The sequence below is a fragment of the Herbaspirillum sp. BH-1 genome (assembly GCF_002870055.1).
Lineage (GTDB): Bacteria > Pseudomonadota > Gammaproteobacteria > Burkholderiales > Burkholderiaceae_D > Herbaspirillum > Herbaspirillum frisingense.
Window position 1 is genome coordinate 115,343 of record NZ_PKOI01000001.1, and the last position, 57,099, is coordinate 172,441.

The 57,099-nt window shown below is 65.7% G+C and carries 51 protein-coding genes (2 of these 51 only partly in view); 38 read left to right on the forward strand and 13 right to left on the reverse strand.

Translation table 11 applies throughout. The features are described 5' to 3' along the window. The 3 genes in view from HBH1_RS00575 to HBH1_RS00585 are tightly spaced (at most 11 nt apart) and all read left to right on the forward strand, a layout consistent with a single transcriptional unit that may run on beyond the window. Positions 1–399: the 3' portion of a hypothetical protein gene (locus HBH1_RS00575; RefSeq protein ID WP_102661181.1), read on the forward strand. Its footprint begins 312 nt before the window's first position; the window shows 399 of its 711 coding nt (coding positions 313–711); the start codon falls outside the window, past its left edge; it ends in the stop codon at positions 397–399. Further along, positions 399–3,212: an ATP-binding protein gene (locus HBH1_RS00580; RefSeq protein WP_102661182.1), complete on the forward strand. Its 2,814-nt coding sequence runs from the start codon at positions 399–401 to the stop codon at positions 3,210–3,212. Before HBH1_RS00575 ends, HBH1_RS00580 begins: the two co-directional genes overlap by 1 nt. 11 nt (positions 3,213–3,223) lie before the next feature. Then, positions 3,224–4,450 (forward strand): DUF2399 domain-containing protein, encoded by a 1,227-nt coding sequence (locus HBH1_RS00585; protein WP_102661183.1) that lies wholly within the window; start codon positions 3,224–3,226, stop codon positions 4,448–4,450. Positions 4,451–4,482: 32 nt separating this feature from the next. Here the strand turns inward: HBH1_RS00585 and HBH1_RS00590 are convergent, their stop codons facing one another. Next, entirely contained in the window at positions 4,483–4,770 is a 288-nt protein-coding gene (locus tag HBH1_RS00590; protein WP_039876822.1) for a hypothetical protein, read from the reverse strand. Between the two features lie 323 nt (positions 4,771–5,093). Between HBH1_RS00590 and HBH1_RS00595 the strand changes: the two genes are divergently transcribed. Genes HBH1_RS00595 through HBH1_RS00620 form a run of 6 tightly spaced genes read left to right on the forward strand, consistent with a single transcriptional unit; the run spans position 5,094 to position 11,212 of the window. Next, complete coding sequence (locus HBH1_RS00595) at positions 5,094–5,960, forward strand: STAS domain-containing protein (RefSeq protein ID WP_102661184.1); 867 nt, start codon at positions 5,094–5,096, stop codon at positions 5,958–5,960. Positions 5,961–5,963: 3 nt separating this feature from the next. After that, positions 5,964–6,320, forward strand: a complete 357-nt coding sequence (locus HBH1_RS00600) for an STAS domain-containing protein (RefSeq protein WP_006465085.1) — start codon at positions 5,964–5,966, stop codon at positions 6,318–6,320. 33 nt (positions 6,321–6,353) lie between these two features. Further along, positions 6,354–6,764, forward strand: a complete 411-nt coding sequence (locus HBH1_RS00605; RefSeq protein WP_077237708.1) for an ATP-binding protein — start codon at positions 6,354–6,356, stop codon at positions 6,762–6,764. Next, complete coding sequence (locus tag HBH1_RS00610) at positions 6,749–7,798, forward strand: ATP-binding protein (RefSeq protein WP_102661185.1); 1,050 nt, start codon at positions 6,749–6,751, stop codon at positions 7,796–7,798. Before HBH1_RS00605 ends, HBH1_RS00610 begins: the two co-directional genes overlap by 16 nt. Beyond that, a complete protein-coding gene (locus tag HBH1_RS00615; RefSeq protein WP_102661186.1) occupies positions 7,795–9,594 on the forward strand; it encodes an ATP-binding protein in 1,800 nt (599 codons plus the stop codon). The genes HBH1_RS00610 and HBH1_RS00615 overlap by 4 nt, the downstream gene beginning before the upstream one ends. Positions 9,595–9,616: 22 nt before the next feature. Beyond that, on the forward strand, positions 9,617–11,212 hold the full coding sequence (locus HBH1_RS00620; RefSeq protein WP_233207480.1) for a hybrid sensor histidine kinase/response regulator: 1,596 nt from the start codon (positions 9,617–9,619) through the stop codon (positions 11,210–11,212). Positions 11,213–11,249: 37 nt separating this feature from the next. Here HBH1_RS00620 and pcaD read toward each other — a convergent pair whose 3' ends face one another. The 3 genes from pcaD to HBH1_RS00635 form a co-directional block, all read right to left on the reverse strand. Next, the gene (gene pcaD / locus HBH1_RS00625; protein WP_102661188.1) at positions 11,250–12,029 is read right to left on the reverse strand and encodes a 3-oxoadipate enol-lactonase; all 780 of its coding nucleotides are present in this window, start codon (positions 12,027–12,029) and stop codon (positions 11,250–11,252) included. 73 nt (positions 12,030–12,102) lie between these two features. Continuing rightward, the gene (gene catC, locus HBH1_RS00630) at positions 12,103–12,390 is read right to left on the reverse strand and encodes a muconolactone Delta-isomerase (RefSeq protein WP_006465079.1); all 288 of its coding nucleotides are present in this window, start codon (positions 12,388–12,390) and stop codon (positions 12,103–12,105) included. Positions 12,391–12,601: 211 nt separating this feature from the next. Next, on the reverse strand, positions 12,602–13,555 hold the full coding sequence (locus HBH1_RS00635; RefSeq protein ID WP_006465078.1) for a LysR family transcriptional regulator: 954 nt from the start codon (positions 13,553–13,555) through the stop codon (positions 12,602–12,604). 144 nt (positions 13,556–13,699) lie between these two features. On the opposite strand from HBH1_RS00635, the gene HBH1_RS00640 reads away from it, so the two are divergent. The 13 genes from HBH1_RS00640 (at position 13,700) to HBH1_RS00700 (ending at position 27,447) form a co-directional block, all read left to right on the forward strand. Further along, complete coding sequence (locus tag HBH1_RS00640) at positions 13,700–14,905, forward strand: muconate/chloromuconate family cycloisomerase (protein ID WP_077237962.1); 1,206 nt, start codon at positions 13,700–13,702, stop codon at positions 14,903–14,905. Between the two features lie 50 nt (positions 14,906–14,955). Next, complete coding sequence (catA, locus tag HBH1_RS00645; RefSeq protein ID WP_102661189.1) at positions 14,956–15,891, forward strand: catechol 1,2-dioxygenase; 936 nt, start codon at positions 14,956–14,958, stop codon at positions 15,889–15,891. A 99-nt stretch (positions 15,892–15,990) separates the two neighbouring features. Continuing rightward, positions 15,991–17,379, forward strand: a complete 1,389-nt coding sequence (locus HBH1_RS00650) for a Rieske 2Fe-2S domain-containing protein (protein ID WP_102661190.1) — start codon at positions 15,991–15,993, stop codon at positions 17,377–17,379. Next, on the forward strand, positions 17,376–17,879 hold the full coding sequence (gene benB, locus HBH1_RS00655; RefSeq protein WP_102661191.1) for a benzoate 1,2-dioxygenase small subunit: 504 nt from the start codon (positions 17,376–17,378) through the stop codon (positions 17,877–17,879). Before HBH1_RS00650 ends, benB begins: the two co-directional genes overlap by 4 nt. A 22-nt stretch (positions 17,880–17,901) precedes the next feature. Beyond that, on the forward strand, positions 17,902–18,933 hold the full coding sequence (gene benC / locus HBH1_RS00660) for a benzoate 1,2-dioxygenase electron transfer component BenC (RefSeq protein ID WP_102661192.1): 1,032 nt from the start codon (positions 17,902–17,904) through the stop codon (positions 18,931–18,933). Continuing rightward, on the forward strand, positions 18,930–19,718 hold the full coding sequence (gene benD / locus HBH1_RS00665) for a benzoate diol dehydrogenase BenD (protein WP_102661193.1): 789 nt from the start codon (positions 18,930–18,932) through the stop codon (positions 19,716–19,718). The genes benC and benD overlap by 4 nt, the downstream gene beginning before the upstream one ends. A gap of 50 nt (positions 19,719–19,768) precedes the next feature. Then, positions 19,769–20,182: a RidA family protein gene (locus HBH1_RS00670; RefSeq protein WP_102661194.1), complete on the forward strand. Its 414-nt coding sequence runs from the start codon at positions 19,769–19,771 to the stop codon at positions 20,180–20,182. 77 nt (positions 20,183–20,259) lie between these two features. Further along, positions 20,260–21,633, forward strand: a complete 1,374-nt coding sequence (locus tag HBH1_RS00675) for an MFS transporter (protein WP_102661195.1) — start codon at positions 20,260–20,262, stop codon at positions 21,631–21,633. A 155-nt stretch (positions 21,634–21,788) separates the two neighbouring features. Continuing rightward, positions 21,789–22,958, forward strand: a complete 1,170-nt coding sequence (locus HBH1_RS00680) for a benzoate/H(+) symporter BenE family transporter (RefSeq protein WP_102661196.1) — start codon at positions 21,789–21,791, stop codon at positions 22,956–22,958. A 17-nt stretch (positions 22,959–22,975) separates the two neighbouring features. Next, the gene (locus tag HBH1_RS00685; RefSeq protein ID WP_102661197.1) at positions 22,976–24,256 is read left to right on the forward strand and encodes a GTPase; all 1,281 of its coding nucleotides are present in this window, start codon (positions 22,976–22,978) and stop codon (positions 24,254–24,256) included. Continuing rightward, positions 24,253–25,851, forward strand: coding sequence for a dynamin family protein (locus HBH1_RS00690; RefSeq protein ID WP_102661198.1), 1,599 nt, complete (start codon positions 24,253–24,255; stop codon positions 25,849–25,851). Before HBH1_RS00685 ends, HBH1_RS00690 begins: the two co-directional genes overlap by 4 nt. A gap of 82 nt (positions 25,852–25,933) precedes the next feature. Next, positions 25,934–26,881 carry a methyl-accepting chemotaxis protein gene (locus tag HBH1_RS25590; protein ID WP_102661199.1) on the forward strand — a complete coding sequence of 316 codons (948 nt, stop codon included), beginning with the start codon at positions 25,934–25,936 and terminating at the stop codon, positions 26,879–26,881. A gap of 146 nt (positions 26,882–27,027) precedes the next feature. Next, positions 27,028–27,447, forward strand: a complete 420-nt coding sequence (locus HBH1_RS00700) for a hypothetical protein (RefSeq protein ID WP_006465065.1) — start codon at positions 27,028–27,030, stop codon at positions 27,445–27,447. A gap of 98 nt (positions 27,448–27,545) precedes the next feature. On the opposite strand, the gene HBH1_RS00705 is transcribed toward HBH1_RS00700, so the two are convergent. From HBH1_RS00705 to HBH1_RS00725, 5 genes are all read right to left on the reverse strand, one after another. Further along, positions 27,546–28,295, reverse strand: a complete 750-nt coding sequence (locus HBH1_RS00705) for an ABC transporter permease (protein WP_039876815.1) — start codon at positions 28,293–28,295, stop codon at positions 27,546–27,548. 11 nt (positions 28,296–28,306) lie between these two features. Continuing rightward, positions 28,307–29,113 carry an ABC transporter permease gene (locus HBH1_RS00710; protein ID WP_102661200.1) on the reverse strand — a complete coding sequence of 269 codons (807 nt, stop codon included), beginning with the start codon at positions 29,111–29,113 and terminating at the stop codon, positions 28,307–28,309. After that, entirely contained in the window at positions 29,106–29,960 is an 855-nt protein-coding gene (locus HBH1_RS00715) for an ABC transporter ATP-binding protein (protein ID WP_006465062.1), read from the reverse strand. Before HBH1_RS00715 ends, HBH1_RS00710 begins: the two co-directional genes overlap by 8 nt. Before the next feature lie 11 nt (positions 29,961–29,971). Continuing rightward, positions 29,972–30,976, reverse strand: coding sequence for an ABC transporter substrate-binding protein (locus HBH1_RS00720; RefSeq protein ID WP_102661201.1), 1,005 nt, complete (start codon positions 30,974–30,976; stop codon positions 29,972–29,974). A gap of 285 nt (positions 30,977–31,261) precedes the next feature. Beyond that, positions 31,262–31,843, reverse strand: coding sequence for a MarR family winged helix-turn-helix transcriptional regulator (locus tag HBH1_RS00725; protein WP_102661202.1), 582 nt, complete (start codon positions 31,841–31,843; stop codon positions 31,262–31,264). Positions 31,844–31,978: 135 nt separating this feature from the next. Between HBH1_RS00725 and HBH1_RS00730 the strand changes: the two genes are divergently transcribed. The 3 genes from HBH1_RS00730 to phnN all read left to right on the forward strand — a co-directional run bounded on the left by HBH1_RS00730 (position 31,979) and on the right by phnN (position 35,844). Continuing rightward, positions 31,979–32,800 carry an FRG domain-containing protein gene (locus HBH1_RS00730; RefSeq protein WP_233207481.1) on the forward strand — a complete coding sequence of 274 codons (822 nt, stop codon included), beginning with the start codon at positions 31,979–31,981 and terminating at the stop codon, positions 32,798–32,800. 177 nt (positions 32,801–32,977) lie between these two features. Beyond that, a complete protein-coding gene (nadC, locus tag HBH1_RS00735) occupies positions 32,978–33,811 on the forward strand; it encodes a carboxylating nicotinate-nucleotide diphosphorylase (protein WP_006465058.1) in 834 nt (277 codons plus the stop codon). Continuing rightward, positions 33,808–35,844 carry a phosphonate metabolism protein/1,5-bisphosphokinase (PRPP-forming) PhnN gene (phnN, locus tag HBH1_RS00740; protein ID WP_102661203.1) on the forward strand — a complete coding sequence of 679 codons (2,037 nt, stop codon included), beginning with the start codon at positions 33,808–33,810 and terminating at the stop codon, positions 35,842–35,844. Before nadC ends, phnN begins: the two co-directional genes overlap by 4 nt. A gap of 58 nt (positions 35,845–35,902) precedes the next feature. On the opposite strand, the gene HBH1_RS00745 is transcribed toward phnN, so the two are convergent. Continuing rightward, the gene (locus HBH1_RS00745) at positions 35,903–38,848 is read right to left on the reverse strand and encodes a c-type cytochrome (RefSeq protein WP_102661204.1); all 2,946 of its coding nucleotides are present in this window, start codon (positions 38,846–38,848) and stop codon (positions 35,903–35,905) included. Next, on the reverse strand, positions 38,845–39,333 hold the full coding sequence (locus HBH1_RS00750; protein ID WP_102661205.1) for a (2Fe-2S)-binding protein: 489 nt from the start codon (positions 39,331–39,333) through the stop codon (positions 38,845–38,847). The genes HBH1_RS00745 and HBH1_RS00750 overlap by 4 nt, the downstream gene beginning before the upstream one ends. A gap of 670 nt (positions 39,334–40,003) precedes the next feature. Here HBH1_RS00750 and HBH1_RS00755 point away from each other — a divergent pair. Genes HBH1_RS00755 through HBH1_RS00775 form a run of 5 tightly spaced genes read left to right on the forward strand, consistent with a single transcriptional unit; the run spans position 40,004 to position 45,711 of the window. Next, positions 40,004–40,759 (forward strand): maleate cis-trans isomerase family protein, encoded by a 756-nt coding sequence (locus HBH1_RS00755; RefSeq protein ID WP_102661206.1) that lies wholly within the window; start codon positions 40,004–40,006, stop codon positions 40,757–40,759. Positions 40,760–40,770: 11 nt separating this feature from the next. Further along, entirely contained in the window at positions 40,771–41,595 is an 825-nt protein-coding gene (locus tag HBH1_RS00760; protein ID WP_102661207.1) for an alpha/beta fold hydrolase, read from the forward strand. 41 nt (positions 41,596–41,636) lie between these two features. Further along, positions 41,637–42,692 carry a 2,5-dihydroxypyridine 5,6-dioxygenase NicX family protein gene (locus HBH1_RS00765; protein ID WP_102661208.1) on the forward strand — a complete coding sequence of 352 codons (1,056 nt, stop codon included), beginning with the start codon at positions 41,637–41,639 and terminating at the stop codon, positions 42,690–42,692. A gap of 44 nt (positions 42,693–42,736) precedes the next feature. Then, positions 42,737–43,360 (forward strand): isochorismatase family protein, encoded by a 624-nt coding sequence (locus HBH1_RS00770; RefSeq protein WP_077237732.1) that lies wholly within the window; start codon positions 42,737–42,739, stop codon positions 43,358–43,360. A gap of 59 nt (positions 43,361–43,419) precedes the next feature. Next, positions 43,420–45,711, forward strand: coding sequence for a xanthine dehydrogenase family protein molybdopterin-binding subunit (locus HBH1_RS00775; protein WP_102661209.1), 2,292 nt, complete (start codon positions 43,420–43,422; stop codon positions 45,709–45,711). A gap of 22 nt (positions 45,712–45,733) precedes the next feature. Here the strand turns inward: HBH1_RS00775 and HBH1_RS00780 are convergent, their stop codons facing one another. Beyond that, positions 45,734–46,174 (reverse strand): MarR family winged helix-turn-helix transcriptional regulator, encoded by a 441-nt coding sequence (locus HBH1_RS00780; protein ID WP_006465432.1) that lies wholly within the window; start codon positions 46,172–46,174, stop codon positions 45,734–45,736. 193 nt (positions 46,175–46,367) lie between these two features. Here HBH1_RS00780 and HBH1_RS00785 point away from each other — a divergent pair, with 193 nt between their 5' ends. The 8 genes from HBH1_RS00785 to HBH1_RS00820 all read left to right on the forward strand — a co-directional run bounded on the left by HBH1_RS00785 (position 46,368) and on the right by HBH1_RS00820 (position 56,586). Next, complete coding sequence (locus HBH1_RS00785; protein ID WP_102661210.1) at positions 46,368–46,982, forward strand: flavin reductase family protein; 615 nt, start codon at positions 46,368–46,370, stop codon at positions 46,980–46,982. A 573-nt stretch (positions 46,983–47,555) separates the two neighbouring features. Next, on the forward strand, positions 47,556–48,596 hold the full coding sequence (locus HBH1_RS00790) for a porin (protein WP_102661211.1): 1,041 nt from the start codon (positions 47,556–47,558) through the stop codon (positions 48,594–48,596). Between the two features lie 139 nt (positions 48,597–48,735). Next, on the forward strand, positions 48,736–49,899 hold the full coding sequence (locus HBH1_RS00795) for an ABC transporter substrate-binding protein (protein ID WP_102661549.1): 1,164 nt from the start codon (positions 48,736–48,738) through the stop codon (positions 49,897–49,899). A gap of 71 nt (positions 49,900–49,970) precedes the next feature. After that, entirely contained in the window at positions 49,971–51,926 is a 1,956-nt protein-coding gene (locus HBH1_RS00800; protein ID WP_102661212.1) for an ABC transporter permease, read from the forward strand. Then, a complete protein-coding gene (locus HBH1_RS00805) occupies positions 51,923–52,693 on the forward strand; it encodes an ABC transporter ATP-binding protein (protein ID WP_006465427.1) in 771 nt (256 codons plus the stop codon). Before HBH1_RS00800 ends, HBH1_RS00805 begins: the two co-directional genes overlap by 4 nt. Next, complete coding sequence (locus HBH1_RS00810; protein ID WP_077237739.1) at positions 52,690–53,424, forward strand: ABC transporter ATP-binding protein; 735 nt, start codon at positions 52,690–52,692, stop codon at positions 53,422–53,424. The genes HBH1_RS00805 and HBH1_RS00810 overlap by 4 nt, the downstream gene beginning before the upstream one ends. A gap of 537 nt (positions 53,425–53,961) precedes the next feature. Beyond that, positions 53,962–55,116 carry an FAD-dependent monooxygenase gene (locus HBH1_RS00815; RefSeq protein ID WP_006465425.1) on the forward strand — a complete coding sequence of 385 codons (1,155 nt, stop codon included), beginning with the start codon at positions 53,962–53,964 and terminating at the stop codon, positions 55,114–55,116. A gap of 153 nt (positions 55,117–55,269) precedes the next feature. Further along, positions 55,270–56,586: an MFS transporter gene (locus tag HBH1_RS00820; protein ID WP_102661213.1), complete on the forward strand. Its 1,317-nt coding sequence runs from the start codon at positions 55,270–55,272 to the stop codon at positions 56,584–56,586. A 135-nt stretch (positions 56,587–56,721) separates the two neighbouring features. On the opposite strand, the gene HBH1_RS00825 is transcribed toward HBH1_RS00820, so the two are convergent. Next, a protein-coding gene (locus HBH1_RS00825; protein ID WP_102661214.1) for a nucleotidyltransferase family protein crosses the window boundary here: on the reverse strand, positions 56,722–57,099 show its 3' portion. Its footprint extends 228 nt past the window's final position; the window shows 378 of its 606 coding nt (coding positions 229–606); its start codon lies beyond the right edge, outside the window — the gene reads right to left on this strand; it ends in the stop codon at positions 56,722–56,724.

The window sequence follows — 57,099 nt, forward strand, 5'->3', positions numbered from 1 at the left end:
CCCAAGCGCGAGCGCCAGTCGGCGCGCGCCGCTGGTGACGCCGGCGAGCAGCAGGAAGAGATGTTCCACACCGACAAGCCCATGCCCAGCGCCGCCGAGGTCAGCCCGGTGGTGTCCTATCGATCGCTGCTGGCCGACTTCGGTACGCAGCTGGGCAAGAAGATGCGCATGGACGGCAACCTGCGTCGCCTGGAAGCCCACGGCTTTATCGTGCGACGCGGTGACGACATCGCCGAAGGCCCCTTGCTGGACCTGCTGCTGGACTACGACGCCCTGGCGCCGCGCATCCTCGATGGGGCCCTGGGCGAAGTGCTGGCCCGCGCCACTGCCCGTGAAGAAGCGGCAGCGGCTGACCAGGCCACGCCCGCGCAGTCGGCAGACGAAGAAGGAGAATTCTGATGTTCCACCTGCAATCGCTGGAACTGCTGCAGTGGGACTATTGCCAGCGCCTGACGCTGCCCCTGGACGGTTCCATCATCACCATCGCCGGCCCCAATGGGTCCGGCAAGACCACGCTGCTGGACGCCATGCGGACCCTGCTCGGGCTGGAGTGCTCGGGCGGGCGCAGCTACAAGACCTATGCCCGGCACGCCAATGCCGACACCACCTGGCTGCGCGCCACGGTGGACAACCGTCCGCATGGCCGCCAGACCTCCACCCGTCCGTTCGCCCGCAACCTGCTCTATGCCGATCAGGTCACGCTGGCCTGCCGCATCGAGCGCAACGGTGGCGACTGGCAACGACGCTATTGCATGAGTGATGGCGATGTCGCCATCGAAACCCTGGCACAGTTGCCGGAGAAGGACTGGCTGGGCCTGGACCACTGGCGCAAGCGTCTGGAAGGCGCCGGCCTGTCGCGCGCGATCGCCCGCGTGCTGGCGCTGGAGCAGGGCCAGACCGACCGCCTGTGTGAATTCTCACCCAAGGAATTGCTGCGGCTGGTGTTCGAGGTCTTCGGTGACCAGGAAGTGCTGGACCGCTACGAAGAAGCCCGTCGCCACCAGCGCGACCTCGCCGCGGAAGTGACCCTGGCTGAGCAGGAACTGGCCTATAGCGAGGCGCAACTGGCGCAGCTCGACAGCCGCGTGACCCTGTATCGGCAATACCAGGGCAAGCTGCGCGAGCGTGAAATCCTGGCCGCCGAAGTGATCCCCGTGCTGCGCTGGCATGAAGAGCGCCAGACCACGGCCGGCCGCCTGCGCGAATTGCATCGCCAGCGCCTGCATCACAACGAGCAGCGTCGCCAGCGCAGCAGCGATGCGCTGCAGCTGTCGGCACTGCTGACGCAACAGCAGGCCGCCCGCGAAAAGGTGAGCACGCTGGAACGCGACAAGGCCGAGGCCCAGCAGGCCCAGCAAAAGGCCCGCGATGCCGAAAAGCCGGTCGAGGAACTGGTCAAGCAGGCCGATGAACTGCTGGCCCTGTCGGCAGTGGAAGGCGATGCCGCGCAACTGCTGTCACGGGTAGAAGAACTGGAGCAGCAGAAGGGCGCATTGAACGACCGCTGGCGCGACCTGGAGCAGCAGCGCAAGGAAGCCCAGGGCGCCCTGGAACGCCTGAGCGGACAGCGCCAGGCGCCCAAGCCGGGCGATGTGCAGCAGTTCAGCCGCAGCCTGCGCCAGGCCGGCATTACGCACCATATCCTGGCCGATGTCATCGAGATCGGTGACGACCACTGGCGCGCCGCCGCCGAAGGGGTGCTGCGCGCCTCCTGCTGGGTGGTGGTGCTGGACGACCCCAAGGATGAAGCTGCCGCCATGGCCCTGGCCGAGCGCGAGCGCTATCGTCACTACGTGGTGTCGGACGCCGCCACCGCACCGGCCCAGCCGGCGGCAGACAGCCTGCTGGCGGTGCTGCGGTTCTCCGCCAAGGCGCCGTCCTGGCTGCTGCGCCAGCTGGCGCAGATCCGCCGCGTGGACGATACCGTCGAGGGTGCGCGTCTGGGCGGCGAATGGATCACGCCGCAAGCCTATTGGCGCGATGGCCGGGGCGGACGCAGCGTCTGGCGCGATCCGGGTGACTATCAGTTCGGCGCCGCCGCCATGGCCTCGCGCCAGGCCTCGATCCAGAAACGCCTGGCCACGCTGGACGATCAGCTCACCGATGTCGTGCTCAAGCAGAGCGAGGTCAAGCGCCAGCTGGAGGCCGCCAAGAAAGCCACCGAAGGCCACCTGGCCGCCGAGGAACTGGCGCGCCGCAGTGAAGAATTCGAGCAGGCCAGACGCCAGTTGCCCTCGCTGCGCGCAGCCCGCGTGGCCGCCAGCGAACGCTGGGCGCAACTGGATGCGCAGCATGCCAACGCCATCGAACAGCGCACCATCATCGACGGCAAATACCAGGGCCTGCAGCGCCGCCTGCGCGACACCGAAGGCGACCTGGCCGGCCAGGAGCGCGACTGGCGCACCCGCCACGACGAGCAGCGCGCCCGTGCACTGGCCTCGCGGGCGCAGAAGGGGCGCTTCCCGCAACGCTGGATCGGCGCCGACGCCGTGCAGGCGCTGTACGAGAAATACAGCAACGCCAAGCAGGCCGAACTGCGCATGGCGGCGGTGGAAACCGAGCTCGACAGCGGTCAGTGGGAAAAGGACGGCACCGTCGAAGACAAGCACCTCATCATGCAAGGCACGGTGGGCAACCAGCGCAACGAACTGGACTCGCGCAAGATCAGCAATGCCCAGGCCGAGGAAGCGGTGGGCAATGCCCGCGAGCGCTACATCGACGTGCTGCGCGCCACCGTGCGCCGCTATCGCAAGAACATCGTCGATCTCGGTGCGCTGGCCGGCGTGATCGTCAGCGCCGACCTGCCGCACCTGGACAACGACGACACCGTGCTGCGCCAGGCCGAACTGAAGGTCAGCTTCAACTTCGACGGCAAGGGGGAGATCGGCCTGAACGACGGCGAAGCCTCGGGCGGGCAGCAGGTCATCAAGTCGCTGATCCTGCTGGTGGGCTTGTTGAAGGATGACGACATGCCGGGCGGCTTCGTCTTCATCGACGAACCCTTTGCCCACCTGGATGTGCGCAACATTCAGCTGGTCGGCAACTTCCTCAAGTCGACCCGCGCCCAGTACGTGCTGACCACACCGATCACCCACAACGTGGAAGTGTTCGAGCCGGCCGATATCACGCTGGTGACCTCGAAGAAGCCGCGTGAGGCCCGCTGGGCGCCGCCCATCGGGGTGTTGCAGCGGCGACTGCGGCTGGACGCCTGAAGCACCGGACCATGAGTGCGTTGCTAGAGACCCCGCATGGCCGCGATCAGCATGATCTGGTCGCCGCCCATGCGGTGCCAGACAGCTTGCTGCTGCTGGACAAGGAAGAGCGTGCCGCCCTGGAACGCTGGGCGCGAGGCGAGGCCGGCTCCCGCAGCCGTGACGCCATGCTCAAGGAGGCACAGTCGGTAGGGCTGGGCATCGAACGTGCCGAACGCCTGTGTCAACGTCTGCTGCAAGAGGGCTGGATCAGCCGGCGCGAGGAGCTCAAGGGCGGTAACTGGCTGTGGAAGACTATTGCCTGGCGCGACTTGCGTCGCCTGCAGGGTTTGTTGGGCATCACCCATGCCGAGCAACGAAAGCAGGCGAGACAAGCCATGCTGGAGCAAGCCTGGCAATGGCTGCACGAACGCGGCAATGTCCAGCAAACCTTGCTGGACCCCGACCTGCTGGATGAACTGACGCTCGCCCTCAAGGCACTGGAAGAGGACAAGTCCCTGCGCGCCGATGTGCTGGAAGCTCGCCTGGGCCTGCTGCGGGCGCTGGCGGCTTGGCACGACAGTGGCCAGCAGGGATTGCGGCGCAATTTTGCGCTCTATGCGCGTGACCTGACCAAGTCGCTCAGTGCAAGTGAATGGCGCTGGCTGGACGCGTTATTCGATCTTGAACGATTGAACATCGCCAGTTTTGCCCAGGTGGGGTGGCTCTCCGGCGATCTGGTCTTCTCCTGGCAAGGACGCCGGCTGGAACTGGCGCCGCTGCATTGCATCGGCCTGCCGCTGGACGATCTGCTGGTTGCCGATGCCCTCACTGCGCCACGGCAATGGTGGCTGATCGAAAACCGTACCAGCTTCGAACTGCAGGCACGGCAACGCCAAGCCGGTGTGGCACTGCTGTGGATGCCCGGGCGTCCCTCGTCGGCCTGGCTGGCGACGGTGTCGCACTTGCTGCAACTGGCACCTGCGCCGGCGTGGATCAGTGCCGATGCCGACCCGGCCGGTGTCGACATTGCCTGCACGGTCGGTAGTCGATGGGAGCAGGCCGGTCTGGCCTGGGAACCCTACCAGATGGGGCTCGCCCAATGGCAGAGCACCACCCAGCGCTGGCCCCTGAATGCACATGATCGCCGCTTGCTGGGCGTGTTGCTGGCACGCCCTTCGCTGCCGGCTTCGCTACGCCCCCTGTGCGAGGCGATGCAGACCGAGGGACGCAAGGCCGAGCAGGAAGCCTGGTTGTAAGGTGAAAGCAGGCGCGGCAGTGGCGCTCTGCATCAGCGCAACTCGCGCACTATCCGTCCGGGAGGCAACAGGCCCGACGGCACTTCCGGTACCTCGGCCTCGAGCAATTGATGGGCCACGCATTCGCACCAGTGGATGCCGCGGGCCAGCGCCAGGGGCTTGGAGTCGTACAGGCCCGGCAGGGAGCGCTTGGGGAAGAGCTGCCCAATGGAGCGGTGGCGGATTTCCACGCCGCTGACGAACCAGCTGTCGGCGCGGTTGGCGCACCAGACCCTGAACATGAACGGCGAAGAATGTCCGGTCACTTCGTAACAGGACATTGTGTTTGCACGTTGACCCAACTGCTTTCCTCCTATGGTTTGGGCGGCATTATAAACAGCGTCGGGCAAGCTTGCCAAAGGCCCGGGCGCGAGCGCAAGCGCCAGCATTTCCAGCCCTCAAGAAAATCAGCAGAAAAAGAGCTGGGAGGTAATGGATTCCTACAAGGCTTGTAGGTGTTGTCTTGCATAGCTTCAAAGCCGCGTCACCTAGAATGGTCAGACCGTGCGTCCAGGGGGACTGCAGGCGCGCGGTACCTTTTCCAATGCGCCTTCCGCCCGCCACGCGAAGCGGAAGGTATGACCGTCCAGGACACAAAAAGAACATGACTTCCGCCCACACCCAGCAACTGACCGTGATCCTCAAACAGCACCAGCAAAGCCTGCTGGAAAACTGGCTCACGACCTTGACGTCCAAACTGGGCCGCAAGGAAAAAAGCGGTGAATTCGAAATTCGCCGCCAGGCAGAGCAGTTCCTGAGCCTGCTGGCACGCACCCTGGAAAGCGGGGCCGGCAGCGATACCGACGGCAATGACTGGGCCGATGTGCGCCACCTGCTGGGCGAAGTGTCGCGTACGCGTGCGCTGCAGGGCTTTTCCTCGCTGGATACCGCCAGCTTCGTGTTTGCCCTGAAGGAACCGCTGTTCGACCATCTGCGCAGCATCCTGGGCGAGCAGCCGACCCAGCTGGCGCAGGAGATCGCGGCCACCAGTTCGCTGTTCGACAAGCTGGGCCTGTACACCATCGAAGTGCACCAGAAGGCGCGCGAGCAGGTCATCCTGCGTCAGCAGCAGGAACTGCTGGAGCTGTCCACGCCGGTGGTGCAGCTGTGGCAGAACGTGCTGGCGCTGCCGCTGATCGGCACGCTCGACAGTGCGCGCACCCAGGTGGTGATGGAAAGCCTGCTGCAGAAGATCGTCGAGACCGGCGCCATGATCGCCATCATCGACATCACCGGCGTGCCCACCGTCGATACCCTGGTGGCCCAGCATCTGCTCAAGACCATCGCCGCCGCCCGCCTGATGGGCGCGGACTGCATCATCAGCGGCATCCGTCCGCAGATCGCCCAGACCATCGTGCATCTGGGCGTGAACCTGGAAGACGTGACCACCAAGGCCACCCTGGCCGATGCCTTCATGATCGCGCTCAAGAAGACCGGCTCGCGGGTTACTGTCCAGAATACGGAGCAGTAATCCATGGAACGCATTCCTATCCTGCGCATGGGGCGCTTGTTGCTGGTGACCATCCAGGTCGACATGCACGATCGCCTGGCCATGGCGCTGCAGGACGACCTGACCGAGCGCATCGTCAAGGACCGCGCGCGCGGCGTGCTCATCGACATCTCCGCGCTGGACGTGGTGGATTCCTTCATCGGTCGCATGATCAGCAATACCGCCTCCATGGCGCGGGTGCTGGACGCCCGCACCGTGGTGGTAGGCATGCAGCCGGCGGTAGCCATCACCCTGGTCGAGCTGGGACTGACACTGGATGGCGTGCGTACCGCGCTCAATGTGGAACGCGGCGTCAAGCTGCTCGAGTCGGAGAGCGACTGATGGGCGCGCCCCGCATGCCGTGCGAGGTACACGGTGGATGAACAGCAACTCCTGACCCAGACCCTGCAGACCGATGAAGATGTGGTGCGCCTGCGCAAGCTGGTGCGCGACCATCTGGTGCGACTGGGCTTTTCGCTGGTGGAGCAGACCAAGATGGTGACGGCGGCCAGCGAACTGGCGCGCAATACCCTGCGCTACGGCGGTGGCGGAGTAGCCCGCGTGGATGAGCTCAATAACGGCACCCGACGTGGCCTGCGGCTGGTGTTTGCCGACCAGGGACCGGGCATCGCCGATATCGGGCTGGCGCTCACCGATGGCTACACCACCGGCGGCGGCCTCGGGCTGGGACTGTCCGGCGCCAAGCGGCTGGCCGATGAATTCGAGATCGATACCGCGCCGGGCGCGGGAACCCAGGTAAGCATCATCAAATGGAAACTGTTCTGACGGCCTCGCGCAGCGAGGAATGCGTCGCCGTCAATGAAACCGTCGATGTCGCAGCAGCGCGACGGGCGGCGGCCGACCTGGCGCGACGACTGGGGTTTGCCCAGGAACCGGCGGCCCGGCTGGCGCTGGTGCTGACCGAAGCGGCCACCAATATGCTCAAGCATGCCGGGCATGGAGAAATCCTGTTGCGCTGCGTCATGGGCAATACCGCAGCGGGTGCAGCGGTACGTGGCATCGAGATGCTGGCCATCGACAGTGGCCCCGGCATGCGCGATGCCCAGGCCGCCATGGCCGATGGCAATTCGACCACCGGCACCTATGGTGTGGGGCTGGGCGCCATCCGGCGCCAGTCCGACGAGTTTGACGTCTATTCCTGGCCCGAGCGCGGCACGATCCTGCGCGCCGTGCTGTGGGAGGCGCCGGGCGCGCGCCAGCCGTGGCAATGCGGCCTGGTCTGCCTGCCGCTGGCGGGCGAGCAGCGCTGCGGTGACGCGGGCTGGGCGGCGACCGTGGATGACGGGCTCTTGTCGATGGTGGTCGATGGCCTGGGCCATGGCGACGCCGCCGCCGATGCGGCCGAGGGCGCCGTGCAGGTGCTGGCCGACATGGCGGCAGTCAGCCGTGTGCGACCGCCTGCGGAACTGGTGCCGCCCATGCACGCCGCCTTGCAGAAGACGCGGGGCGCGGCGGTGGCCGTCGCCAGCATCGATGTGCAGGCCGGCAAGGTGCGCTTTGCCGGGGTCGGCAATATCGCCTGCTGTACCAGCCTGGACGGTCAACGCCGTCATCTGGTCTCGGTCAATGGCATCGTCGGCCACAACCTGCGCAAGGTGCAGCAGTTCGAGACGCACTGGCAGGATGGCATGCTGCTGATCCTCCATTCGGACGGCCTGACCAGCCGCTGGTCGCTGGATGGCTATCCGGGCGTGGAACAGGCGCACGCGGCCGTGATTGCGGCCCTGCTGTATCGTGATTTCTATCGTGGCCGTGACGACGTCAGCGTCATGGTCCTGCGTCAGGGAGAGGCGGGATGACCTTGCGTTTGCTCACCGTGGCCATCGGCAATGAAATCGATGTGGTCGGCGCTCGCCAGCGCGCGCGCCAGATCGCCGAATTGTGTGGCTTCGCCCAGCAGGACCAGGTGCGCATCGCCACCAGTATCTCGGAACTGGCGCGCAATGCCTTCCGCTATGCCGGGCGCGGTCAGGTGGAGTTCGCCATCGAAGGCAGTACCGCCCCGCAGACCTTGCTCATGTGCGTGCGCGACCAGGGGCCCGGCATTGCCGACCTGGAGCTGGTGCTGTCCGGGCGCTATCAGTCCAATACCGGCATGGGCCTGGGGCTGACGGGTGCGCGCAAGCTGATGGATGCCTTCGATATCGAGACCGCCCCGGGCAAGGGCACCACGGTGCAGATGCGCAAGCTGCTGCCGCCGGCGGCACGCTTGATCACGCCGCGCGTGGCCGGTGAGATCGGCAGCGCGCTGGCGGCCACACCGGCCGGGCTGGCCCTGTTCGAAACCCAGCAGCAGAACCAGGAATTGCTGGCCACCCTGGCCGAGCTCAAGGGGCGTCAGGAAGAGTTGCTGCAACTGACCCGCGAGCTGGAAGACACCAACCGCGGCGTGGTGGCGCTGTATGCCGAGCTGGATGAAAAGGCGGACCACCTGCGCCGCGCCGACGAGGCCAAGTCGCGCTTCCTCTCCAACATGAGCCATGAATTCCGCACCCCGCTGTCCTCCATCCGGGCGCTGGCCAAGCTGTTGCTGGATCGGGTGGATGGCGAACTCGGTACCGAGCAGGAACGCCAGGTGCGCTACATCCTGGACAGCGCCGGGGCCTTGTCGGAACTGGTCAATGACTTGCTGGACCTGGCCAAGATCGAGGCCGGCAAGGTCGAGATCCAGCCCAGCCGCTTCCAGGTGGCCGAACTCTTCAGCGCCCTGCGCGGCATGCTGCGCCCCCTGCTGGTGTCGGACCGGCTGCGCCTGAGTTTCGTCGCCCCGGACGAGTGCGAGATGTTCACCGATGAAGGCAAGCTTTCGCAGATCCTGCGCAACTTCATCTCCAATGCCATCAAGTTCACCGAGCAGGGCAGCATCACGGTGACCGCCGAGCCGCTGCGCGACGGTACGGTGCGCTTCTCGGTCACCGATACCGGCATCGGCATCCCGCCCCAGCATCTGGGCATCATCTTCGAAGAATTCTCGCAGGTGGAAAACCACCTGCAACGCCACGTCAAGGGCACCGGCCTGGGCCTGCCGCTCTGTCGCCAGCTGGCCATGCTGCTGGGCGGTGAAGTGGCGGTGGCCAGCCAGCAGGGCCAGGGTTCGACCTTCAGCGCGGTGATCCCGGTGATCCATGCCGGCACCGGGGCCCTGCCCGATGGGCCAACGCTGGCCTTGCACGAGCGGCCCGAGCCCTCGGCCGCCAGCCTGCCGGTGCTGGTGGTGGAAGACCGGCCTGAATTGCGTCTGCTGTACCAGCGTTACCTGCACCAGTCGGAGTTCCGCGTGGTGCCGGCCTCGTCGGTGGCCGAGGCCGAAGCCCTGTGGCGCAACGGCGAGCCCTGCGCCGTGGTGCTCGATATCCTGCTGGACGGCAAGGATTCCTGGCACTGGCTGGTGCAGCTCAAGAACGACCCCGAGCGTTGCGATGTGCCGGTCATCATCGCCTCCGACGTGGACGACAAGAGCAAGGCCATGGGGCTGGGCGCGGACGCCTATTTCCTCAAGCCGGTAGGACGCGATGAGCTGCTGGCGGCACTGCGTTCGCTGGTGCAATTACCGCCGCATCGAAACGAAATCGCCCTCGGCGAGGTCAATGCCTAAACCCATGTTACCCATGCCTGCCATGAGCCATCCTCAACAACTGATCCTCAACGTCGACGATACCGACGCCGCCCGTTATGCGCGCACCCGTATCCTGACCAAGGCCGGGCTGCGCGTGGTGGAGGCTGCTAGCGGCACCGAGGCACTGGCGCTGGCACGCGAGCTGAAGCCGGCGCTGATCCTGCTGGACGTGAAACTGCCCGACATCCACGGCATGGAAGTCTGCTCCCGCCTCAAGGCCGATCCGGCCACCGCCTCCTGCCTGGTGCTGCAGACCTCGGCCTCCTACATCGGACTGGCCGACAAGATCCGCGCCCTCGAAGGCGGCGCTGACAACTACCTGTTCGAACCGATCGAACCGGCCGAGCTGGTGGCCAACGTGCATGCGCTGCTGCGTCTGGCCAAGGTGGAGAACGAGCTACGCGAGATCGACCGCCGCAAGGACGAGTTCCTGGCCATCCTGGCGCACGAGCTGCGCAATCCGCTGGTGCCCATGCGCAATGCCATCGGCATTCTCAACACCCGGGCGCCGGATGCGCCGGACTGGGAACTGCGCGCCCGCAACACCATTTCCAATCATCTCGACCACATGGTGCGGCTGGTGGACGACCTGCTGGACGTGTCGCGGCTGTCGCACAACAAGCTGGCGCTGCAGTTGCGTCGCACGCTGGTGGCCGAGGTCATCCACAATGCGCTGGAATCGGCCCAGCAGCTGATGGAGCGCAAGCATCAACAGCTGCACCTGGACATGGCTGATGCCAGCCTGGCAGTGGACGGTGACGAGGTCCGGCTGGCCCAGGTGCTGATCAACCTGCTGCACAATGCCGCCAAGTTCAGCCCGGAGGGCGGTCATATCTACCTGGCGGCGCAGGCTGAGGCCGACAAGGTGGTCTTGACGGTCCGGGATGAAGGCATCGGCATCGCCGCCGAGCGGCTGGACGATATCTTCGGCATGTTCGCCCAGGCCAATGCGCTGGGTCATGATCGTCAGGATGGGCTGGGAATCGGCCTGTCGCTGGCGCGCAGCCTGGTCCAGCTGCATGGGGGCGAATTGACGGTGCAAAGTGCCGGTATCGGCCAGGGCAGCGTGTTCCGCATCGAACTGCCGCGGGCCATGCCGGACAAGACCGCCAGCGGTTCCGACCCGGCAAATGCGACGACCGAGACGACTGCCACGAATGCCGCGAATGTCACAAGCACCACAAACGCAGCAGCGTCAACCGACGGCGCGCCGCGTGCCGGCATGCGCGTGCTGGTGGTGGACGACAACATCGACATCGCCGACACCATGAAGGAATTGATGGAGTTGCTGGGCCACGATGTGCAGGCGGTCTATAGCGGCACGCGTGCCATCGCCCGTGCCAAGGAATGGGTTCCCGACGCGGTGTTGCTGGACATCGGGCTCAAGGACATGACCGGTCACGACCTGATCCGCGCCCTGCGGGCCGAACCGGCCACCCGCAACGTCTACCTGCTGGCCTGCTCGGGCTTCAGCAGCGATGAAGACAAGCGCGAAGCCTACGACGCCGGTGTCGACGACTACCTGGTCAAGCCGGTCGACCTCGATACCCTGGCACAACTGGAGTTGCGCCGTCCGCCACCGCGCGCCCGCGCCTGAAGCATGCAGGTCGCGGGGCCGGGGACGGCGCGGCGGCTTATTGCGTCAGGAACTGCAGCACGGCCTGGGTGAAGGCCTTGGGTTGCTGCTGGTTGGAGATGTGGGCGGCATCGAATTCCACATACAGCGCGCCCGGGATGGTGGCGCGCATGAATTGTCCATCGGCCGGTGGGGTGGGTACATCGCCGCTGCCGGCAATCACCAGGGTCGGGGCGGTGATGCCGGCGATGGCCGCGCGCAGGTCGTTGTCTCGCACCGCTGCGCAGGCGCCGGCATAGCCTTCGGCCGGGGTCGCCAACAGCATCGTGGTCAGGGCTTGTACCTGTTGCGGATGCTGGGCCGCATATTCCGGCGTCAGCCAGCGTGACACCACTGCCGCCGCAATGGCGGACAGGCCTTCACGCTGCACGGTCTCGATGCGGCTGTTCCATGCCTCGGGGGTGCCGATCTTGGCTCCGGTGTTGCAGAGGATGAGTTTGCTGACCCGCTCCGGATGATGCACCGCCAGCCACATGAAGGTGCTGCCACCCATGGAAAGGCCGCAGAAATGCGCCTGGGCGATCTGCAGATGGTCCAGCAGGGCGATGACGTCACCCCCCAGCTGGGCGATGGTATAGGGGCCGGGCGTGACCTCCGACTGGCCGTGGCCGCGGGTGTCGTAGCGCAGCACGCGGAAGTGCTGGCTCAGTTCGGCCATCTGCGGCTCCCACATCGCCAGCGAAGTCCCCAGCGAATTGGAAAACACCAGCACCGGCAGCGAGGCATCGCCGTCGAGTTGATAGTGCAGCTTGATTCCGTTCAGTGTTGCGAATGGCATGGATCGATCCTTGTCGCGCCGGCCGGCATCAGACCGGGGGCGCGCGATGGTGGTCAGCAGGGAAGGGGGAGGCTCAGCCGATCTGTGCGATGGCCGAGGGGTGCTGGGTCAGCGGGGTGACCGAGATGCTCATGAAGGGATACAGCGGCAGCGCCGAGAGGATGTTGTGCAGCTCGTCATTGCCCGAGACATTGAAGATGCTCACATTCGCATACTGACCCACCACGCGCCACAGGTCGCGCCACTTGCCTTCGCGCTGCAGCTTCTGCGCCATCTCCTTCTCGTCCTTCTTCAACTGGTCGGCGACCGCCTTGTCCAGGGTGGCGGGGATGTTGACTTGCATTTGGACCATGAACAGCATGATGTTTTCTCCGTTATCGCGTTGTGATTATGGTGGGGGCGAGGGCTGAAGCTCCAGATGATATGTTCGATTAACGAACATTAATCCTTTATTCGCACAGCCGAGTGTAGGCGTGTGCCGGTGAGGATGTCAACCTGGGACGACAGCGCAGTGCATCAATGAAGCCCGCATACAGCTGTACCACAGCACCACAGCAGCACCACCTCGGCCCTCAATCGCGCCGCTCGGGATTCGGGAAGCCGGTGGCCGGGAAGGAGCTGGTCTCGATGTCCAGCCAGGCCGGGCGCTCGGCGTACATGTCCGCCACCAATTGCTTGACGGCCTCGATGTACCAGGCGTTGTCGTTGATGCGGTGGGTCAGGATGATGGGCGAGGTGGCACGCGGGTCGTCGATCAGCCGGTAATGCAGGTCATTGCGCAGGCGCGCCGAGGCCGGGATCAGGCACAGGCCCGACTCCGCCGCCACCAGGCCCAGGGCGGTCTGGATTTCGCGCACCTCGTGCACTTCGGCGGGATGGATGTCCTGGTCGTTGAGCAGGCTCAGGATGTGGTCGGCAAAGCTGGGGCGCGGTTCCTTGGGATAGACGATCAGCTTCTGGCCATGCACTTCCTTCAGGCTCACGCGCTGGTGGCTGGCCGCCAGCGGGAAGGAGGGCGGGATCGCCAGCACCAGCTTTTCCTCGCGCAGGACGATGCGCGCCACCGTAGCGTCGTTGCTGCGGATGCGGCCGAAGCCGATATCGATGCGGCCCGACTTGAGGGCCGCGAACTGCTGCATCGAGGTCAGTTCCAGCAACTGGATATCCACTTCCGGGTAGTGCTGGCGCAGCTTGCGCACCAGCACCGGCAGGCCACCGTAGAGGGTCGAGGCGACGAAGCCGATGGAGAGTGTCTGGCGCTGGTTCAGGCCGATCTGCTGGGTGGCGTTCTTCAGTTGCTCCAGGCGGTTGAGGATCTGCAGCGCCTGCTCGTAGAACACCCGGCCGGCCTCGGTCAGGCGCAGCGGGCGGCTGTTGCGCAGGAGCAGCTGCACGCCCAGCTCTTCTTCCAGCAGCTGGATCTGGCGGCTCAAGGGGGGCTGCGCAATGTGCAGCTGCTCCGAGGCCCGCGTGAAGTTGCGCGTATTGGCGACGGCGACGAAGTATTTCAGTTGTCTGATGTCCATGGCCAAAAATCATATCGCACGGGAACAAAAGATGTCTAATTCTTTGATTTCTTTGGGTGCACTGCAAAACTATATAAAAAAGGTATGAAACTAGATGTATTTGGTGTTGGCAATGGCAGGGCTTTCGGGTGTTCAATGCAAGCCATGGATACCCAACAACACCTTCACACTGCGGCAGCCCCGGCGAGCATCGAGCGGGTCGAGACCTTCCTGGTCGATCTGCCCACCATCCGCCCCCATCAATTGTCGATGGCGACCATGAACGGGCAGACCCTGATGCTGGTACGCCTATATTGTTCCGACGGCAGTGTCGGCGTGGGCGAGGGCACCACCATCGGCGGCCTGGCCTACGGCGCGGAGTCGCCCGAGGGCATGAAGCTGGCCATCGATACCTATTTCGCACCCCTGCTGCTGGGGGCCAACGCCAGCGCCATTCCAGCCCTGATGGCACGCCTGAACAAGGCCATCCAGGACAACCGCTTCGCCAAGTGCGCCATCGAGACCGCGCTGTTCGATGCCCTGGGCCAGCGCACCGGCCTGCCGGTCTCGCAGCTGCTGGGCGGACCGGCCCGCGACAGCCTGCCGGTGGCCTGGACCCTGGCCTCAGGCGACACCGCCAAGGACATCGACGAAGCCGAGCGCATGCTGGCCCAGCGTCGCCACAATATCTTCAAGCTCAAGATCGGCCGGCGCGAGGTCGACGCCGACGTCGCCCACGTGGCCGCCATCAAGAAGGCCCTCGGTGACCGCGGCACGGTGCGGGTGGACGTGAACATGGCCTGGAGCGAACTGGAAGCCCAGCGCGGCCTGGCCGGCCTGGTCGATGCCGGCTGCGAACTGGTGGAGCAGCCGGTGGCCTCGCCCCAGGCGCTGGCACGCCTGAAGGGCAAGCATGCCATCGCCGTGATGGCCGATGAATCGCTGACCGGCCCGGCCTCGGCCTTCGCCCTTGCGCGCATCGGCGGCGCCGACGTCTTTGCCATCAAGATCGAACAATCCGGCGGCCTGCGCGCGGCCCAGCAGGTGGCCGCCATCGGCGACGCCGCCGGCATCGAACTCTACGGCGGCACCATGCTGGAGGGCGCCATCGGCACCATCGCCTCGGCGCACGCCTTCGCCACCTTCCGCGAACTGCAGTGGGGGACCGAACTGTTCGGGCCGCTGCTGCTGACCGAGGAAATCCTGGCCACGCCCCTGCAGTACCAGGACTTCCATCTCACCATTCCGCAAGGCCCCGGCCTTGGCATCGTGCTCGATGAAGAGCGTGTGCAATACTTCCGTCGCGACCGCAGGCAAGGCGCTACCGTGACCACAGTGACAGCAGCGAGGCCGACCGCACTGGTCGGATAAAACAAAAAAATCACTTTCCCCGATCGATAAATCCAATAGGAGACTCAACCATGGCAGCCAAGATTTTCAGCACCCCCGAAGTACAAGATTTCCTGCGTCTGGCCAGCGGCCTGGACACCGAAGGTGGTAGCCCGCGCACCAAGCAGATCGTGCATCGCATCCTCTCGGACCTGTTCAAGACCATCGAAGACCTGGAAATCACTTCCGACGAATACTGGGCCGGCGTGGCCTACATCAACCGCCTGGGCGCCGCCAGCGAGGCCGGCCTGCTGTCGCCGGGCCTGGGCCTGGACCGCTTCCTGGACATGCGCATGGATGCCGAAGATGCCGCCCTGGGCATCACCGGTGGTACTCCGCGCACCATCGAAGGTCCGCTCTACGTGGCCGGTGCACCGGTGACGCAGGGCTTTGCCCGCCTGGATGACGGCAGCGACCAGGCCGGCCAGACCATCATCATGCACGGTACCGTCTACGGTGCCGACGGCAAGCCCATGCCGGGCGTGCAGGTCGAAGTCTGGCATGCCAATACCAAGGGCTTCTATTCGCACTTCGACCCGACCGGCGAGCAAAAGCCGTTCAACATGCGTCGCACCATCATCACCGACGCCCAGGGTCGCTACAAATTCCGCAGCATCATGCCGGCCGCCTACGGCTGCCCGCCTGCCGGTCCCACCCAGGGCCTGCTCAATGAACTGGGTCGTCACGGCAACCGTCCGGCGCACATCCACTTCTTCGTCACCGCCGAAGGTCATCGCAAGCTGACCACGCAGATCAACATCGAAGGCGATCCGCTGATCTATGACGACTTCGCCTACGCCACCCGCGAAGGACTGGTGCCGCCGCTGGTCGAGCGTACCGATGCCGCCAGCATCAAGGCCGAAGGTCTGGAGGGACCGTTCGCCGAGATCGTCTTCGACATCTCGCTGACGGCTCTGGTCAACGGCGCCGACAACCAGATCGTCGATCGCCCGCGTCTGGCTGCCTGACGCGCCACTTCGGCGCCCCTTCGCCCACCCCCCCGCCGCAGTGAAGCCGCGATGGCCACCATCGCGGGGGGGCGGCTTGCACCCTGGAGAAACCGCACCATGAACACCCTCGCCGCCGCTGACAAGTACCAAGCCGTCGACAGCCTGCTCGACAGCGCCCTGCAGGAAGACCCGGCCAATGGCATCTTCCGCTGCCGTCGTGACATCTTCACCAACCCCGAGCTGTTCGAGCTGGAGATGAAGCACCTGTTCGAATCGAACTGGGTCTACCTGGCCCACGAGAGCCAGATTCCCGAAATCAATGATTACTACACCACCTGGATCGGTCGTCAGCCGGTGGTCATCACCCGCGACAAGACCGGCCAGTTGAACGCCGTCATCAATGCCTGCGCCCACAAGGGCGCCATGCTGTGCCGTCGCAAGCACGGCAACAAGAGCAGCTTCACCTGTCCCTTCCACGGCTGGACCTTCGGCAACAACGGCAAGCTGCTCAAGGTGAAGGATGAGAAGACCACCGAATACCCGATCTCCTTCAACAAGGACGGCTCGCATGACCTGACCCGGGTGGCGCGCTTCCAGAGCTATCGGGGCTTCCTCTTCGGCAGCCTGTCGGAGGACGTGCTGCCGCTGGAAGAGTACCTGGGCGAGACCCGCGTGATCATCGACCAGATCGTCGACCAGGCGCCCAACGGACTGGAAGTCCTGCGCGGCAACTCCAGCTACATCTACGACGGCAACTGGAAGATGCAGATGGAAAACGGCTGCGACGGCTATCACGTCAGCACCGTGCACTGGAACTACGCGGCCACCATGGGCCGCCGCAAGGAAGGCGGCACCAAGGCCACCGACGCCAACAACTGGAGCAAGGCGGTGGCCGGCGTCTATGGCTTCGAGAATGGCCACATCCTGTTGTGGACCAATACCCTCAACCCGGAAGTGCGCCCGATCTGGAACCAGCGCGAAGAACTGGCCGCCCGCGTCGGCCAGGCCCGCGCCGACACCATCGTGGCCCAGACCCGCAACCTGTGCCTGTATCCCAACGTGTTCCTGATGGACCAGTTCGGCACGCAGATCCGCGTGGCCCGTCCGATCAGCGTGGACAAGACCGAGATCAGCATCTTCTGCTTCGGCCCCAAAGGCGAGAGTGATGAAGACCGTCGGCTGCGCATTCGCCAGTATGAAGATTTCTTCAATGTCTCGGGCATGGGTACCGCCGATGACCTGGAAGAATTCCGCGCCTGCCAGGCCGGTTATGCCGGTTCGACCGTGCGCTGGAACGATATGAGCCGTGGCGCCCCGCTGTGGAAGCAAGGCCCCGACGAGAACGCCCGCAGGATGGGCATGAACCCCAAGTTGAGCGGCGAGCGCAGCGAGGATGAAGGCCTGTTCGTCTGCCAGCACCACTACTGGACCGAGCAGATGCGCAAGGCGGTCGTCAAGGAGCGCGCCGCCGCAGACCAGGCAGCCCGGGAAGGAGCCCAAGCATGAGCAACACCATCGACCTGGGCGCGGTATGCGCCTTCCTCTATCGCGAGGCACGCCACCTGGATGAGCGTGAATGGGAACCCTGGCTGGAACTTTACGCCCCCGATGTCGAGTACTGGATGCCGGCCTGGGATGACGACGACCAGCTGACCCAGGACCCGCAGCGCGAAATCTCGCTGATGTACTACGCCAATCGGGAAGGCCTGGAAGATCGCGTGTTCCGCATCAAGACCGAGCGTTCCAGCGCCTCCATGCCGGAGCCGCGCACCAGCCACATGATTGCCAATGTGGAAATCCTAGCCGAGCGGGATGACGCCGTGGACGTGCGCTACAACTTCCACACCCTGTCGCACCGCTACAAGATCACCGACCAGTTTTTCGGGACGGTGCTGGCCACGCTCAGGAAGAGCGCGGGCGCCCCAGGTGGTTTCGTCATCGCCCGCAAGAAGATCGCACTGAAGAACGACTATATCCGCCAGGTCATCGACGTCTATCACGTCTGAGACCGGCGGCAGGAGACAGCAAATGAGCAGCTACCGCATCGCCCTCAACTTCGAAGACGGCGTCACCCGCGTCATCGATTGCGGCCCCAAGGAAAAAGTCCTGGACGCCGCCTTCCGCCAGCGCATCAACCTGCCCATGGATTGCTCCGATGGCGTATGCGGCACCTGCAAGTGCCGCGCCGAGAGCGGTCGTTACGACCTGGGCGATGACTACATCGACGATGCCCTGAGCAGCGACGAGGCGCAATCCGGTCTGGTGCTGACCTGCCAGATGGTGCCGCAGTCGGATTGCGTGGTGGCCGTACCGGTCGCCTCCACCGCCTGCAAGACCGGCACCGCCCGCTTCGGCGGCAAGGTGGCCCAGGTTACCGGGTTTGCCGGTGCCGCCTTCGAACTGGTGCTGGAGGTGGCAGCCGATGCGCCCGGTTTCCTGCCGGGGCAGTACGTCAACATCGGCGTGCCGGGCAGCGACCAGCATCGCGCCTACTCCTTCAGTTCGGCCTCGGGCGCTGCGCGCATGAGCTTCCTGATCAAGAACGTGCCGGGCGGCCTGATGAGCAGCTGGCTGGCCACTGCCCGGCCGGGTGATGCACTCGACCTGACCGGGCCGCTGGGCAGCTTCTACCTGCGACCGGTGACCCGGCCGGTGCTGATGCTGGCCGGCGGTACCGGCCTGGCGCCTTTCCTGTCGATGCTGGAAGAGATGCTGCTCCAGGGCATCGACCAGCCGGTGCACATGATCTACGGCGTCACCCGTGACCAGGACCTGGTGCTGGTGGAGCGCCTGGAAGACTATGCCCGCCGCCTGCCCGGCTTCAGCTTCACCACCTGCGTGGCCGATGCCGCCACCGCCCATCCGCGCCAGGGTTACGTGACCCAGCACATGCCGGCCGAGGTGCTGCACGATGGCGCGGTGGATGTCTACCTGTGCGGGCCGCCGCCGATGGTGGAGGCGGTGCAGAAGCACTTCCAGGCCCAGGGCATGTGCCCGGCCAGCTTCTATTACGAGAAGTTCGTCACCAGCCAGCCGGCCCCGGTGGCGGTGGCAGCATGAGCGGGGCCGCCATGAAGGCCCGCTTCCAGGGCAAGGTGGTGGTGGTCACCGGCGCCGCCCAGGGCATCCTGCGCGGGGTGGCGCTGGCCATCGCCGCCGAGGGCGGGCGGGTGATGCTGGTGGACCGCGCCGAGTTCGTCCATGAGGTGGCGGCCGAGGCGCAGGACGGGCGCGGCATCGGCTTCGTCGCCGATCTGGAAACCTATCAAGGCGCCCAGGCCGCCGTGAGTGAGGCCATCACCCGCTTCGGCCGCATCGACGTGCTGATCAACGGCGTGGGCGGTGCCATCCGCATGCGACCCTTCGCCGAATTCGAACCCTCCCAGATCGATGACGAAATCCGCCGTTCCCTCATGCCCACCCTGTATAGCTCGCATGCGGTGCTGCCGCACATGCTGCGGCAGGGCGCGGGGACGATCGTCAATGTCTCCTCCAATGCCACGCGCGGCATACGGCGCGTGCCGTATTCGGCCGCCAAGGGGGGCATCAATGCCGTGACCACCGCGCTGGCCATGGAATACGGCGAGCGCGGCATCCGCGTGGTGGCGACCGCTCCCGGCGGCACCCAGGCCCCGCCGCGTCGCGTGCCGCGCAATGCCGAGGGCGACAACGCCCGCGAGCTGAGCTGGATGCAGGAGGCGATACAGCAGGTCATCGGCTCCACCTTCTTCAAACGCTACGCCACGCTGGAAGAGCAGATCGCTCCGATCCTCTTCCTCGCCTCCGATGACGCCAGCTACATCACCGGTGCCGTCCTGCCGGTGGCCGGCGGCGACAACGGCTGATCCACCTGATCCACACCATTCGCACCATTCACAGATCACGGAGCCAAGCCATGCCAGAGCGCCAGGCCATCATTCCCAAGGGAATGGAAGACGTCTACGAAAAGATCGGTTATGCCCCCGGCGTGCTGGTGGGCAGCACCCTGTATGTGTCCGGCCAGATCGGCCGCAATCACGCCATGCAACTGGTGGAGCCACGCGAAGCCCAGATCGTGCAGGCCTTCGAGAACCTCAAGCAGGTGCTGGAGACCGCCGGCGGCACGCTGGACGATATCGTCGACCTCACCAGCTTCCACACCGACATGCGCGACCTGCCGCTGTTCATCAAGGTGCGCAACCGTTACCTGACGCGCTACCCGCTGCCGGCCTGGACCGCCATCGGCGCCCACATGCTGGGCGGCGCACCCGGCTACATCGTCGAGATCAAGGCGGTGGCGCATCTGCGACACGAGGGGACCAGGCACTAGGCAACGGCAGTACCGGATACACAAGACACAACAACGTACAACAACGGACTACAACCGAAACGACGGAGGAGAACCCTATGAAGACCCTGGAAGTGAGCCAGATCATCGACGGCGCGCGCTTTACCAAATTCCACTGGATGGTGATGTGCCTGTGCGCATTGCTGCTGGTGTTCGACGGCTATGACCTGTTCATCTACGGCGCCGTGCTGCCGGTGCTGATGAAGGAGTGGAGCCTGTCGCCGGTGCAGGCTGGCGCACTGGGCAGCTATGCCCTGTTCGGCATGATGTTCGGCGCCTTCATCTTCGGCCCGCTGGCCGATCGCATCGGTCGCAAGAAGGGCGTGGCGATCAGCTTCGTGCTCTTTAGCGTCTCCACCTTCCTGAGCGGCTTCTCGACCTCGCCCACCGAGTTCGGCGTGTATCGCTTCCTGGCCGGTCTGGGCTGCGGCGGCCTGATGCCCAATGCCGTGGCGCTGATGAACGAGTACGCGCCCAAGCGCTTGCGCAGCACCCTGGTGGCCATCATGTTCAGTGGTTATTCGCTGGGTGGCGTGCTGTGTGCCGGCCTGGGCATCTGGATGCTGCCCAACTTCGGCTGGCAGTCGATGTTCTTCGCCGCCGCCGTGCCGCTGGTGCTGCTGCCGCTGATCCTGTGGAAGCTGCCGGAATCGGTGGGCTTCCTGCTGCGCCAGGGCAAGCATGAGCAGGCGCGCGCCATGCTGGCGCAAGTCGCCCCGCTGGCCGGCATCGCTGCCGATACGCAACTGGTGCAGGCCGAGGCCAAGGGTGCCGGTGCACCCATGCTGGACCTGTTCAAGCAGGACCGCAGCGTCGGTACGCTGATGATCTGGGTGTCCTTCTTCTGCTGCCTGCTGATGGTGTATGCACTCGGTTCCTGGCTGCCCAAGCTGATGGCCAGCGCCGGTTATAGCCTGGGTTCCTCGCTGTCCTTCCTGCTGGCCCTGAACTTCGGTGGCGTGGTCGGTGCCATCGGTGGCGGCTGGCTGGGCGACCGTTTCACCCTGCCCAAGGTGGTGATCAGCTTCTTCGCCGTGGGGACCGTGGCCATTGCGCTGCTGGGCTTCAACAGCCCCACGCCGGTGCTGTACCTGCTCATCATCGTGGCGGGCGCCACCACCATCGGCACGCAGATCCTGCTGTATGCCAACACCGCACAGTTCTACCCGCTGGCGATCCGTTCCACCGGTCTGGGCTGGGCCTCCGGCGTGGGCCGCTCGGGCGCCATCGTCGGCCCCTTGCTGGGCGGTGCGCTGATGGCGGCAGCCCTGCCGCTGAAGATGAACTTCCTGGTCTTCGCCATCCCTGGTCTGGTGGCGGCGCTGGCGATCGGCATCTTCATGCTGCGCTACCGGCATGCCGGCCAGGGCGCCAGTGCCCACAGTGTCGGCGCGAGCGGCGTGTCGCCAGCATCGGTGTCGCGCAGCGTTTAAGATCGCAACTTCAGGACGGCGGCTCGGCGCTGCGATGGTTTGGCCATCGCAGCGCCTGGCCTTTTGAACATTAGGGGGGGGCAGGACACAGCCGGCTCCCTCCCGTGTCGTTGCCTGTCGCTTGAGGGCAGGCAGCATGCAGCAAGGAACGATTCATGGTCCATCGACAAGGCTCGCTCACGGCGTGGGTGGCCGGTTTCCTGGCAGTACTGATTTCCTATGCAGGGCCGCTGGTGATCTTCGTGCAGGCCGCGCACGCCGGTCAGGTCTCGACCGCGCAACTGGTGTCGTGGGTCTGGGGCATCTCCATGGGGGCGGGGGTGAGCGGCCTGCTGTTGAGCTGGTGGTTCCGGCTGCCCATCATCACCGCCTGGTCGGCCCCCGGGACGGCACTGCTGCTGAGCCTGTTCCCCGGCATCAGCATGCCCGAGGTGGTGGGGGCCTATGTGATGGCGGCGCTGCTGCTGATCCTCATCGGCGTGACCGGTTACTTCGAGAAAATCCTGGCCTTCATCCCCAAGGGTATCGCCGCCGGCATGATGGCCGGCATCCTGTTCCAGTTCGGCGTGCAGGCCTTCCGCTCCAGCGTGGAGGCACCTCTGCTGGTGCTGGTCATGCTGGCCGCCTACCTGGCCGGGCGCCGCTGGTGGCCGCGCTACGGCATCGTGGTGGTGGCGCTGGTGGGTTTCGCGGTGGCCTTTGCCAGTGGTCGCACCCATCTCGGCGAGCTGGGGCTGGAACTGGCGCAGCCGGTCTTCATCGCACCGCAGTTCAGCCTGGGCGTGTTCTTCAGCTTTACCATCCCGCTCGTGCTGGTGAGCCTGACCGGACAGTTCCTGCCCGGCATGGCGGTGCTGCAGCTGGCCGGCTACCATCCGCCCACCCGCGCCGTGGTCACCGGCACCGGCCTGGCCTCGCTGGTGACCGCCTGCTTCGGCGGCATCACCATCGTCCTGGCGGCCATCACGGCGGCCCTCTGTACCGGCAAGGATGCGCATCCCGAGCCCGGCAAGCGCTACCTGGCCGGCATCGCCAATGGCGTGTTCTATCTCATCGGCGGTACCTTTGCGGCTTCCATCGTCAAGTTGTTCACCGCCTTCCCCAAGGAATTGATCGCCGCACTGGCCGGTCTGGCCCTGATCGGCGCCATCGTTTCCAACATCCGCCTGATGAGCGAGGAGGGCGGCTATGTCGAACCCTCCGTCATCACCTTCCTGGCCACGGCCTCGGGCATGAGCCTGTTCGGACTGGGCGCGGCCTTCTGGGGCGTGGTGTTCGGCATGGCCGCCTATTGGCTGATCGGACACCCCAGAAAAACAGCTTGAGCTGCATGGAGACTGCAATGCAAAAAAATACCGGATATTCCGACCCCTTCGCCCCCCTGGCCAGCGAGATCCTCGCCGTGGCACCCGGTCGCGCGCATGACCTGGCGCGACTGCGGGTGCTGGCGCAACGGGCCGCGCCCGCCACGGTGACCGTGGTGGGCAAGTACAACCACGGCAAGAGCCGCCTGTTGAACGAACTGATGGGCAGCGACGTCTTTGCCGTCGCCGACCGCCGCGAGACGGTGCGCCTGTCCGAACACCGGCATGCCGATGTGCGCTGGCTGGATGCCCCCGGGCTGGACGCCGACGTGGCCGAGCAGGACGACAGCCATGCCCAGGAGGCGACCTGGCTGCAGGCCGATATCCGCCTGTTCGTGCATGCCGCCAAGGAGGGCGAACTGGATGCGGCCGAGCGCGCGCTGTTGCAGGCCCTGCGCGACGACCAGCAGCGCACGCGTCGCCAGACCCTGTTCGTACTGACCCAGGTCGACCAGATGGCCGACGAAGCGCAACTGGAGCGGGTAAGCAACGCCATCGCCGCGCAGGCGCCGGGCTTGACGCTCCATCCGGTGTCGTCCACGCGCCACCGCAGCGGCATCGAAGGCGGCAAGAAGCTGTTGCTGGAAAAGAGCGGCATCCCCGCCCTGCAGGCCTGGCTGCGCGATGTCACGGCACAGGTCCCGGCGGCGCGGCGCCATGAGCGCGCGCTGCTGCTGGACGAGATCGACCAGCAACTGCAGCACCAGCAACGCAGCGCGCAAACACAGTTGCAGGCACTGCGGCAACAGCAGCACCAGCAGCGCCAGGATTTCGAACAAGGCCTGGAGGCGGTGCTGGACAAGGTGCATCAGGACCTGCTGCCGGTGCTGGAGGTGGAAGGCGACGACCCGGCCCTGGTGCCGGACACGGCCGCCGACGAATTCAAGCTCACCGCCGGCAAGCGCGAGCGGGCGCGCATCCACGTCGCCTATTCGCGGGCCTGCATCGCCATCCGCGCCCATCTCATCAAGCACGGGGTAGAGGGCTTGCCGGCCGATCAGCGGACCTCGGTCACCAGCCTGGATACGGTGATGGTGGCCGTCATGGGCATTTCCATCAAATACCGCGCCGACCTGCGCCGCCGTTTCTGCGAGCCGGTCGGACGCGGGCAGATGACGCAGTCCTTCCTGCACTACTACGAACTGTCGGAAGATCGCCAGGCCTTGGTGCAGGCGGTGGCGCACGCCGACGCCGAGCTGCATGCCGTCACCCGCGCGGCAGACGCGCTGGAGCAGTTGCGCGCGGTGGAGCTGGCATGAAGACGTCGGAACAGCGTTTCATCGACATTATTGGCAGCTCCGGCAGCTCCGGCAGCTCCGGCAGCTCCGGCGGAGCCGAAGCGGATGTGGCAACCCTCCTCGCCGCGTTGCGCGACTGGCTGGCCTCGCTGGATGTGGCGCTCACGGCCGGCCGGATCGAGGCCGGTGGCCTGCAACCCGGCAGCGTGCTGGCGCAGCGCATCGGCGCCCTGCATCAGGCACTGGCGCAGCAGCATCAGCAGCGCGAAGCCCAATGGCTGGCACTGGCACCGGCACGCGCCCTGGCGCAGCGCTTCGAGGGCAAGCTGATGGTGCTGGTGTTCGGCAAGTTCAATGCCGGCAAGAGTTCGCTGTGCAACTTCCTGGCCGAACGCTTCCGGCAGCATGGGCAGGCGGTGCAGTATTTCCATCTGCAGGGCGGCCAGCTGCTGGCCTCGGACGAGGCCTTCCACGAGGGCGCCACCGAGACCACGGCGCGCCTGCAAGGGGTGTGTCTGGGCGATGGACTGGTCTTGCTGGATACCCCCGGCCTGCATTCGGCCACCGATGACAATGCGGCCCTGACCCAGCGCTTCCTGGACAGTGCCGATGCGGTGCTGTGGCTGACCAGTTCGACCTCGCCGGGACAGGTGCAGGAACTCGACGAATTGGCCCGCGAACTGCGCCGGGGCAAGCCACTGCTGCCGGTGGTGACGCGCAGCGATGTGATCGACGAAGACGAAGTCGATGGCCAGATCGTCAAGTGCCTGCGCAACAAGTCCGACGCCAACCGCGCCGACCAGGAAGCCGATGTCGGCCACCGCGCCGCCGACAAGCTGCAGGCGCTGGGCGTGGCGGCGGCCCAGCTGAAGCCGGCGGTGTCGGTCTCGGCCTACGTGGCGCGCAGCACGGGCGCCGATGCAGAGGCCATGACCGGCGCCGGTTTCGAGCGTCTCTATGCGGCCCTGCTGGAACTGCTGGCCCCCGCGCTGGCCTATCGCGCCCGCAAGCCGGCCGAAGTCCTGCTGCATCATTTTCAGGAGGAGGTGGAAGCCCCCTTGCTGAACCAGACCATGCCGGCCCTGACTGCCCTGCGCCAGCAGGTGCAAGAAGAACTGGACAGCCTGCCGGCCCGGCAGGCGCGTCTGGTGCAACAGGCCTGGCGCGAGGTGATGCCGCAGCTGGCCGATCTGCTGGAAGCGCATGCCGGGGTGGCCGATGTAGCGGCAGTGGTGGCTGCATTGAACGCAGCCCTGCAACAGGCGGCCACCCAACACGCCCAGGCCTGCCTGGACAGTCACATCTTGCCCACCCTGGAGAGCGCGCTGCACCTGCCGGCCGATCTTGGCTACGACAGTGCGCCGACCGATGGCTTGCCAGCCGCATATGAAAAGCTGTACGAGACCCTGGGCGCCGCCGTGCAGGACAGCCTGCAGCGCATGGCCGGTGACCTGGCCGAGCGCTGCGCGGCCGGCCTGCAGGCGCTGGATCAGGCGCTGCAGCACAAGCAGCAGATCATCCTGGACGGCCAGCGCCGCCTGGGCCAGATCGCGTCCCTTCTGCGTGGCCTGCACGCAGGCGCGAGCCAATTGCGTGAACCGGCGCAGGAGGTGTGACCACGCTTGAGCGCATGTACGGCAGGACCATGGCAACACCCCTATAAAAAACGATAAACGCAGCATCAGGGAGGAAAGCAGCATGTGGAAGAACAATCTCAAACGGCTATGCCTGGCCGTATCGATCATATCGGTCGTCTTGATCGTCGGCGCCGGCTGGCGCCTGTTCAACGCCGCCCATGACGTGGGTGCGCAGGCGCTGGCCTTGCTGTTGCCGCTGGCGGCGCTTGGTCTGCTGATAGGCGGTACTGGCCTGCGCGGACGCGGAACGGAGTTGGCGGTGGCGCAGATGCTGCCGCCGGCCACCGAGCTGGTGCCGCCGCTACCGGTGGAGCAGGCCAGCCAGGGCTACATGGTTGCCGAAGCCGGCATGCAGGATCTGCATGCGCGCGTGCAGGATCTGGTGGCCCTGCTGGAGCAGACCATCGCCGACATGGCACGCGCCGGCGTGGTGGCGCGGCAATCCGGTGGCAGTGTCGACAGCGCGGTGGCCGCCGTGCAGCAGACGGTGACGGCGGTGGCCACCATCAGCCGCTATATCGATGGTTCGCTGCAGACCTACCGTGCCCTGGTGGAGCAGGCTGCGACCATCGGCAAGATCGTCGAGACCATCCATGAAATCGCCAGCCAGACCAATCTGCTGGCATTGAACGCGGCCATCGAGGCGGCCCGTGCCGGCGAGAGCGGGCGCGGCTTCGCGGTGGTGGCGGCCGAGGTCAAGCGGCTGGCCGGCCGGGTCGGGCAATCCAGCAAGGAGATCGGCAAGATCGCCACCTCGCTGAGCCAGTCTTCCGGCAGTGCCCTGCGCGAGGCCGAGGCGGCGGCCTCGCAGGCCGCGCTCGGGCGCCACAGCGCGGACCAGGCGCATGTGGCGATGGCCGATGTCATCGATGGCGCCCGCAAGCGTGTGGCCATCGTCGGCGGCATCAACGACGCCCTGGCACGGCAGTCGCAGGTGGCGGCGGGTCTGTCGCAGCAAGTGCAGCTCCTGTTGCAGCAGGGAACGGCGCGGGTGTTGCGCATCGATTGAGCGGCGTGCGGGTGGAATCTTTTGCGGGGTTAAGGATCAGTTAAGTCTATGTCACTAGAGTGAATCTGACGGCGCCAGCTCGACAGTGGCGTCGTGATTCGTCTCTTGATCCTTCAAGTCTTCATCTACGTACAAGGAGAGCCATCATGGATATCAACAAGATCACCGCCATCAGCGCCATCGTCTTCGGTCTGGCCGGCATGGCGGCCCCTTTTGCACAGGCCCAGACCCAGGATACCCAGGGTAGCGTGGCCTACATGAACGGCGGCATCGGCGCGGGCGAACAGAGCAAACTGCGCGAGGCGGCCAAGGACTACAACCTGCGCCTGCTGTTCTCCGAAGCCAAGGATGGCGCCTATGTCAGCAACGTCAAGCTCAGCGTCAATGACAGCCAGGGCAAGACCGTCTTCAGCCTGCCCGGCGCCGGCCCGATGACCAATCTCAAGTTGCCGGCCGGTCACTACGAGGTGAAGGCGGACTACAACGGCGTCACCAAGACCAGCAAGGTGGAGGTGGGCCAGAAGCCGACTTCGCTGAGCTTCAACTGGGCGCATCAGGACAACTGAACAGGTCCTTGCTGACGCAAAAAAGATCCTGTGTGTTTCCACACAGGATCAATGTGTCCAACACAGACACAAGGGAACCGTCCAGGCCAGTCCGCGCTTCAGCGCGGCGACAGGCGTCGTCCCAGCCACATCAGGCCGCCGTTGCAGGCCAGGGCGAAGACTGACAGCAGCAATGCCACCGCCATGATGGTGCGGATGTCGCCCAGGTTCATGGCATTGGTCAGCAGGAAACCCAGTCCGCGCTGCGAGGCGAACATCTCCCCGATCAGGACCCCCAGCAGCGTCAGCGAAAACGCCAGGCGCAGGCCGGCCGTGATTTCCGGCAGGATGGCCGGCAGCACGATATGCAGCAGCGACTGGCGGCGCGTCAGCCGCATCGACTGGCCGGCGCGCAACAGCACCGGGCGCATCTGGCGGATCGCATTCATCGTGAAGACCATGATGGGGATGATGCCGTGCATTACCCCGAAGGCCACCTTGGCCGACAGGCCCAGCCCGAACACCAGCAGCACCAGCGGATAGAGCGTGACCTTGGGGATGGCGTACATGTTCAGGAGGATGGGTTCGGAGACATCGCGCGCCATCCGGTTCACGCCCAGCAGCAGGCCCGCCGCCAGGCCGCCCACCAGCCCGATCAGCAGGGCGTAGAGCAGGGCCTTGCCGGTTTCCAGCGCATGCAGCCAGAACTCGCTGGTCTGCATCATGCTGCCCAGGGTCAGCACGGCCTGCCCCGGCGAAGCCAGCGCACTGCCGCCATTGATCCAGTACAGGCCCTGCCAGGATACGGCCAGGCCGGCCGCCAGCAGGGCGTAGAGCAGCGGGGTTTGCATCTCGCGCATCGGTTTCATGGCTTGTCCTTTCAGCGCCGCAGGCGCGCCTGCAGGCGACGGTCCAGCGCGTTCAGCAGGAGGTTGACGAGGGTCACGCTGGCCAGCACCAGGAACATCAGCGCATACATGTCGTTGTTCTCGAAGTTGTTGTAGGCATAGCCGATCGCATAGCCTATCCCTGAGCCCGAGAGGATGAACTCAGAGGCGATCACGCCGATGAAGGCATAGGCCACCACCAGCTTCACCCCGGTAAAGAGGTAGGGCAGTGCCGCCGGCAGCTTCACGCGCACCGCCGATTGCCAGGGTGTCAGCCGCAGTACCCGGGCGGTCTTGTGCAGGGCGCGCGGGATGCGGTCCAGCCCGTTGAGGGTGGCGGTGATCATGGTGACGATGGCCAGCAGCACGGCGATGGCGATGATGGGCGCCGAGCCCACGCCGAAGAGCACGATGAAGACCGGATAGAAGATGAAGGTCGGCACCGCGTAATAGCTGGCCAGCAGGGGTTCGATAGCGCTGCGCAGGCCCGGCAGCGCATGCAGCAGCAGGCCGCAGATGAACCCGAGGATCACCGCCAGTACCGTGGCTGCGCCGATGTTGGCCAGGCTGATGGCGATGTCCTTGTCGAACTTGCCCTCGCGCAGGATTTCCCAGGCGTGGCGGGCCATGGCCGAGGGCGCGATCATGGTGGTGGGCTGGATGAGGCCGCTGCGGCACAGCAGTTCCACCAGCCCGATCAGTACGATCACCACTGCAATGCGGACCAGGCCATCGAGCTGGTGTGCCGACCTGCGCGCCGGGCTGGCGGCAGCGGTGTGAGCAGAGCTTGCTTCAGCCATGGCTGGCTCCCATTACCTTCAACGACTCCACCCGCAGGCGCTCCCACAGGCGGGCATTGACCTCGCCGAAACGTGGTGTGGAGACCACCCGGCTATCGCGGTCACGCGGCCAGCCGGTCTCGACGATGTCGATGAACAGGCCCGGCCGCGAGGACATCACGCCGACCCGGTCCGACAGCATGGCCGCTTCGTCCAGCGCGTGGGTGATCAGCAGCACCGTGGCGCCGGTCTCGCGCCACAGGCGCAGCAGTTCGTCGCCCATCAGCAGGCGGGTCTGCTGGTCCAGCGCGCCAAAGGGTTCATCCAGCAGGATCAGGCGCGGCTGCTGCACCAGCGTGCGGGCGATGCACACGCGCTGGCGCATGCCCCCCGAGAGTTGCGCCGGGTAGGCCGTGGCGAAATCCTTCAAGCCCATGAAGGCCAGCGCGTAGTCGACCCGGCGCTTGATCTCGGCGCCCTCCATGCCACGCATGCGCAGCGTGAAGGAGATGTTGTCGCGCACGTTCAGCCAGGGGAAGGACGCGTCTTCCTGGAACACCACGCCCACGCCATCGGGCACGCCCTTGACCTCGCGGTTCTCGAACTGCACCGTGCCGTCGGAGGGCGAGGCCAGGCCCGACAGGGTATCGAGCAAGGTGGACTTGCCGCAGCCGGAAGGGCCGACCACCGAAAAGAACTCGCCCTGGTAGAGCGTCAGGTCGATCGGGCCGAGCGCATGGAAGACGCTGCCGGCCTTGCCGAACTTGCGGGTGACACCCTGCAGCACGGCGTGCGGCACGCGGGGCGTGGTGGCCGGGCTGTCCTGCAGCAGGGCCTCGGCGGCCAAGACGGTGTGTTCACTCTTCATGGCGGACTCCCTCACAGCTTGCTCTTGACCTTGATGGACGGCGGCAGCATGCTGCTGTCGATGAGCTTGTCCCATTCCACGTTGTCCTTGATCTCGCCGATCAGCTTGAGGCCGTCGGTCATGCGGTCCAGTTCGGCCTGGTCGAAGTCGCCCTCGCTCCACATGCGCGCGCGCACCATGTTGTCCACCGCTTCGCGCGCCACCTCCGGGCTGAGCTTGAAGCTGCTCTCCAGCAGCTTCGCGGCGGCGGCCGGATCGCGGTACACCGCCCGCACGCCTTGCTGGCGACCTTCGATGATGGCGCGGATGGTCTCCGGATGGGCCTTGGCATAGGCGCGGGTGGTGATGCCCACCGAGGTGGTCATCGGTTGCAGCACCTCGCCGGCACTGTAGACGGTGCGGTACTTATCCTTGCGCACGATGGACAGTGGTTCGATCAGTACCGCCGCAGCCACCGAACCCTGCTCCAGCATGGTCAGGCCGTTGATGTAACCGCCCGAGGCCACGCGCTGCACCTGGGCCGCATCCACACCCTTGGCCTTGAGTGCCATCAGCAGCAGCATTTCGGACACGCCCTTGGGCGAGGTGATGGCGACCTTCTTGCCGGCCAGGTCGGCGATGCTCTTGACGGGGGAGTTGGGCATGGTCACGGCCGACGCTTCAGCCACGCTGCGGGTGCCGGTATTGACGATGACCACGTCCAGCCCCTGGCGCTGTGCGGCCAGCGCGGCCGAGACCGCCACTTCGCCATACGGCAGCTTGCTGGCCAGGATGTTGCGCACCGTGGTGCCGCCGCCGCCAGAGGTGAGGATGCCGGTGATATCCACCCCGGCCTTCTTGAAATAGCCTTGCTCGATGGCAATCGCATAGGGCAGGCCGTAGAGGCTGGTGCCCCATTGCGTGACCGAGATTTCTTCGGCGCGGGCCAGACCGGGGAGGGCGACTGGTACAGCCACTGCAACCAGGGCAGCACTGAGAGACACTACAGCTTGCAGGTTCTTGCAAAAGCTTTTCATGATTTCCTCGACACGTGATGGACACTGCAATCGGATACTCGCAAGGGGCGTACCTGCAAGCACTTGATGCTGTCAATGCAAACGACGTGCCAAGCTTAGATATCGATCAAAAAATCGTCTGAAAGTCCTTTTGCAGTCTGCAAAATATAGTTAGATATCTTAGAACATGTGTCGAAGGAGATGCATGGCCGACAAGCCACGGCGCTTTCTCCGATGGTGCAATTATGCTGCCCGCCCGTCACTTGCTGGTGCGTCTGCACAGGGATGGGGCAGCGCCGGGGAGGTTCAGCCCAGCCCGGAAGCCAGGCGTCCGACCTCCTGGGTGGAGGGCATGCGCTTGCCGGATTCCACCGCCTGGCGCTCGTCCCGCGCCAGGTTCAGGGCCATGGCGATGAGCACCTTGCGGGTGGTCTCCAGCTCTTCCTCGCTGATGCCCTCCAGGCTCAGGTCGTTGACGTCCTGGGCCAGCGGCACCAGCTTCTTCTTCAGGGCGCGGCCCTGCTTGCTGAGGAAGACGTGGACCTTCTTCTTGTCGCCCGGGAGATGGGTGCGCTCCACGTAGCCGATGGCTTCCAGCGACTTGAGGGCGGTGGCGGTGGTGGCCTCGCTCACGCCGGCCCGCTCGGCCAGGTCGCGCTGGGACAGGCCGTCGTGTTCCCACAGCACGCGCAGGATGGTCCAGTGGCCGTAGCTGACCGCATGCGGCGCCAGGCGGATCTGCAGGCTGCGGATGAAGGCACGCGCCGCATCCTTGACCAGGTGGGCGACGCGTTCGGCGGCCAGGGCCTGTAGCGCCTGTTCCAGTTCATCCGGTTCATCTTGTTCGACCGGGGCGGCGGCCAGTGGCCGGGATCGTGTGGCTTTCATCATTTCATCAGAAATCTAAGATAACGCAATCATACCCATTTGCAGCCCGCTCAGGGAGGGCAGGGTTAGCCACCGTGACAGGCTGGCCTGCATCTTGCATAATCGTAGATATCGAAGAATATTTTCGGGGTCATGATGTCTCTCGCCACTGCCATCGATCAGGTCGTACTGTCCAGCTGGGATGAGTTCGCTGCCGCCAGCGACCAGCTGGAGGGCTGGGTATTCCGTGGCCAGGCCGATCATCGCTGGCCGCTGGTCAGTTCGCTGACCCGGCACCTAGCGCGCTATTGCCCCGATCCCTCGTTGTGGCCCCTGCGCGAGGAGCGGGCGATCCGCGTATTCCGGCGCAAGGCCCATGTCTTCCTGCATGACGCGGCGGTGCTGGACGATGACCTGCGCTGCCTGGCGCTGATGCAACACCATGGCGCGCCGACGCGGCTGATCGATTTCACCAAGTCCCCCTTCGTGGCGGCCTTCTTTGCCATGCAGCAACTGCATGGCGATGCCGCCGTCTATGCGCTCAATACCCCGGCCCTGTGGAAGGCGGCGCCGCGCTTTGATCCGACGCTCAACCGCGAAGCCATCGACCTGCGCAAGCCCGACAGCTACCAGCGTTATTTCGCCGGCAACGCCTTGCCGCTGGTGTGGTTCGGTGAACCCAACCAGATGGATGCGCGCCTGGTGGCGCAGTCCGGCATCCTGGTGGTGCCGGGCACGCTGGAGGCACCGCTGGAGCGCCTGCTGGCCGGCTACGAGGCCAGCGAACCGCTGATCCGCAAGTTCATCCTGCCGGCGGCGTTGCGCGAGCCGGCGCTGCGGGCGCTGTACCGGATGAACATCACCGCCGCCACGCTCTTCCCCGGCCTGGATGGCCTGGCCCGCTCCATCGACTACGAGCTGGAGATGGTGTGGGAGCAACTGATCGTCGATTACCAGTCCAGGCTGGGCAAGAGCTGAACCCGACGTTGCCACCGCGTCCCTTTTTCCAGGAGTCCTGAACACCCTGCATCACATCCGCCGCTCCGAAGTCCGTTCTTAAATAGTTCGATATCTAACTTAATTGTAGTCGCTATTCCAGTTGCCATTCATTTCGGGGCCAGCCAGCCCCTCACCACGCCAACGAAAGGATTCACCATGTACGACCATTACGCCACCGAAAAACTGATCGACCTGTGGCTCTCCGAAGACATCGGCGCCTGCGACCTGACCGCGCAGACCATGATCGAGCCGGACGAGCAGGGCCATTTCGTCATGAATGCCCGTGAATCCCTGATCGTGTCCGGCATCGAGGTGGCCGCCCGGGTCTTCCGCAAATACGACGCCACGCTGGCGGTACAGGTGCATCACGCCGACGGCAGCCGGGTCGAGGCCGGTGCCATCCTACTGACCGTCAAGGGCAATGCGCGCAGCGTCCTGACCGCCGAGCGCACCGCACTGAACCTGGTGCAGCGCCTGTCGGGCATCGCCAACGAGACCGCCCGCTACGTGGCCGAGATCGCCGGTACCCGGGCGCAGCTCATCGACAGCCGCAAGACCACCCCCGGCCTGCGCATGCTGGAAAAGCACGCTGTGCTCTGCGGTGGCGGCCTGAACCACCGCCTGGCGCTGGACAACGGCGTCATGATCAAGGACAACCACATCGCCGTCTGCGGCAGCATCAAGGAAGCAGTGGCCCGGGTGCGTCGCAAGCTGCCGGTACTGACCAAGCTGGAAGTGGAATGCGACCGCGTGGAACAGGTGCGCGAGGCGCTGGCCGCCGGGGTGGACGTGATCATGCTGGACAACATGTCCCTGCCCGACATGCGCGAAGCGGTCGGCATCGTCGATGGTCGCGTCAAGGTCGAGGCCTCCGGCGGCATCCGCCTGACCACCATCCGCCCGGTGGCCGAGACCGGGGTGGATTACATCTCCACCAGCAAGATCACGCAATCGGCGCCGGCCGTGGACATCGGCCTGGACGAAGCATGAGCCCGGCCAGCACGGCGCCCGGCACCTTCTTCCTGGTGGTCGGCCCCAGCGGGGCCGGCAAGGACACCCTGATGAGCGGCGCCCGCGAGGCGCTGGCCGATGCGCCCTATGTCTTCGCCCGCCGCGTGATCACGCGGCCGGCCGGTGCCCCCGGTGAAGACCATGACGCCGAGACCGAAGCCGGCTTCGCCGCCCGTGCAGCGGCGGGCGAATTCCTGCTGACCTGGCAGGCGCACGGCCTGTCCTATGGCCTGCCGGGTCAGTTGCTGGCCGAGCTGGCAGCGGGTCGCCACGTCGTGGCCAATGGCTCGCGCGCCACCGTGGAAGCGCTGGCGCAGCGCCTGCCCAGCCTGGTGGTGGTGGAAATCTCGGCCCCGCCCGAGGTGCTGGCGCAGCGCATTGCCGGGCGCGGGCGCGAGGATCATGCGCAGATCCTGGCGCGCCTGCAGCGCCAGGTCGACCCAGCGCCGCCCGGCATCCTGCGCCAGACAGTGGCCAACGACAGCGATACCGCCACCGGCATCGCCCGCCTGCTGGCGGTATTGCGCGCCCCCTTGCAACATTGCGTGGTGCGCGCCGCGCCGGTGGAGACCGGGGAGGAGGCGGTGGCCTATGCCCATCCCCGCCACTGGGCGGCCGGCACGCGCCTGCGCCTGCGCGCTGCGACCGGTGCCATGGTCGACGTGCGCATCCATCATTGGCCCGACGGCGGCCACGACGCTAGCCCCTGGCTGGCGCTGCCCGCAGGCTTGCGCCAGCGCCTTGGATCGGCTCAGACGGTGCAGGCCTTGCGCCTGCTGGCCCCGGCCAGCCGTCCCTTGTGGAGCCGCAAGCTGCGCGGTGAACGCCTGCCGGCGCATCAGTACCAGGCCATCCTGCAGGATGCCGTCGATGGTCGCTACAGCACCACCGAGCTGACCACCTTGCTGGTCTCCATCACCGGTGGCCTGGATGCCGAAGAAACCCTGGCGCTGGCCCAGGCACGCAGCCGCATGGCCCGGCGTATCAGCTGGGACGAGCCCATGGTGGTCGACAAGCACTCCCTGGGCGGTGTCCCCGGCAGCCGCATCACGCCCATCGTGGTGCCGATCGTGGCGGCCTGGGGGCTGGCCATGCCCAAGGCGTCCTCGCGCGCCATCACCTCGGCCGCCGGCACAGCCGACACCATGGCCCTGCTGGCCAATGTCGACCTGGATGGCGAGGCCGTGCGCCGCTGCGTGCGCCAGGCCCGGGCCTGCATCGCCTGGAATGGTCGCATCAGCCATTCCGTCATCGACGAGGTGATGAACCGTATCACCCGGCCCTACGGGCTGGAGACGGCGCACTGGTCGGTGGCCTCGATCCTGTCCAAGAAGGCGATTGCCGGCGTCACCCATCTGGTGGTGGATGTGCCGTACGGTCCCTATGCCAAGCAGCAGACGCTGGAACAGGCGCAGCAGTTGTGCCGACTGTTCGAACAGGTAGGGCAGGGGCTGGGCATGCAAGTGCGGGCGCTGGCCACCGATGGCAGCCAGCCCATCGGGCGCGGCATCGGTCCGGCACTGGAAGTGCGTGATATCCGCCAGGTTCTGGCGGGCGATCCACAGGCGCCGCAGGATTTGCGTGCCAAGGCACTGCTGTTCGCGGCGCATCTGTTGTCCTTCGATCCGCGTCTGGGGGAGGTCGACGTCGCCTTGCAAAAGGCCACCGAACTGCTGGACAGCGGTGCGGCCCAGGCCGCGCTGGCGCGCATCATCGCCGCCCAGGGGCCACCCCAGGTGGAGGCCGCGCCCTGCGCCGAGGTCTTGACCTGGCATGCCAGCCAGGCCGGCGTGATCAGCCAGGTCGATGGCTGGGCCATCGCCGGACTGGCGCGTACCGCCGGCGCTCCGGCGCATCCGGGGGCGGGGCTGGACTTGCTGTGCCGGGTGGGTGAGCGGGTGCAGTCCGGGCAGGCGCTGTTGCGGGTGCATGCCGCCAGCGCTGCGCACCTGGAGCTGGTCGGTGCCGAACTGCAGGCTCTGGCCAGTCCGGTGGTGTTGGTCGGCCACTGAAGGCTGGACGGAAATGGCAGCGGCGCCCCGTACGCGGGGCGCCGCTGCAATGTCACGCTCAATGTCCGGCTTGTGCGCGAGAGCGGGCGATGCTCTCCGGCACGCCTTCCCAGGCCGGCTTGCCGGTGGCGAACTCGCTGCGCAGATAGGCCAGCAGATCACCCACCTGGGCATCGCTGAAGCTGTTGGCAAAGCCCGGCATGTAGCCCAGCGCCGGATTGGCCGGTTCGCGGATGCCGTGCAGGATGACGTGGATCAGATTGTCCGGGGTGTCGCTGTGCAGGTTGGTATTGACCCGCAACGAGGGCCGCACGCCGAACAGTGTCGGTCCCGTTCCTTCGATGTGACAGGCCGCGCAGGCACCCTGGAACAGCCGCTTGCCATTGGCCTGCGACAGCTTCTGGCTCTCGTTGAGGCTGCTCGTGGTGATGGGTGCCGGTGTTGTGGTGCTGGTGGTCGGCGCCTGGAACGAGGCCAGGTAATGCGCGATGGCGCGCACGTCGCCGGCCGGCAGTTGCGCCAGTTCGGCCACCACCGGCGCCATCGGTCCGGCGGCAATGCCGTGGCGGTCCGAGAAGCCGCTGCGCAGGTAGCTGAACAGTTCATCCTCGGTCCAGGGCGTGGGCGACTTCGACAGCGCCGTCAATGCCGGGGCTTCCCAGCCATCGACCGTGCCGCCGCCCAGGTACTGGCGTCCGCCCTGTTCCGCGCCCAGGGCATTGCGCGGCGAATGGCAGGCGGTGCAGTGACCGGCGCCTTCCACCAGATAGGCCCCGCGATTCCACAGGGCCGAGCGGTCCGGGTCGGGCTGGAACACCTCATTCTTGTGGAACAGCAGATTCCAGCCGGCCAGCAGCGGACGCATGTTGAAGGGGAAGCGCAGATCGTTTTCCGGCGGCGTGCTGGAGACCGCCGGTTGGGCCATCAGGTAGGCGTACAGCGATTGCATGTCGGCTTCGCTGATCTTGGCGAAGGCGGTGTAGGGGAAGGCCGGGTAGAGATGTCGTCCGTCGCGGTGGATGCCTTCGCGCATGGCGCGTTCGAAGGCGGTATAGGACCAGTTGCCGATGCCGGTCTTTTCATCGGGCGTGATGTTGGTGCTGAAGACGGTGCCGAACGGCGTCTGCAGGGCATGGCCGCCGGCATTGGCGACCCCGCCCGGGGCCGTGTGGCAGACCGCGCAATCGCCGGCCAGCGCCACCCGGCGCCCGCGTTCGATGGTGGCGGCCGAATACAGGTCGGCCGCAGGCCGCGCCACCGGTGCGATCTCGGCGCGCCAGGGCATTGCCAGGGTCAGCGTGGCGCCCAGTGCCGCCGCTGCCACCCCCAGCCAGCCGTATTTGCGCAGGCGGCGCCAGCCGCCCGGCCGCTGGCCCGAACCCTCTTGATGTTCCAGTGCCAGCCTGATCTGCTCACCCGAAAACGGCGCCTCGCGCAGACGTACGCCGGTGGCGGCATGGATGGCATTGGAAATCGCCGCCGCCGCCGGCAGCGTGAAGGCGCCGCCCGCCTTGAGCTGGATGTCGCGCAGCGCCGGCGTGGTGCCGCCATCGATGAGGTCGACCTGGGGCAGGCTGGCGCTGGCCTGGCCCGGCAGGGGGCGCAGTTCGCGTGACCAGGCATCGAAGCCCTGGTCCGGCGCCAGCGTCTGCGCCATCGCCAGTCTGGCCTGTTCGCCCAGCAGGGCGCGTTGTTTTTCATCGAGCAGATCGTCAGCGGCATGGGCGGCGGCCGCTGTCGTCCCCGCGCGCTGGTCGTGGCCGGCAGTGACCCGGGTCACGCTCAGTTCTCCGGAGGCGCGGTCGTATTCCACATCGGCCACCCAGGCCGACCAGCTCTGTACCGGCTGGCCCTGTTCCTGTTCCAGCGTGCTGGCATAGGCAAAGCCGCGTCCGCGCAGGATGTCGCCCTGCACCTGCCGGGCCGGACCGTTCCAGCCCGCGCCCTCGGCGACCGAGCGCACCAGCGCCGCGCCATGCGCATCGGGCAGGTGCTGCAGACGGTATTGCACGGCGTCCTCGCCGATGCGCTGGGCCAGTTCATCGAAAAAGATTTCCTGCGCGAAGGTGCTCGCCGCCAACGGGATTGCGGCGCCTTGCGGCCCGATGATCTCCAGCGCCTGCCAGTCGTAGGGCGAGGCCAGGGCGGCGCCGTCGCGCGGGTCGCTGGCATCCTCCAGCGCATAGGCGGTTTCCGTCAGCAGCCAGGCCAGCGGCGGCGGCGGGGCGTCCTGTTCGATATGCAGGTGGTAGCTGCCGAGGCGGCCATCCTGGTCCAGTTCGCCATGCAGCTGCAGCGAGGTGGGGCTGCTGGCGAAGTTGGTCGGCTCCAGCACCAGCGAGACGGCCTGCCCGCATTGCAGGGCCAGCAGCGCCACCACGCCGGCCACGTCGCTGGCGGCGCTGCGCTCCTGCGCGCTGGCCGGCGGGCGGTGGCTGCGTACCTCCACCTGGGCCACGGGCAGGGACAGCAGGGCCGCCACTTCCATGGCGATCAGCGCGGGATTGCCGAAGGGCAGGTCCAGTCGCAGGTTTGCGCCCATCGGGCTGGCCATGGCGACGATGCCGGTGGCGGGGAAAGGGGACGATGACAGGGTAGAGGATGCGGATTCCCCATCGCGCCACTGGTAGTGGGCGTCCATGGTGATGTCGTGCAGGCCGCTGGAATCCTGGCCGCGGGCATGCAGTGTCTGCGCGGCGCGCACGCGTGGGGTGCCGTCCTGCGGCGTGGCGTCGCTCCAGCGCAGGCGCAACTGGCTGCATGCCTGGCGGGCCTGTTCATCGCTGTCGGCCACGACAGCCACCAGATGCCGGCGCTGCACCACCTGTGGTGCGCCCGGGCAGCGCAGCGCGGCCTCGCTGTCGAGGCCTTGCAGCCGGGCGCCGGTGTAGAGGGACTGCTGCCAGTCCAGTCGCGGCGGCAGGGCCAGGCGGGCGTGACGCAGGGAGGCTGCGCCGCCGGTGGCCAGCGGGCCGGCCATCTGCCGGGGCAGGGGCGCACTCATTGCGCCGCACCCTGGCGCTGCAGTTCGACCGCGCGCAGGGCGGCGCGCATGATTTCCACATGGGTGCCGCAGCGGCAGAGGTTGAAGTCCAGTTCGCTGCGGATCTCGTCCTCGGTCGGGCTGGGCGAGCGCAGCAGCAGGGCCTTGAGGGTCATGATCATGCCGTTCATGCAGTAGCCGCATTGCGCGCCCTGCTCATCGATGAAGGCCTGCTGTACCGGGTCCAGCCGTCCCTCCTGGGCCAGGCCGTCCAGCGTGGTGACGTTGCGTCCGGCCACCCCGGCCAGCGGGATCACGCAGGAGCGGGCCGCCACGCCATCGACCAGCACGGTACAGGCACCGCACTCGCCCAGGCCGCAGCCGAATTTGGGGCCGTTCAGGCAAAGGTCGTTGCGCAATACGTTCAGCAGCGGCGCGTCGGCGGCAATGTCCAGCGTGGCCGCATGGCCGTTGACGTGGAAGGTGATGGGTTCTTGCTTGTGCATGGTCTCTGGTGTCGTGGTGCCATAGGGCCTGTTCACACTAAATCTGCGAGTGCGAGAGGTCGTCAAGCGTTGTCTGCCTAGGCGCAGCGACGCGCCGTAGTGGTGCTACGGCAAGGAGCTGCAACAACGGCAGGCGACGCTTGCCGGCCTCTCCCGGAGGGTTGCGCCCAGAAGGCGCGCTAGCGGCGTTGCACGGTAAGGCTGGTGGCACCACCACCAGCCTTGCCGCGCGCCTTGCCACCACGCCTTCTGGGCGCAACGCATCTCGCAGATTTAGTGTGAACAGGCCCTACGAGGGCCTTGCCTTGGATCTCTATCGTCAGCGCATGAAGCATCCTTCATGCCAATGCGCTTGCAGCGGCCAGTATGCCCGCCTGCGGACAGGCTGTCCCGCAGCCTCGCCCGGCCTTGTTGAAAAACAGTGTACACACTCAATAATGCCAAGTAAATCACGAATTTCCATGCTGCATTGCGCGGTCTCGAACTGGTGCGGTCGGGCGTCTAAAACTCCCGTATTTGGTGCTGCATCGCACATAAAAGGGGATTTGGCTGGCGCTGCTGGTGCGCCGGAAAATCCCGGTTGCAAAGATCGTGGAAATGATTAAATATAGTGTATGCATTACAAATTAGCGAACTTCGCATGACCATGGCAGATCAAGGAGAACCTCACATGCAGCAGCGTCTTTACCGTATCGGGCAAATCGTCCCCAGTTCCAACACCACCATGGAGACCGAGATCCCGGCCATGCTGACGGCACGCCAGGCGATCCGCCCCGAGCGCTTCACCTTCCACTCCAGCCGCATGCGCATGAAGAAGGTGGTCAAGGAAGAACTGGCTGCCATGGATGGTGAATCCGACCGCTGTGCCGTCGAGCTGTCCGATGCCCGCGTCGATGTGCTGGGCTATGCCTGCCTGGTGGCCATCATGGCCATGGGCCGTGGTTATCACCGCCAGTCCGAGCAACGCCTGACCGCCCACACCGCCGCCAACGGCGCCGATGCCCCGGTGGTCACCAGTGCCGGCGCGCTCATCGATGCGCTCAAGGTCATCGGTGCCAAGAAGATCGTGGTGGTCGCGCCCTACATGAAGCCGCTCACCGAGCTGGTGGTGGACTACATCCGCCACGAAGGCTATGAGGTGCTGGACTACCGTGCCCTGGAAATCCCCGACAACCTCGACGTGGCCCGGCATGACCCGGCCAGGCTGCCGGCCATCGTGGCCCAGATGGATACCAGCCAGGCCGACGCCATCGTGCTGTCGGCCTGCGTGCAGATGCCCTCGCTGCCGGTGATCGCGCAGGTCGAGGCGATGACCGGCAAGCCCGTCATCACCGCCGCCGTGGCCACCACCTACGCCATGCTCAAGCGCCTGGAGCTGGACCGCATCGTGCCGGGTGCCGGCGCGCTGCTCTCCGGCGCCTACTGAGAGGGGCCGCCATGCAGAGCAGCTTCCTCTACGGTGCCAACATCCTGGCCAACGGCATCCGCCAGCATTACCTGCGCTTCGGCGGCAAGGATGGCGAGCGTGCCGGTCGCGACGCCGTCATCATCGTCCCCGGCATCACCAGCCCGGCAGTGACCTGGGGCTTCGTCGGCGAACGGTTTGGCCAGCAGTTCGATACCTATGTGCTGGACGTGCGCGGCCGTGGCCTGTCTTCGGCCTCGGAGACGCTGGACTACAGCCTGGATGCGCAGGCGGCCGACGTCATCGCCCTGGCCGAAGCGCTTGGCCTGGAGCGCTATGCAGTGGTCGGGCACTCCATGGGCGGACGCATCGGCGCCCGCGCCGCCAGCCAGCAGCCACGCGGCCTGACGCGGCTGGTCATGGTCGATCCGCCGGTCTCCGGCCCGGGGCGTCGCGCCTATCCCTCCAAGCTGCCCTGGTACGTGGATTCCATGCGTTTGGCGCGCGAAGGTTATTCGGCCGAGCAGATGCGCGCCTTCTGCCCGACCTGGACCGAACAGCAACTGCAACTGCGTGCCGAGTGGCTGCACACCTGCGACGAGCGGGCCGTGATCGCCAGCTTCGAGGGCTTCCATACCGATGATTTCCATGCCGACCTGCCGGCCCTGAAACTACCGGTGATGTTGATGCAGGCCTCGCGCGGCGACGTCATCCTGCCCGAGGACGTGCAGGAACTGCAGGGCCTCTTGCCGCAGCTGGTGGTGAGCCGGGTGGAAGACGCCGGCCACATGATCCCCTGGGACAACGAGGCCGGCTTCTACGCCGCCTTTGGCGACTTCCTCGGCGCGCCGCTGTAAGGGCCGCGTTCATCGCAAGACCGATTGCAAAGGAGAACACCATGGCCGTCAGCGACCATGACCTGATCAGCGCCTGGAAAGAGGTGCTGACCCTGTCGAAGCTGGAGTCGGGACAGATCGTCACCGTGCTCACCAGCAGCAGTACCCATCCGCAGACCCTGTCCACCGCCATGACCGCCGCCGCGCTCATGGGCGCCACCGTCAATCGGCTGGACCTGCCGCCGGTCAATGCCGAGAAGGCCCTGAGCCGCGACTCGCTGGCCTATCTCGGCACCACGCCCCTGACCGGCAACCGCGCCGCCATCGCCGCCCTCAAGGAAAGCGACCTGGTGCTGGACCTGATGACCCTGCTGTTCTCGCCCGAGCAGCATGAAATCCTCGCCACCGGCACCAAGATCCTGCTGGCCGTGGAGCCGCCCGAGGTGCTGGTGCGCATGGTCCCCAGCGCAGACGACCGACGCCGCGTGTCGCAGGCGGCGCGTCTGCTGGAGGGCAAGCGCGAGATGCACATCACCTCGGACGCCGGGACCGACCTGCGCTGCCCGCTGGGCGAATTCCCGGTGATCCAGGAATACGGCTTCGTCGATCAGCCGGGACGCTGGGACCACTGGCCCAGCGGCTTCGTGCTGACCTGGCCCAATGAGCGCCAGACCAACGGCACCCTGGTCATCGATCGCGGCGATATCCTGCTGCCCATGAAATGCTATGCCCAGGAAGCCATCGTGGTGACGGTCAAGAATGGTTTCGTCACCGACATCGAGGGCGGCCTGGATGCCGAGCTGCTGAGCGACTACATGGCCTCCTTCAAGGACCCGGAAGCCTATGCCATGTCGCACATCGGCTGGGGCCTGCAACCGCGCGCGCAATGGTCCACGCTGGCCATGTACGACCGCGAAGCCACCATCGGCATGGATGCCCGCGCCTACGAAGGCAATTTCCTGTTCTCCTTCGGCCCCAACAACGAAGCCGGCGGTAGCCGCACCACCGCCTGCCACATCGACATCCCCCTGCGCCGTTGCACGGTGGCGCTGGATGGCACGCCGGTGGTCAAGGACGGCAAGGTGCTGGACGGCTTCGTCTACGGCAATTCGCAATGAGGCCAGCCGGGTGCGCCCGGCAGTCTCTTCAAAAGGAAGATACGATGCACAAGGAAGTGGAAACCTACCAGCGCCAGGGCTTCGGCCAGACGCTGGAAATGAAACCGCCGTTCGGTCTGCTGATCGTCGATTTCGTCAACAGCTTCGCCGACCCGGCCCAGTTCGGCGGCGGCAACATCGGCCCGGCCATCGAACGCACGCGCAGCCTGCTGGCTCATGCGCGCCAGCATGGCTGGCCGGTGGCGCACAGCCGCATCGTGTTCGCCGACGATGATGCCGACCGCAACATCTTTGGCATGAAGGTGCCGGGCATGGTGACCCTGAAGGAAGATCTGCCGGGCAGCGCCATCGTGCCGGAACTGACCCCGGCCGCCGGTGAGCTGGTGGTGCGCAAGACCGTGCCGTCGGCCTTCTTCGGTACCTCGCTGGCACCGTGGCTGACCCAGCACGGCGTGCAGACCCTGCTGGTGGCAGGTGCCGTGACCAGTGGTTGCGTGCGCGCCAGCGTGGTCGATGCCATGTCCTGGGGGTTCCGCCCGCTGGTGGTGTCCGATTGCGTGGGTGACCGCGCCATCGGCCCGCATGAGGCCAACCTGTTCGACATGGCGCAGAAGTACGCGGCCGTGATGCCGCTGGACGACGCCCTGAAGGTGGTCGCCCAGCCTTGATGCCCGGACGGCAGTGGCGGTCCGGGTCGTGATGAATCTGATGTGCACCATGGTTTGAGATGCAAGCAACCAATCCTCCCGGCCAACCATCCGGTCAGACGCCCCGCGAGGCGCGCCGTCAACTGCTGGAGCGCGGCGACGCGCTGCTGGTGACCCGCGCCCCGCAACCCGGTGCCAAGCCCGCGCCCGGCCAGCCCGGCGCGGCTTCGTCCTATGTGCAGCCGCTGCCGGACGTGTTCGTGGCCCTGCTGGCCGAGGGCCGGGTGCTGGCCTTCAACGGTCACGTCGATCTCGGCACCGGCATCCGCACTTCACTGGCGCAGATCGTGGCCGAGGAATTGAGCGTGGACATGGACTGCGTCACCATGATCCTCGGTCACACCGAGGAAGCCCCCAACCAGGGGCCCACCATTGCCAGTGCCACCATCCAGATTTCCGCCGTGCCGCTGCGCAAGGCCGCAGCCCAGGCGCGCGAGCACCTGTTGGCCATGGCGGCCGCGCAGTGGGGTATTCCTGTCGCGCGCCTGCGCATCGAAGCGGGGCGCATTACGGATGCCGACCAGCCGCAGCGCAGTACCAGCTATTTCACCCTGTTGGCCGGGCAGAAGATCGTGCTCACCCTCGACCCCGGCGACGTACCGTTGAAGCCGGCCAGCCAGTACACGCTGGTGGGCCGCAGTTCGCAGCGCGTCGATATTCCCGCCAAGGTGCGTGCCGAGCCGGTCTATGTGCACGACGTGCGTGTGCCGGGCATGCTGCATGGGCGCGTGGTGCGCCCGCCGCATCCGGGGCGCGATGGTGGTGACTTCATCGGCAACAGCCTGCTGTCGGTGGACCGGGATTCCGTGGCCCATATCCCCGGGCTGGTGGCGGTGGTGGTGCAGGGCGATTTCGTCGGCGTGGTGGCCGAGCGCGAGGAACAGGCGCAGCGTGCCATGCGCGAATTGAAGCTGCGCTGGAAGGACATCCCGCCGCTACCCGCCATGGACGACCTGGAGACCCGCCTGCGCGACCTGCCGGCCAAGCGCCGCGAACTGCTGCGCCAGGGCGATCTGGATGCCGCCATGGGCAGCGCTGCCCAGCGCATCGAGCGCACCTATGTCTGGCCCTACCAGATGCATGCCTCCATCGGCCCCTCCTGCGCGGTGGCCGATTATCGCGAAGAAGGCCTGACCGTCTGGTCCGGCACGCAGAATCCGCATGTCATGCGCATCGACCTTGCGCGCCTGTGCGAGCTCGATGAAGGAAAGATCGAAGTGATCCGGCTGGAAGCCGCCGGCTGCTACGGCCGCAACTGTGCCGATGACGTGGTGGCCGATGCTGCCCTGTTGTCACGCGCCGTGGGACGCCCGGTGCGCGTGCAGCTCACCCGCGAGCAGGAACATGCCTGGGAGCCCAAGGGCGCGGCGCAACTGATGCAGGTGCGTGGCGCCATCGATGAAGCGGGCCGGCTGTCGGCCTATGGCTTCCAGACCCGTTATCCCTCCAACGATGCGCCGGTGCTGGCGCTGCTGCTGACCGGCAAGATCGCCCCCGAGCCCCGCGTGCTGGAGATGGGTGATCGTACCGCCGTGCCACCCTATGCCTACCCGCACCTGCAGATCGATTGCGACGACGTCGCACCCATCGTGCGTGCCGGCTGGTTGCGCGGAGTCTCGGCCATGCCGAACTCCTTTGCCCATGAAGTCTTCATCGATGAACTGGCCGAGCTGGCCCGGGAGGATCGTCTGGCCTATCGCCTGGCGCACCTGCCCGACGAGCGTGCCAGCGCGCTGCTGCAGGCCGTGGCGGAGAAGGCCGGCTGGGTGGCCGGTGCCAGCGGTTCGCGTGGCACGCCGGAGGCCGACGGCAAGCTGCGCGGACGCGGCATCGCCTATGCGCGCTATGTCCACAGCAAGTTCCCCGGGTTCGGTGCGGCCTGGTCTGCCTGGGTCATCGATATCGAAGTCGATCCCGCCGATGGCGCGCTGAAGGTGACGTCGCTGGTGGTGGGGCAGGATACCGGCATGATGGTCAATCCCGATGGCGTGCGCCACCAGATGCACGGCAACATCCTGCAATCGCTGAGCCGGGTCTTGAAGGAGCGCGTCAGTTTCGGCCCGCAGGGGACCACCAGCCTGGAGTGGGGCGCCTATCCCATCCTGCATTTCACGGAAGTGCCGCCCATCGAGATCGTGCTGATGCAGCGCCAGGACCAGCCCCCCATGGGGGCGGGCGAATCGGCCTCGGTGCCGAGTGCGGCGGCGCTGTCCAATGCGCTCTTCGATGCCACCGGGCGTCGCTTCCGCCAACCGCCCTTCAACGCGGAATGCATCCTGGCGGGGCTGCGCGAGCCCTTGCCGGCGCCATGAGCAATTGAGTAGCCTGGCGGCCTTATTCGTCGATCATCTTGCGCAGCAGGAACACCAGTGCCACGCGCTCGGCCGGATTGAGATTGCCATAGGTGGCCTCGGTGATCTGGGCGGCGAAGGGGACGGTATCGGCCACCAGCGCGGTGGCGTTCTTGCTGAGCGACACCAGGACCTTGCGGCGGTCGGCCTCGTCATGGGACAACTCGATCAGGTCGCGCGCCTTCAGGCGTTCGACGATGCCACGGATGGTGGCCTGGTCGATGGCGGTCACCTTGACGATGTCAGAGAGCGAGCAGGTCTGCAGGTCGCGGATCGCGCACAGCGTCACGAACTGCGCGGCCGTCAGTTGCGAATCCGGGATATGTTGCTGGAAAATGGCGGCGTGGCGCTGGTAGGCGCGGCGCAGCAGGTGCCCGATCTGGTCGGAGAAATGATAGTCGGCGGTGGCGGGCTTCTTGGTCATTGGCGCAAGGGATGGGTGGCTTGGCATGCCTTGTTCGCCGGCGGCGAGCAGGGGGCAGCTGCTGATTCTAATGTCCTGCCTGCCGCCTGTATAGGCAAGCGTCGCTGCGGCCTTGCCTGCCACGGATGCCTTGGCGCGCTTGCGGGGCGCCGATTTGAGAGTTGTCGTGCTTGTCATCGGAGAGAGTTGAACAATGTTGATCGATTTCGCAGGGCTCAAGCCCGTCGAAGCTTATGAATGGATGTCGGCGCTGATCGTGCCCCGTCCTATCGCCTGGGTTTCCACGCTGGACGGGCAGGGGCGGGCCAACCTGGCGCCGTTCAGCTTCTTCCAGATGATCACCGGCAAGCCGCCGACCCTGCTGATCTGCCCGCTGCTGCAGCGGGGTGGCAAGCTCAAGGACACCGTCAACAACATCAGTGCCAGCGGCGAGTTCGTGGTCAATCTGGCCGGACCGGCGCAGGCCCAGGTCCTCAATGCGACGTCCTTTCCCTTCGAGGCCGGCGTCAGCGAATTCGAGGCCTGCGGCCTGCAGGCCGCGCCCAGCCGGCTGGTGCAGCCGCCCCGCGTCGAGGGTGCGGTGGCCAGCTTCGAGTGCAAGCTGGCGATGATGGAGCCCTATCCGCGCCATGAGCCATCCTGCCACCTGATCTTCGGTCAGGTGCTGGCCGCGCACGTGGATGACCAGTTGCTGGATGCCGATGGCAAGCTAGATCCGGGCCAGGTCGATCTGCTCTTCCGCATGGGCGGCGAATGGTATGGCCGCAGCCGTACCGAATCCAACTTCACCTTGCCGCGTCCACGCTGATTCCCTCCCTCGACCAGGGCGGTGCGGCCACGGCTGCATCCACTGCTGGCGATGTCACCTTCCTGCTTCGCCGGTCTGCCGACCGCGCTTCCTCCATTTCCCATGTCGCCATTTGCGTTGCCGTCGACGCGATGTCGTGGTGCACAACGCACTCTGCTTGTGCAGTTTTCCGGTTTCGCATTAATATGGTGTACACATTATAAATAAGAAATGCAAAGACGGTTTTCGGGGCGCCGCGGAGACAAGCTGCAAAACCCCGTCTGTAGCGCGTTAATCCAATAGTAAAGCAGTAAATACCTGAGCTTCTTGAGCTGGGTCAAGGCTGGCCTGTATTTTGCTAACACTCAAAATATAGAGCGCATACGTCATAAAAAAGAAGTGATCGGCGAGGCTTTTCAGTGCCGTTGTACGGCCTCGCCAATGCCGCAGCCACTGCGTGCAGGACAACACCAGACAAGCGCCGAAGACAGTTTCAGACAGAAGCCCGGATCACCGGGCCAGGCAGGAAAGCAGCACCTGCAGTAACTGCATCACCAGCAACACCTCCAACACTTCAACAAAAGGGAAAACAACATGAAAAAAGCATGGGCACTCGCGGCCGGCAGTCTGTTCTGCGCGAGCGGCGCGATGGCGCAATCCAACGTCACCATCTATGGCGTGGTCGATACCTACCTGGGCTACACCAATGCGAGCGGTCGCGGTTCGGTGGTGTCGCTGGACAGCGGTGGCTACCAGGCCAGCCGCCTGGGCTTCAAGGGGACCGAAGACCTGGGTGGCGGCCTGCGCGCCAACTTCCAGATGGAAAACGGCTTCGCCTCCGACACTGGTGGCATGCACGACAGCACCCGCCTGTTCAACCGCCAGTCCTGGGTCGGCCTGGCCAATAACCTGGGTGAGCTGCGCCTGGGTCGGCAGAACTCGCCGGGCTTCCTGATGATTGCGCGCCTGGATGCCTTTGCCGGTGCGACCTATGCCTCCTTCCTGAACAATGTCTCGGCCTACACGCCGCGCTACGACAACGTGATCGGCTATATCTCGCCGGTGATGCGCGGCTTCAAGCTGCAGGCCTACTACGGCCTGGGCGAGCAGACCACGCCCAAGAACGGCCTGTCCACCTATATGCTGGCCGGCGAGTACGAAAGCGGTCCGTTCTACCTGGGCCTGAGCCATTCCACCCAGAACAGCGCCAACGACAACATCGCCATCCGCTCCACCTTCGCCGGGGGTGCCTATGACTATGGCAACGGCAAGATCTTCCTGGGCTACTACCGTGGCAACAACCTCGGTGCGGCTGCCACCACCAATGTGCGCGGCAGCTACTACGGCGCGTACTCGATCTCGGCCAACTATCGCCTGAGCGCGCAGGCCACCATCGGGGCCGGCTACGGCTGGGCCAAGGACAGCACCGGCGCTGGCCGCGATGCTCGTCAGATCAGCCTGATCGGCACCTATGACCTGTCCAAGCGCACCATGCTCTACACCACCTATGCCCATCTGACCAACAGCAACGGTGCCACCTTCTCGCTGGCCGGTGCCGCGCCGATCACCAAGAACGTGCCGGCCAGTGGCGGCACGGTGAACGGCATACAGTTCGGTATCCGTCACCTGTTCTGATGCGCTGCCGGAAGGTGCGCGGGCTCCACCCGGCGCGCCTTCCTTCCCCTGCCGTTGCTTGCACCTGCGGGTGCAGAAAGGAAAGATCGTGAACGTCTCCCTCCATCTCAAGCATCTAAAGCATCTCGTTGTCGCCGCACTGGGCCTGACGGCCGCTGCCGGCGCACTGGCCCAATCCACCATCAAGATTGGCGAAGTCAACAGCTACAAGGCCCAACCGGCCTTCCTCGAACCGTACCGCCGTGGCTGGGAACTGGCCCAGGAAGAAATCAATGCCGCCGGCGGCCTGCTGGGCAAGAAGGTGGAAATCATCTCCCGCGATGACAACGGCAACCCTGGTGACTCGGTGCGGGTGGCCGAGGAACTGGTGACCCGCGAACAGGTGTCGCTGCTGTTCGGCGGCTTCCTCTCCAACACCGGCCTGGCACTGACCGACTATGCCAAGCAGCGCAAGATCTTCTTCCTGGCGGCTGAACCGCTGACCGACAAGATCGTCTGGCAGAACGGCAACCAGTACACCTATCGCCTGCGTCCCTCCACCTACATGCTGGTGGCCTCGCTGGTCAATGAGGCGGCCAAGCTGAAGAAGAAGCGCTGGGCGCTGGTCTATCCCAACTACGAATACGGCCAGTCCGCCATCGCTACCTTCAAGAAACTGATGCAGGAGCGCCAGCCGGATATCGAATTCGTCGCCGAACAGGCGCCGCCCCTGGGTAAGATCGATGCCGGTTCGGTCACTCAGGCGCTGGCCGATGCCAAGCCGGATGCGATCTTCAATGCGCTCTTCGGTGCCGACCTCGGCAAGTTCGTGCGCGAGGGCAATACCCGTGGCCTGTTCGAGGGACGCGAAGTGGTGTCGCTGCTGACCGGCGAGCCGGAATATCTCGATCCGCTGAAGAACGAGGCGCCGGTCAACTGGATCGTCACCGGCTACCCCTGGTATGCCATCGATACCCCCGAGCACAAGAAATTCGTCGACGCCTATCGCAAGAAATTCAATGACTACCCGCGCAACGGGTCCCTGGTCGGCTATGTGGCGCTGATGTCGATCGCCACCGGCATCAAGGCGGCTGGCTCGGTGGAGAGCGACAAGCTGGCGGCCGCCTTCTCGGGCCTGAAGGTCGCGACCCCGTCCGGCCCCATCGTCTATCGCAGCCAGGACCACCAGTCCACCCTGGGCGCCCACGTGGGACGTACGGCACTCAAGGATGGTCGCGGCATCATGGTCAACTTCAGCTACGTCGATGGCGCTTCGGTGCAATTGCCGGATGCCGAAGTCAAGAAACTGCGTGCGGCCAACTAAGCTGGTACACGCCTTGCAGCGGTCCTGCGCAGCCCCGTGCTGCGCAGGACCGTGGTCACAGGGGATAAAGCATGACTCTCTCTAGCCTGATCGTGCAGATGATCAACGGGCTGGCCGACGCTTCCACCATGTTCCTGGTGGCGGCCGGTCTGTCGCTGATCTTCGGTGTCACGCGCATCGTCAACTTCGCCCACGGCTCGTTCTACATGGTGGGCATCTATGTGGTGTACACGCTGGTGTCCTTGATTGGCGCCAGCGGCCTCGGTTTCTGGAGCGCGGTACTGCTTTCGGCGATGGCCGTGGCGGTGCTGGGCGCCCTGGTGGAAATCCTCATCCTGCGCCGCATCTACCGTGCCCCGGAGCTATTCCAGCTGCTCGCCACCTTTGCGCTGGTGCTGGTGTTCAAGGATGCCGCGCTCTACCTGTGGGGGCCGGAAGACCTGTTCGGCCCGCGCGCGCCCGGCCTGGGTGGCGCGGTGCAACTGCTGGGCCGGCGCATTCCGCAATACGACCTGGTGCTGATCGCCATCGGCCCGCTGGTGTTGGGCGTGCTGTGGCTGGTCCTGAACCGCACCCGCTGGGGGACCCTGATCCGCGCCGCCACCCAGGACCGCGAAATGGTCGGCGCCCTGGGCATCAACCAGTCCTGGCTGTTTACCGGCGTGTTCGCGCTGGGCTGCTTCCTGGCTGGCCTGGGCGGCGCCCTGCAGGGGCCGCGCATCCCCGCCAACCTGGCGCTGGACCTGGAGACCATCGGCAACGCCTTCGTGGTGGTGGTGGTCGGCGGCATGGGGTCGATCCCCGGTGCCTTCCTGGCGGCCCTGCTGATTGCCGAGATCAAGGCCCTGTGCGTGGCCATCGGCCAGGTGTCGGTGTTCGGGGTGGTGATCTCGCTGTCCAAGCTGACGCTGGTGGTGGAATTCCTGGTCATGGCAGTGATCCTGGTGGTCCGCCCCTGGGGCCTGATGGGCAAGCCCCAGGCCGCCGCTCGCAGCACCGGCCAGCCGGAAGCACCGCTGGCCCCGGCCGGCGCCGGTGTGCGCAAGCTGGCCTGGGCCGCCGTGGCACTGTTGCTGGCGGCGCCCTTGCTGTCGCACAGCTTCCCCTACCTGACGGTGCTGCTGGTGGAAATCTTCATCGCCGTGCTGTTTGCGGCCAGCCTGCACTTCATCATGGGGCCGGGCGGCATGCATTCCTTTGGTCACGCGGCCTATTTCGGGCTGGGTGCCTATGCGGCGGCGATGCTGGTGGTCAAGCTGCACTGGCCGATGGAACTGGCGCTGGTGGTCGGTCCGCTGGTGGCCGGGCTGGGCGCGCTGCTGTTCGGCTGGTTCAGCGTGCGCCTGTCGGGCGTGTACCTGGCCATGCTGACCCTGGCCTTCGCACAGATCGTCTGGGCCATCATCTATCAATGGGATGAGGTCACCGGCGGCAGCAACGGGCTGGTCGGCGTCTGGCCGTCAGCCTGGCTGGCCTCGCCGCTGGCCTATTACTACCTGGCGCTGGGCTGCGCGGTGGCCGGCCTGCTGCTGTTGCGCCGTGTGCTGTTCGCGCCCTTCGGCTATGCCATGCGCGCCGCCCGTGATTCGGTGCTGCGTTCGGACGCCATCGGCATCGACGTCAAGCGCATGCAATGGCTGGCCTTTGCGCTGGCCGGCGTATTCTGCGGTGCGGCTGGGGTGCTGTTCGCCTTCTCCAAGGGCAGCATCTCGCCGGAAGCCATCAGCGTGAGCCGGTCGGTCGATGGTCTGGTGATGGTCATGCTGGGCGGCCTGCAGACCTTGCTGGGACCGGTGGTGGGCGCGTCGCTCTTCACCTGGCTGCAGGATGTGATCGCTCGCGAGACCGATTACTGGCGCGCCATTCTCGGGCTGGTGATCCTGGCGCTGGTGCTGCTGTTCCCGGCGGGCATCGCCGGCTATTTCCAGCGCTTCGTCGGTGGCCCGGCACGTCTGGGGCGCCAGGGGAGCAAGGGGAGCGGTGGAGCCCCGGAACTGAAAGCCGGTATCGGCAAGGAGGCGGCATGAGCCTGCTGACAGTAGACAACATCAGTAAATCCTTCGGCGGCAACAAGGCCGTCAATGGCGTCTCTTTCGACCTGCCGCCGGGCCAGTTGCTGGCACTGCTGGGGCCGAATGGCGCCGGCAAATCGACCTGCTTCAACATCCTCAACGGCCAGTACCGGCCCGAGACCGGCAGCATCCGCTTCGACGGCCACGATATCGCCGGCATGAAGCCACGTGACATCTGGCGGCTCGGTGTCGGGCGCACCTTCCAGATCTCGGCCACCTTCAGTTCCATGACCGTGCTGGAAAACGTGCAGATGGCGCTGATGTCGCGCCAGCGCAAGCTGTTCGGTCTGTGGCGGCCGGCGGGCTCCTACTTTGCCGATGAGGCCATGGCCCTGCTGGAGCAGGTCGGCATGGCCGCGCAGGCGCAGCGCCCCTGCGGCGTGCTGGCCTATGGCGACGTCAAGCGGGTGGAGCTGGCCATCGCCCTGGCCAACCGGCCGCGCCTGTTGCTGATGGACGAGCCCACGGCCGGCATGGCGCCCAAGGAGCGCAATGAACTGATGGCCCTGACCAAGCGCCTGGTGCTGGAAAAGAACATGTCGGTGCTCTTCACCGAGCACAGCATGGATGTGGTGTTTGCTTTTGCCGACCGCATGATCGTGCTGGCGCGCGGGCAACTGATCGCCGAGGGCGATGGAGAGACCATCCGCAATCATCCCAAGGTGCAGGAAGTCTATTTCGGCAGCGGCAAGACATTCGAGAAGGAAGGAAGCCCATCGTGAGCGCCACCGTATCCCCCAAGACCGATCCGCTGCTCAAGGTCAGCGGACTGAACGCCTTCTATGGGCGCGCCCACATCCTGTTCGACGTCGCCCTGGAAGTGGGGCGCGGCGAAGTGGTCGCCCTGATGGGGCGCAACGGTGCCGGCAAGTCCACCACCATGAAGGCGGTGATGGGCCTGCTGGACCGGGCCGAGGGCGAAGTCAGTTTTCGCGGCAAGGACATCAGCCGCGCCCGTCCCTATGAGATCGCCCGCGACGGCATGGGCTTCGTGCCCGAAGACCGACGCGTCTTTTCCGACCTGTCGGTGATGGAAAACCTGGAGGTGGGCCGCCAGCCGGCGCGGGAAGGCGCCGTCCAGTGGACGCCGGAAAAGCTGTTCCAGCTCTTCCCCAACCTGGGTGAAATGCCGGACCGCCCGGGCGGCCAGATGAGCGGTGGCGAGCAGCAGATGCTGACCGTCTCGCGCACGCTCATGGGCAACCCCTACCTGGTGCTGCTGGACGAGCCCTCGGAAGGGGTGGCACCGGTCATCGTCGAACAGATGGCCAACATGATCATGACCCTGAAGCGCGAAGGCATGGCCATCCTGTTGTCGGAGCAGAACCTGCACTTCGCCGAGCTGGTCAGCGACCGTGCCTACGTGCTGGAGAACGGTCATATCCGTTACCAGGGCAGCATGGCGCAACTGGCGGCCGATGAAGAGGTGCGACGGGCTTACCTGTCGGTGTAGCAGGGCGTCTGGCGTGGGAGGAGGTGGCGTCGGGATCGCTGTAGCTTGATCGCCATTTCCTCTCTCGCCTGGTTTGTTGCGCTGCATAAGGGTGGCGTGCTTCTCCGGTTGCGGTGCTCCCGGCCACCAAGCCGGTCCATGGCGGCAGCGCCGCCTCGCCCGAACGGCAGGGTGGAGCTGCCGGCCGACGCGGCCGGGTCTGGGCGCTGCCTGCCGCCTGCGGCCTGCCCGGGGCCGGAAAAGGCCTTGCCTGTTTGTGTAATAAATGATGTGTACGCTTTAAATCAAGCGGCCCGGCAGATCCGCTTCAATTCTCTTCCACCCCCCCGGAATTCCGCACCAAACTGGCATTTATCGCCCTGTTATTGGTCATGTTTCGCACTGCAATGCAGCACGAAAAATCTCTTCGATAAACCTCTATTCTTTTAAAAATAGAGTGTGTACACTGTATTTCATTCGGCGTATCAGGATCGTTTCCGTCGTCGCTTTTATCCCGGCTTCAACCCAGCTTCCTACCTATTTCGCAAGGAGATCAGAGTGTCCAATTCCCCACGTATCGCCGTCGTCGGCGCAGGCCTGGGCGGTGCCGCTACGGCGGCGCTGCTGCTGCAGGAAGGTTTCAATGTGCGCGTCTATGAGCAGGCGCCCGGTTTCTCCCGCCTGGGAGCTGGCATCCACGTCGGCCCCAATGTGATGAAGGTGCTGCGTCGCATCGGCATCGAGGATGAGATGAACCGCCAGGGTTCGCGTCCCGACTTCTGGTACAGCCGCCACTGGGAGACCGGCGACGTGCTGGCGCAGATTCCGCTGGGCGACTACGCCGTCAAGCACTATGGCGCCTCCTACCTGACGGTGCATCGTGGCGATTTCCATGAACTGCTGATCAAGGCCTTGCCCAGCGATCGCGTGAGCTTCGACAAGTGCCTGACCAAGGTCGAGGATCGCGGCAACGTGGTCATCCTCAGCTTTGCCGACGGCACCACCGAAGAAGCCGACATCGTCATCGGCGCCGATGGCGTCAACTCCCGCATCCGCGAAGAACTGCTGGGCGTGGAACCGCCCAAGTACGCCGGTTACCTGGCGCACCGCGCCGTGTTCCCCACCCCCGAGGTCAAGGCCGGCATGCTGCCCTTCGATGCCTGCGTGAAGTGGTGGAGCGATGACCGTCACATGATGACCTACTTCGTCACCAGCAAGGCCGACGAGCTCTACTACGTGACCGGTGTGCCGGTCGAGAAATGGGACCTGAACGACCGCTGGCTGCCTTCCAGCAAGGAAGAGATGCGCGAGACCTTCCGTGGCTGGCACCCGACCGTGCAGGCGCTGGTGGATGCCACCGTGGAAGTGACCAAGTGGTCGCTGCTGGAGCGCGACCCGCTGCCGCTGTGGAGCCGTGGCCGCCTGGTGCTGCTGGGCGATGCCTGCCACCCGATGAAGCCGCACATGGCGCAGGGCGCGGCCATGGCCATCGAGGATGGCGCCATGCTGGCACGCTGCTTCAAGGAAGTCGGCGTGAGCAACTACGCCGACGCCTTCGCCCTCTACGAAGCCAATCGCGCTACCCGCGCCAGCAAGGTCCAGCGCATCTCGCACGAGAACACCTGGCTGCGTACCAACGAAGACCCGTCCTGGTGCTTCGGCTACGATGTCTTCACCGAGCCGCTGGTCTCACCGAGCAAGGCCGCAGCCTGAGCGGTTTCGCCTGAATCACCGCCGGGCCGGCTTCGTGGGAAAGCGAAGATGGCCCGGCTCTTGCATCATTCATGTCACCGGTGAACAGCGCCGGTGAGGAAGCCAGGCAGCCGGCAAGACCGGTTGCCGGTTCGATCATTTGAGGAGAGTTGCATGTCCACGCTACCCGCGACAGTGGAAAAGGGGCTACAGGCCGCCGGGGTCGGTAAGTTCCAGTACCGCTTGTTCGTCATCTTCGGCCTGGTCTGGCTGGCCGATGCGATGCAGGTGTTGTCCATCGGTTTTTCGGCGCCGACCATCGCCAAGACCTTCGGCCTGACGGTGCCGCAGGCGCTGCAGAGCGGCACCATGTTCTTCGTGGGCATGCTGCTGGGCGCCTTCGTCTTCGGTCGCCTGGCCGACCGCATCGGCCGTCGTCCGGTGCTCATGTGCGCGGTGGTGATCGATGCCTGTTTCGGCGTGGCCTCGGCCTTCGCTCCTGACTTCACCTGGTTGCTGGCACTGCGCCTGCTGACCGGTATCGGCGTGGGTGGCACGCTGCCGGTGGACTACACCATGATGGCCGAATTCCTGCCCAGCGCCCGTCGCGGTCGCTGGCTGGTGATGCTGGAATCGTTCTGGGCCATCGGCACCATCTGCCTGGCAGTGCTGGCACTGGTAGCGGTGAGCTGGGGCAACGATGCCTGGCGCGTGATCTTCTTCGTCACCGGCCTGCCGGCGCTGGTGGGCGTGGTGCTGCGCTTCTACGTGCCGGAGTCGCCCATGTACCTCAACCGCAGCGGCAAGTCCGACGCCGCCCGCAAGGTACTGGAGCGGGTCGCCAAGGTCAACGGCAGCAGCACCCCGATTCCGCCGCTGCAGCCGGAAGTGGTGGAGCGCAAGCCCATGAGCGCGCTGTTCTCGGCCGCCCTGCGGCGCCGCAGCCTGTCGCTGTACCTGGCCTGGGGGCTGATCTCGATTGCCTACTATGGCGTGTTTGTCTACCTGCCGGTCAAGCTGGGTTCGGAGGGCTTCGGCTTCATGCGTGGCCAGATCTTCCTGATCTTCCTGGCGCTGGTGCAGTTGCCTGGCTATGCGCTGTCGGCCTACGGGGTCGAGCGCTGGGGCCGCAAGCCCACCCTGGTCGGTTTCCTGTTGTTGTCGGCGGTGGGGTGCATGCTCTACAGCCTGGGCAGCGATCCCAAGCTGGTGGTCGGTTCCACGCTGTTGCTGAGCTTCTCCCTGCTGGGCACCTGGGCCGCGCTGTATGCCTTCACGCCCGAGGTGTACCCGACCGACCTGCGCGCCAGCGGCATGGGCACGGCCGGCGCCGTGGCCCGCTTCGGCGGCCTGTTCGCCCCGGCCATCATCGCCCCGGTCATGGCCAGCCACTTCACGCTGTCGCTGGTGATGCTGTCGGCCTTCCTGGTCGCCGGTGCCGTTGCGATCCTGTGCGTGGATGTGGAGTCGCGCAATCGGGCGCTGGAATGAGTCTGTAGCATCGCCGGAGCCTGTTGCTTCGAGGGAGCCACCGCTGCGTGCGGTGGCTTTTTTTTCACTGGAATAGCCACTTTCAGCAAATGTTGAAATGGGCCTTTTGAATGAAAAGCGCAGCGAAGATCTTTGCTATTTCGAATGGTCGCGCATGCGCTCCAGGTCTTCCCGCGTATCGATATCGGCAAAGATCCCCTGATCCATCACCTCGATCTCCGTCACCAGATGCGCTTCCAGCAGGCCCCGTGCGCCTCGGTCGCCCTGCAGGGCCAGTAGCGCCGGCAGATGCGCTGAACCGAAGCCCACCGGGTTGCCGCGTCGACCTTGCGTCACGGGTGCCACGATGGACGCACCGGTGACCAACGCGTCGCACAGCCGCGCCACGGTGGCAGGTCGTACCCGGGGCATGTCGGCCAGCGCGATCAGCCAGCCTGATGCCTGCGTGCTGTGTTGCAGCCCGTGGCGCAGCGATGCGCTCATTTCTCGGGGATCGCCCGGGGGCAGCATGCA

Bases quoted from the DNA above. Each gene is read 5' to 3' on its own strand.
- HBH1_RS00600 (WP_006465085.1), top strand. From the start codon at position 5,964: ATGGAACGCATTCCTATCCTGCGCATGGGGCGCTTGTTGCTGGTGACC.
- HBH1_RS00585 (WP_102661183.1), top strand. From the start codon at position 3,224: ATGAGTGCGTTGCTAGAGACCCCGCATGGCCGCGATCAGCATGATCTG.
- HBH1_RS00710 (WP_102661200.1), bottom strand. From the start codon at position 29,113: ATGGCTGAAGCAAGCTCTGCTCACACCGCTGCCGCCAGCCCGGCGCGC.
- pcaD (WP_102661188.1), bottom strand. From the start codon at position 12,029: ATGCCATTCGCAACACTGAACGGAATCAAGCTGCACTATCAACTCGAC.
- phnN (WP_102661203.1), top strand. From the start codon at position 33,808: ATGAGCCCGGCCAGCACGGCGCCCGGCACCTTCTTCCTGGTGGTCGGC.
- HBH1_RS00775 (WP_102661209.1), top strand. From the start codon at position 43,420: ATGCAAGCAACCAATCCTCCCGGCCAACCATCCGGTCAGACGCCCCGC.
- HBH1_RS00685 (WP_102661197.1), top strand. From the start codon at position 22,976: ATGCAAAAAAATACCGGATATTCCGACCCCTTCGCCCCCCTGGCCAGC.
- HBH1_RS00780 (WP_006465432.1), bottom strand. From the start codon at position 46,174: ATGACCAAGAAGCCCGCCACCGCCGACTATCATTTCTCCGACCAGATC.
- HBH1_RS00610 (WP_102661185.1), top strand. From the start codon at position 6,749: ATGGAAACTGTTCTGACGGCCTCGCGCAGCGAGGAATGCGTCGCCGTC.
- HBH1_RS00800 (WP_102661212.1), top strand. From the start codon at position 49,971: ATGACTCTCTCTAGCCTGATCGTGCAGATGATCAACGGGCTGGCCGAC.
- catA (WP_102661189.1), top strand. From the start codon at position 14,956: ATGGCAGCCAAGATTTTCAGCACCCCCGAAGTACAAGATTTCCTGCGT.
- HBH1_RS00595 (WP_102661184.1), top strand. From the start codon at position 5,094: ATGACTTCCGCCCACACCCAGCAACTGACCGTGATCCTCAAACAGCAC.
- HBH1_RS00770 (WP_077237732.1), top strand. From the start codon at position 42,737: ATGCACAAGGAAGTGGAAACCTACCAGCGCCAGGGCTTCGGCCAGACG.
- HBH1_RS00670 (WP_102661194.1), top strand. From the start codon at position 19,769: ATGCCAGAGCGCCAGGCCATCATTCCCAAGGGAATGGAAGACGTCTAC.
- HBH1_RS00720 (WP_102661201.1), bottom strand. From the start codon at position 30,976: ATGAAAAGCTTTTGCAAGAACCTGCAAGCTGTAGTGTCTCTCAGTGCT.
- HBH1_RS00790 (WP_102661211.1), top strand. From the start codon at position 47,556: ATGAAAAAAGCATGGGCACTCGCGGCCGGCAGTCTGTTCTGCGCGAGC.
- HBH1_RS00615 (WP_102661186.1), top strand. From the start codon at position 7,795: ATGACCTTGCGTTTGCTCACCGTGGCCATCGGCAATGAAATCGATGTG.
- HBH1_RS00620 (WP_233207480.1), top strand. From the start codon at position 9,617: ATGAGCCATCCTCAACAACTGATCCTCAACGTCGACGATACCGACGCC.
- HBH1_RS00750 (WP_102661205.1), bottom strand. From the start codon at position 39,333: ATGCACAAGCAAGAACCCATCACCTTCCACGTCAACGGCCATGCGGCC.
- benD (WP_102661193.1), top strand. From the start codon at position 18,930: ATGAGCGGGGCCGCCATGAAGGCCCGCTTCCAGGGCAAGGTGGTGGTG.
- HBH1_RS00590 (WP_039876822.1), bottom strand. From the start codon at position 4,770: ATGTCCTGTTACGAAGTGACCGGACATTCTTCGCCGTTCATGTTCAGG.
- HBH1_RS00785 (WP_102661210.1), top strand. From the start codon at position 46,368: ATGTTGATCGATTTCGCAGGGCTCAAGCCCGTCGAAGCTTATGAATGG.
- HBH1_RS00635 (WP_006465078.1), bottom strand. From the start codon at position 13,555: ATGGACATCAGACAACTGAAATACTTCGTCGCCGTCGCCAATACGCGC.
- HBH1_RS00745 (WP_102661204.1), bottom strand. From the start codon at position 38,848: ATGAGTGCGCCCCTGCCCCGGCAGATGGCCGGCCCGCTGGCCACCGGC.
- HBH1_RS00650 (WP_102661190.1), top strand. From the start codon at position 15,991: ATGAACACCCTCGCCGCCGCTGACAAGTACCAAGCCGTCGACAGCCTG.
- HBH1_RS00715 (WP_006465062.1), bottom strand. From the start codon at position 29,960: ATGAAGAGTGAACACACCGTCTTGGCCGCCGAGGCCCTGCTGCAGGAC.
- HBH1_RS00700 (WP_006465065.1), top strand. From the start codon at position 27,028: ATGGATATCAACAAGATCACCGCCATCAGCGCCATCGTCTTCGGTCTG.
- HBH1_RS00725 (WP_102661202.1), bottom strand. From the start codon at position 31,843: ATGAAAGCCACACGATCCCGGCCACTGGCCGCCGCCCCGGTCGAACAA.
- HBH1_RS00675 (WP_102661195.1), top strand. From the start codon at position 20,260: ATGAAGACCCTGGAAGTGAGCCAGATCATCGACGGCGCGCGCTTTACC.
- HBH1_RS00730 (WP_233207481.1), top strand. From the start codon at position 31,979: ATGTCTCTCGCCACTGCCATCGATCAGGTCGTACTGTCCAGCTGGGAT.
- HBH1_RS00580 (WP_102661182.1), top strand. From the start codon at position 399: ATGTTCCACCTGCAATCGCTGGAACTGCTGCAGTGGGACTATTGCCAG.
- HBH1_RS00755 (WP_102661206.1), top strand. From the start codon at position 40,004: ATGCAGCAGCGTCTTTACCGTATCGGGCAAATCGTCCCCAGTTCCAAC.
- catC (WP_006465079.1), bottom strand. From the start codon at position 12,390: ATGCTGTTCATGGTCCAAATGCAAGTCAACATCCCCGCCACCCTGGAC.
- HBH1_RS00760 (WP_102661207.1), top strand. From the start codon at position 40,771: ATGCAGAGCAGCTTCCTCTACGGTGCCAACATCCTGGCCAACGGCATC.
- HBH1_RS25590 (WP_102661199.1), top strand. From the start codon at position 25,934: ATGTGGAAGAACAATCTCAAACGGCTATGCCTGGCCGTATCGATCATA.
- HBH1_RS00640 (WP_077237962.1), top strand. From the start codon at position 13,700: ATGGATACCCAACAACACCTTCACACTGCGGCAGCCCCGGCGAGCATC.
- nadC (WP_006465058.1), top strand. From the start codon at position 32,978: ATGTACGACCATTACGCCACCGAAAAACTGATCGACCTGTGGCTCTCC.
- HBH1_RS00805 (WP_006465427.1), top strand. From the start codon at position 51,923: ATGAGCCTGCTGACAGTAGACAACATCAGTAAATCCTTCGGCGGCAAC.
- benC (WP_102661192.1), top strand. From the start codon at position 17,902: ATGAGCAGCTACCGCATCGCCCTCAACTTCGAAGACGGCGTCACCCGC.
- HBH1_RS00690 (WP_102661198.1), top strand. From the start codon at position 24,253: ATGAAGACGTCGGAACAGCGTTTCATCGACATTATTGGCAGCTCCGGC.
- benB (WP_102661191.1), top strand. From the start codon at position 17,376: ATGAGCAACACCATCGACCTGGGCGCGGTATGCGCCTTCCTCTATCGC.
- HBH1_RS00765 (WP_102661208.1), top strand. From the start codon at position 41,637: ATGGCCGTCAGCGACCATGACCTGATCAGCGCCTGGAAAGAGGTGCTG.
- HBH1_RS00680 (WP_102661196.1), top strand. From the start codon at position 21,789: ATGGTCCATCGACAAGGCTCGCTCACGGCGTGGGTGGCCGGTTTCCTG.
- HBH1_RS00820 (WP_102661213.1), top strand. From the start codon at position 55,270: ATGTCCACGCTACCCGCGACAGTGGAAAAGGGGCTACAGGCCGCCGGG.
- HBH1_RS00705 (WP_039876815.1), bottom strand. From the start codon at position 28,295: ATGAAACCGATGCGCGAGATGCAAACCCCGCTGCTCTACGCCCTGCTG.